At 41.4% G+C, this 46,886-nt stretch carries 42 protein-coding genes and 1 pseudogene; 4 read left to right on the forward strand and 39 right to left on the reverse strand.

The genetic code is table 11. The features are described 5' to 3' along the window. Nucleotides 1-204 precede the first annotated feature (204 nt). From FPQ10_RS10695 to hprK, 7 genes are all read right to left on the reverse strand, one after another. Nucleotides 205-1,857, reverse strand: a complete 1,653-nt coding sequence (locus tag FPQ10_RS10695) for a glycerol-3-phosphate dehydrogenase/oxidase (protein ID WP_144163500.1) — start codon at nt 1,855-1,857, stop codon at nt 205-207. A 24-nt stretch (nt 1,858-1,881) separates the two neighbouring features. Continuing rightward, nucleotides 1,882-3,381 carry a glycerol kinase GlpK gene (gene glpK / locus FPQ10_RS10700; RefSeq protein WP_144163501.1) on the reverse strand — a complete coding sequence of 500 codons (1,500 nt, stop codon included), beginning with the start codon at nt 3,379-3,381 and terminating at the stop codon, nt 1,882-1,884. A 490-nt stretch (nt 3,382-3,871) separates the two neighbouring features. Then, complete coding sequence (locus FPQ10_RS10705; RefSeq protein ID WP_144163502.1) at nt 3,872-4,375, reverse strand: acyltransferase; 504 nt, start codon at nt 4,373-4,375, stop codon at nt 3,872-3,874. Nucleotides 4,376-4,403: 28 nt separating this feature from the next. After that, nucleotides 4,404-5,045 (reverse strand): pyrophosphatase PpaX, encoded by a 642-nt coding sequence (gene ppaX / locus FPQ10_RS10710; protein WP_144163503.1) that lies wholly within the window; start codon nt 5,043-5,045, stop codon nt 4,404-4,406. After that, a complete protein-coding gene (locus tag FPQ10_RS10715) occupies nt 5,042-5,989 on the reverse strand; it encodes a nucleoside recognition domain-containing protein (RefSeq protein ID WP_144163504.1) in 948 nt (315 codons plus the stop codon). The genes ppaX and FPQ10_RS10715 overlap by 4 nt, the downstream gene beginning before the upstream one ends. Nucleotides 5,990-6,023: 34 nt before the next feature. Beyond that, nucleotides 6,024-6,947, reverse strand: coding sequence for a prolipoprotein diacylglyceryl transferase (gene lgt / locus FPQ10_RS10720; RefSeq protein ID WP_144163505.1), 924 nt, complete (start codon nt 6,945-6,947; stop codon nt 6,024-6,026). Nucleotides 6,948-7,028: 81 nt separating this feature from the next. Beyond that, on the reverse strand, nt 7,029-7,967 hold the full coding sequence (gene hprK / locus FPQ10_RS10725) for an HPr(Ser) kinase/phosphatase (protein WP_144163506.1): 939 nt from the start codon (nt 7,965-7,967) through the stop codon (nt 7,029-7,031). 184 nt (nt 7,968-8,151) lie between these two features. Between hprK and FPQ10_RS10730 the strand changes: the two genes are divergently transcribed. Beyond that, nucleotides 8,152-8,988, forward strand: coding sequence for a YrhK family protein (locus FPQ10_RS10730; protein WP_186278659.1), 837 nt, complete (start codon nt 8,152-8,154; stop codon nt 8,986-8,988). Between the two features lie 61 nt (nt 8,989-9,049). Here the strand turns inward: FPQ10_RS10730 and FPQ10_RS10735 are convergent, their stop codons facing one another. After that, complete coding sequence (locus FPQ10_RS10735; RefSeq protein ID WP_144163508.1) at nt 9,050-9,406, reverse strand: phage holin family protein; 357 nt, start codon at nt 9,404-9,406, stop codon at nt 9,050-9,052. A 28-nt stretch (nt 9,407-9,434) separates the two neighbouring features. Next, nucleotides 9,435-10,508 (reverse strand): DUF4097 family beta strand repeat-containing protein, encoded by a 1,074-nt coding sequence (locus tag FPQ10_RS10740; protein WP_144163509.1) that lies wholly within the window; start codon nt 10,506-10,508, stop codon nt 9,435-9,437. A 136-nt stretch (nt 10,509-10,644) separates the two neighbouring features. On the opposite strand from FPQ10_RS10740, the gene FPQ10_RS10745 reads away from it, so the two are divergent. Further along, complete coding sequence (locus FPQ10_RS10745; protein WP_144163510.1) at nt 10,645-11,298, forward strand: hypothetical protein; 654 nt, start codon at nt 10,645-10,647, stop codon at nt 11,296-11,298. A gap of 53 nt (nt 11,299-11,351) precedes the next feature. Here the strand turns inward: FPQ10_RS10745 and bshB2 are convergent, their stop codons facing one another. The 6 genes from bshB2 to FPQ10_RS10775 form a co-directional block, all read right to left on the reverse strand. After that, entirely contained in the window at nt 11,352-12,038 is a 687-nt protein-coding gene (bshB2, locus tag FPQ10_RS10750; protein ID WP_144163511.1) for a bacillithiol biosynthesis deacetylase BshB2, read from the reverse strand. Nucleotides 12,039-12,065: 27 nt separating this feature from the next. After that, a complete protein-coding gene (locus FPQ10_RS10755) occupies nt 12,066-12,419 on the reverse strand; it encodes a YojF family protein (protein ID WP_144163512.1) in 354 nt (117 codons plus the stop codon). Between the two features lie 30 nt (nt 12,420-12,449). Further along, nucleotides 12,450-15,311: an excinuclease ABC subunit UvrA gene (gene uvrA, locus FPQ10_RS10760; RefSeq protein ID WP_144163513.1), complete on the reverse strand. Its 2,862-nt coding sequence runs from the start codon at nt 15,309-15,311 to the stop codon at nt 12,450-12,452. Nucleotides 15,312-15,317: 6 nt separating this feature from the next. Next, nucleotides 15,318-17,297, reverse strand: a complete 1,980-nt coding sequence (gene uvrB, locus FPQ10_RS10765) for an excinuclease ABC subunit UvrB (RefSeq protein WP_144163514.1) — start codon at nt 17,295-17,297, stop codon at nt 15,318-15,320. 489 nt (nt 17,298-17,786) lie between these two features. Then, nucleotides 17,787-19,439 (reverse strand): hypothetical protein, encoded by a 1,653-nt coding sequence (locus FPQ10_RS10770; RefSeq protein ID WP_144163515.1) that lies wholly within the window; start codon nt 19,437-19,439, stop codon nt 17,787-17,789. A gap of 904 nt (nt 19,440-20,343) precedes the next feature. Further along, nucleotides 20,344-20,955 (reverse strand): hypothetical protein, encoded by a 612-nt coding sequence (locus FPQ10_RS10775; RefSeq protein WP_144163516.1) that lies wholly within the window; start codon nt 20,953-20,955, stop codon nt 20,344-20,346. A 293-nt stretch (nt 20,956-21,248) separates the two neighbouring features. On the opposite strand from FPQ10_RS10775, the pseudogene FPQ10_RS10780 reads away from it, so the two are divergent. Continuing rightward, a pseudogene (locus FPQ10_RS10780) lies at nt 21,249-21,341 on the forward strand (IS3 family transposase); the annotation flags it as partial. Nucleotides 21,342-21,394: 53 nt separating this feature from the next. Here FPQ10_RS10780 and FPQ10_RS10785 read toward each other — a convergent pair. The 12 genes from FPQ10_RS10785 to flaG all read right to left on the reverse strand — a co-directional run bounded on the left by FPQ10_RS10785 (nt 21,395) and on the right by flaG (nt 35,869). Next, entirely contained in the window at nt 21,395-22,891 is a 1,497-nt protein-coding gene (locus FPQ10_RS10785) for a S41 family peptidase (RefSeq protein ID WP_144163518.1), read from the reverse strand. 180 nt (nt 22,892-23,071) lie between these two features. Next, nucleotides 23,072-24,592: a murein hydrolase activator EnvC family protein gene (locus FPQ10_RS10790; RefSeq protein WP_144163519.1), complete on the reverse strand. Its 1,521-nt coding sequence runs from the start codon at nt 24,590-24,592 to the stop codon at nt 23,072-23,074. A gap of 81 nt (nt 24,593-24,673) precedes the next feature. Beyond that, complete coding sequence (gene ftsX / locus FPQ10_RS10795; RefSeq protein ID WP_144163520.1) at nt 24,674-25,567, reverse strand: permease-like cell division protein FtsX; 894 nt, start codon at nt 25,565-25,567, stop codon at nt 24,674-24,676. Further along, nucleotides 25,557-26,243, reverse strand: coding sequence for a cell division ATP-binding protein FtsE (gene ftsE, locus FPQ10_RS10800; RefSeq protein ID WP_144163521.1), 687 nt, complete (start codon nt 26,241-26,243; stop codon nt 25,557-25,559). The genes ftsX and ftsE overlap by 11 nt, the downstream gene beginning before the upstream one ends. A gap of 631 nt (nt 26,244-26,874) precedes the next feature. Then, nucleotides 26,875-27,210, reverse strand: coding sequence for a cytochrome c551 (gene cccB / locus FPQ10_RS10805; RefSeq protein ID WP_144163522.1), 336 nt, complete (start codon nt 27,208-27,210; stop codon nt 26,875-26,877). Nucleotides 27,211-27,264: 54 nt separating this feature from the next. After that, a protein-coding gene (gene prfB / locus FPQ10_RS10810; RefSeq protein ID WP_144163523.1) for a peptide chain release factor 2 occupies nt 27,265-28,366 on the reverse strand; the annotation gives its coding sequence in 2 pieces (ribosomal slippage) (nt 27,265-28,293 and nt 28,295-28,366; 1,101 coding nt in all). A 643-nt stretch (nt 28,367-29,009) separates the two neighbouring features. Then, entirely contained in the window at nt 29,010-31,520 is a 2,511-nt protein-coding gene (gene secA / locus FPQ10_RS10815; protein WP_144163524.1) for a preprotein translocase subunit SecA, read from the reverse strand. 896 nt (nt 31,521-32,416) lie between these two features. Then, nucleotides 32,417-32,998 (reverse strand): ribosome hibernation-promoting factor, HPF/YfiA family, encoded by a 582-nt coding sequence (gene hpf / locus FPQ10_RS10820; protein WP_144163525.1) that lies wholly within the window; start codon nt 32,996-32,998, stop codon nt 32,417-32,419. A 224-nt stretch (nt 32,999-33,222) separates the two neighbouring features. Then, nucleotides 33,223-33,585: a flagellar protein FliT gene (fliT, locus tag FPQ10_RS10825; protein ID WP_144163526.1), complete on the reverse strand. Its 363-nt coding sequence runs from the start codon at nt 33,583-33,585 to the stop codon at nt 33,223-33,225. Beyond that, nucleotides 33,578-33,976 (reverse strand): flagellar export chaperone FliS, encoded by a 399-nt coding sequence (gene fliS, locus FPQ10_RS10830; protein WP_144163527.1) that lies wholly within the window; start codon nt 33,974-33,976, stop codon nt 33,578-33,580. Before fliS ends, fliT begins: the two co-directional genes overlap by 8 nt. A gap of 21 nt (nt 33,977-33,997) precedes the next feature. Then, nucleotides 33,998-35,506, reverse strand: coding sequence for a flagellar hook-associated protein 2 (locus FPQ10_RS10835; protein ID WP_144163528.1), 1,509 nt, complete (start codon nt 35,504-35,506; stop codon nt 33,998-34,000). 12 nt (nt 35,507-35,518) lie between these two features. Beyond that, nucleotides 35,519-35,869, reverse strand: a complete 351-nt coding sequence (gene flaG / locus FPQ10_RS10840) for a flagellar protein FlaG (RefSeq protein ID WP_144163529.1) — start codon at nt 35,867-35,869, stop codon at nt 35,519-35,521. A 185-nt stretch (nt 35,870-36,054) separates the two neighbouring features. On the opposite strand from flaG, the gene FPQ10_RS10845 reads away from it, so the two are divergent. Continuing rightward, a complete protein-coding gene (locus FPQ10_RS10845; protein WP_144163530.1) occupies nt 36,055-37,317 on the forward strand; it encodes a cytochrome P450 in 1,263 nt (420 codons plus the stop codon). A gap of 56 nt (nt 37,318-37,373) precedes the next feature. On the opposite strand, the gene FPQ10_RS10850 is transcribed toward FPQ10_RS10845, so the two are convergent. The 12 genes from FPQ10_RS10850 to FPQ10_RS10905 form a co-directional block, all read right to left on the reverse strand. Continuing rightward, nucleotides 37,374-38,471, reverse strand: coding sequence for a flagellin N-terminal helical domain-containing protein (locus FPQ10_RS10850; RefSeq protein ID WP_144163531.1), 1,098 nt, complete (start codon nt 38,469-38,471; stop codon nt 37,374-37,376). Nucleotides 38,472-38,594: 123 nt separating this feature from the next. Beyond that, on the reverse strand, nt 38,595-38,819 hold the full coding sequence (gene csrA / locus FPQ10_RS10855; RefSeq protein WP_144163532.1) for a carbon storage regulator CsrA: 225 nt from the start codon (nt 38,817-38,819) through the stop codon (nt 38,595-38,597). Nucleotide 38,820: 1 nt separating this feature from the next. After that, entirely contained in the window at nt 38,821-39,261 is a 441-nt protein-coding gene (fliW, locus tag FPQ10_RS10860; RefSeq protein ID WP_144163533.1) for a flagellar assembly protein FliW, read from the reverse strand. A 14-nt stretch (nt 39,262-39,275) separates the two neighbouring features. After that, nucleotides 39,276-39,830 carry a DUF6470 family protein gene (locus FPQ10_RS10865; protein ID WP_144163534.1) on the reverse strand — a complete coding sequence of 185 codons (555 nt, stop codon included), beginning with the start codon at nt 39,828-39,830 and terminating at the stop codon, nt 39,276-39,278. Nucleotides 39,831-39,896: 66 nt separating this feature from the next. Next, on the reverse strand, nt 39,897-40,784 hold the full coding sequence (gene flgL / locus FPQ10_RS10870; protein WP_144163535.1) for a flagellar hook-associated protein FlgL: 888 nt from the start codon (nt 40,782-40,784) through the stop codon (nt 39,897-39,899). A 6-nt stretch (nt 40,785-40,790) separates the two neighbouring features. Further along, the gene (gene flgK, locus FPQ10_RS10875; RefSeq protein WP_144163536.1) at nt 40,791-42,245 is read right to left on the reverse strand and encodes a flagellar hook-associated protein FlgK; all 1,455 of its coding nucleotides are present in this window, start codon (nt 42,243-42,245) and stop codon (nt 40,791-40,793) included. 25 nt (nt 42,246-42,270) lie between these two features. Further along, nucleotides 42,271-42,765, reverse strand: coding sequence for a flagellar protein FlgN (locus FPQ10_RS10880; RefSeq protein WP_186278661.1), 495 nt, complete (start codon nt 42,763-42,765; stop codon nt 42,271-42,273). Between the two features lie 23 nt (nt 42,766-42,788). After that, the gene (flgM, locus tag FPQ10_RS10885) at nt 42,789-43,055 is read right to left on the reverse strand and encodes a flagellar biosynthesis anti-sigma factor FlgM (RefSeq protein ID WP_144163538.1); all 267 of its coding nucleotides are present in this window, start codon (nt 43,053-43,055) and stop codon (nt 42,789-42,791) included. Nucleotides 43,056-43,132: 77 nt separating this feature from the next. After that, nucleotides 43,133-43,558, reverse strand: coding sequence for a TIGR03826 family flagellar region protein (locus tag FPQ10_RS10890; protein WP_144163539.1), 426 nt, complete (start codon nt 43,556-43,558; stop codon nt 43,133-43,135). An 89-nt stretch (nt 43,559-43,647) separates the two neighbouring features. Next, complete coding sequence (locus tag FPQ10_RS10895; protein WP_144163540.1) at nt 43,648-44,316, reverse strand: ComF family protein; 669 nt, start codon at nt 44,314-44,316, stop codon at nt 43,648-43,650. Then, nucleotides 44,317-45,708, reverse strand: coding sequence for an ATP-dependent helicase ComFA (locus FPQ10_RS10900; RefSeq protein ID WP_144163541.1), 1,392 nt, complete (start codon nt 45,706-45,708; stop codon nt 44,317-44,319). A 105-nt stretch (nt 45,709-45,813) separates the two neighbouring features. Continuing rightward, nucleotides 45,814-46,659: a DegV family protein gene (locus FPQ10_RS10905; RefSeq protein WP_144163542.1), complete on the reverse strand. Its 846-nt coding sequence runs from the start codon at nt 46,657-46,659 to the stop codon at nt 45,814-45,816. Nucleotides 46,660-46,886: the final 227 nt, after the last annotated feature.

Genomic DNA, 46,886 nt, shown 5'->3' on the forward strand with positions numbered 1-46,886 from the left:
CGTTCAAAGGGATGCGCTGAACGTTCAAAAGTTTACGTTGACCGTTCAAAGGGACGCGCTGAACGTTCAAAGATGTGCGATGACCGTTCAAAGTGCGGCTCTTACCGTTCAAAGTTGCCCACTGACCGTTCAATAAGCGCGTGTATCCGAAACAAAATATAAAAAAAGATTAGAGCGTGGACTCTCGCTCTAATCTTTTCATCTCTATTTCATTTCTTCTTTCACAGGGTTTTGGGCTTCGTAAATTGCTTTTTCCAACTCTTCCGTATGTTGTTTCATCTCTTCGTCATCCCATTGGAAGAAATCTTTCATTTCCTGGATGACTGGCTTTTTATATTTTTTCACAAAGTCAATGTCAAAGAAGAGCGCGCCTGTACGTCGGATGAAAAAGTCAACTGGTTTATAGACGGCTTCGTGTTCGAGCGTATACATTAATTCTGCCCAAATATCAGCTTCCAAAAATACATGTTCATGCATGGCTGTCTCATAATATTCGATTAGTTTTTCGGTATTCGCTCCATAGCGGTTCACCCATTTTTCGAGCATTTCTTCTGGATAACCGGTGTTGAGCACTTTTTTCTTAAACTGTTTGAACCCTTTCGAACCACCGACTTCACCGCCAGCGAGTGGCATTTTTTTCGTTTTCGACTCAGGGAGCTTCCGGCCATTCTCAGCTTTCCATTGGGAAGCGACGAGGTCGACGATACTCTCAGCCATTTTTCGATAGCCTGTCAGTTTGCCTCCTGCAATAGAGATCAACTGAGAATCAGATACGAAAATTTCATCTTTCCGTGAGATTTCTGATGGGTCTTTACCTTCTTGCTGAATGAGTGGTCGAATCCCAGACCAAGAAGATTCGATGTCTTGTTCATTCACGTTCACTGTCGGGAACATCTCATGAATGGCCCGCATCAAGTATGCTCGGTCTTGTAATGAAGCGGTTGGATTCTCAAAATCTCCTGTATATGCTGTGTCCGTCGTCCCTACATACGTTTTTCCGTCTCTTGGAATCGCAAAAATCATTCGGCCATCAGGCGAATCAAAATAAATCGCTTGGGTCAGTGGAAATACAACACTATCGAATACAAGATGAATTCCTTTTGTATGGAAAAGCGGTTTTTTCAGCTTCGGATTGTCTTTCGAACGCAATTCATCCACCCATGGTCCTGCAGCGTTGACGACTTTCTCTGCATAGACCGAAGCGGATTCATCATTCAATTGATCGACCGCATGAACCCCGACAACTTTTCCATCACGATATAAAAACTGGTCGACTTTCATGTAATTGAAAGCAATTGCTCCATTTTCAACAGCTTTTTTCAATATTTCCATTGTCAATCGTGCATCATCGGTTTTGTACTCAACATAATAACCGCTTCCTTCTAGGCCTTCGCGGCGCAACAATGGCTCGTTGTTCAGCGTTTCCTCTTTGCTGAGCATTTTTCGTCGTTCTTTCTTTTTCACGCCTGCCAGAAAATCGTACAGTCTTAAGCCGATATTCGTCGTAAACGGACCGAACGTCCCTTCATCATAAAAGGGCAGCAGCATCCATTCCGGTGTTGTAATATGTGGCCCGTTTTCATAAACGATTTCTCGTTCTTTACCGACTTCCGCTACCATTTTAATTTCAAAGTTTTTCAAATACCGCAAGCCACCGTGAACGAGCTTGGTCGAACGACTGGAAGTTCCAGCTGCGAAGTCTTGCATTTCGAATAACGCTACACTCAAGCCTCTCGTCACAGCGTCCAAAGCAATGCCGGCACCGGTAATCCCGCCACCGACTATAATAAGGTCAAATGACTGATTTAATTGCTGCTTAGCTTCTTGTCTATGTTTATTGGAAAATGTATTGGTCAAAAAACCACCCCCTCACGAGAAAAATCAATTCCCTTCCGTAAATGCTTGTGTCGCTTTCACGGCACGTTTCCATCCTTGATAAAGCTCGTCGCGAATATTGTCCTCCATAACTGGCTCAAATAAACGGTCTACAGCCCACTGATTTTCAATCTCTTCTTTATTCGACCAAAAACCGACGGCAAGTCCCGCCAAATAAGCTGCACCTAGGGCTGTCGTTTCATTCACAACTGAGCGTTCTACAGGCACATTTAATAGATCACTTTGAAATTGCATTAAAAATTCATTTTTCACTGCTCCGCCATCGACTCGAAGTTTTTTCAAATCAATCGAGGAATCGTCAATCATCGCATTGACGACATCTTTCGTCTGATATGCGATCGATTCCAAGGTTGCACGGATGAAATGTTCCTTATCTGTTCCACGGGTCAAACCAAAGACAGCACCGCGGGCTTTACTGTCCCAATAAGGCGTTCCGAGTCCGACAAAAGCCGGTACAACATAGACGCCTTCTGTTGATTCAACTCGTTTTGCATACCGCTCACTGTGAGGCGTCCGCTTGATCATCCGCAGTCCATCACGCAGCCACTGGATGGCAGAACCCGCAACGAAAATACTGCCTTCCAGCGCATAATTCACTTCCCCGTCAAGTCCCCAGGCAAGTGTCGTCAACAATCCGTTTTTTGATGATACTGCCTCTTTTCCCGTATTCATTAACATGAAACATCCCGTGCCATACGTGTTTTTGGCCATTCCTTTTTCAAAACAAGCTTGCCCGAATAATGCCGCTTGTTGGTCCCCACACGCGCCAGCAATCGGAATATTTTCACCGAGAAAATGATAGCTGATCGTCTCGCCGTAGATTTCCGAAGATGGCCGAACTTCTGGCAGCATCGATTTCGGTACACCGAGAATATCGAGTAATTCATTGTCCCATGTTAATTCATGAATATTGTACATCAATGTACGCGAAGCATTCGAATAGTCTGTTACATGAACTTGCTGACCGGTCAACTGGTAAATCAGCCATGTATCGATGGTTCCGAACATAAGCTCACCCGCTTCAGCTTGTTCCTTTGCTCCTTCCACTTGATCCAAAATAAACTTTACTTTCGTTCCTGAAAAATAAGGATCAATTAAAAGCCCGGTTTTTTTACGAAACAACTCTTCATACCCTTGATCTTTCAATTCCTGACAAATATTTTCGGTTTGACGTGACTGCCAAACAATCGCTTTATGAATCGGCTTCCCCGTCTTCCGTTCCCAAACAATGGTCGTCTCACGCTGATTGGTAATCCCAATTCCAGCCACTTGACTTGGATGCAAGTCTGCCTTCCGCAACACGTTTGTAATGCAGGATTGCACAGACGTCCAAATCTCATTTGCGTCATGCTCAACCCAGCCTGGTTGTGGAAAATATTGTTGGAATTCCTCTTGCGCCGTCTCGACGATCTCGCCTTTATGATTAAATAAAATTGCCCGCGAGCTCGTCGTTCCTTGATCCAATGCCATCATGAACTTTTCCATCGTCAAACACTCCCTCAATACTTCCGTTTAACATTCTTCTATAACCATCTTATCAAAAGCCACTCATAAAAGAACAGCAAACAGGTATAGAGAATATTTATTTTGAAGTCTTTAGGACTGCGTCGCATTTTCTATAAGACTTTCTGGGAATATTTTTGGTCCGTTCGGGGGGATAGAGCACCTCTATAAGACTTTCCGGCGATTTTTCTTGGCCATTCGAGGGTATAGAGACCCCCTATAAGACTTTTCGGTAAATTTCCTTGGCCGTTCGAGGGTATAGAGACCCCCTATAGGACTTTTCGGTAAATTTTCTTGGCCGTTCGAGGGTATAGAAGCCTTCTATAAGACTTTCCAACAACTTTTTTCGCCCGTTCGGGGGTATAGAGACTCTCTATAGAACGTTCCGGCAATTTTTTTCACCCGCTCGAGGCTATAGAGCGTTCTATAACCAAAAAGAGTCCCCTACCAATACGCAGGGAACTCCTCAATATCATTTTCTATTTTCCATTTCTTCTTTCGTGTAGATTAATTTCATTGGGTTACCACCGACGAACGCTCCGGCAGGAACATCTTCATGCACCAGTGTGGCCGCTGAAACGATCGCACCGTCGCCGATTGTTACACCAGGTAAAATCGTGCAGTTCGCTCCAATCATCACTTCATCACCGATGATGACATCTCCTAATCGGTATTCATCAATTAAGTATTCATGGGCTAAGATCGTCGTATTATAGCCGATGATTGTATTTCGACCGATGGATATTTTTTCAGGAAACATCAAGTCAGGCATGACCATCAAAGCAAGAGACGTTTCACGATTGATCTTCATCCGCAAAAACGTTCGGTATAACCAACGCTTCAAACGAAGAGAGGGGGTGTAGCGACCTATTTGGATAAAGATGAAATTTTTCGCGACTTTGAAAAACGATACAGTCTGATAAACATGCCATAAAGAGTTCGCGCCCTTTACGGGATATCTTGTTGTTTTCCGCATGGCTACCCACCTCTCCATTTTACGTTTCTTATTTTCCTTCTACGATTTTTTCTAAATCAGAAATATGCTCAAGCATATAATGTGGATCGAATGTTTGTAAAAATTCCGTGCCTTTGGCAGACCAAGCGACGCCTGTAGCCAAAACGCCTGCATTGTGAGCCGCTTCGAGGTCGTGTGAATTGTCACCGACCATCATCGTCGTCATTGGATCTGCTTTCAATTGGTCCATCGCTTCGACCAATGCTTCCGGATGAGGTTTGGCATTGTCGACATCATCCAAGCCGATGATGACATCGAAGAATTGATCAATCCCTGTCAACACCATTCCTTTGATGGCTGTATCCCGTAGCTTACTCGTAACGATCGCCATCTTGATGCCTTTTTCATGAAGGTTTTTAACCGTTTCAAAAACACCATCAAAAGCTTTCACTAAACGGTCATGGTTTTCCAAGTTATGCGAACGGTAGGTGTCCATCATTTCATCTACTTGGTCTGGTCGAATTTTCATTAATGAATCGCGAAGAGGCGGTCCAATAAACGCTTGGATTTCATCCTCTGTATATTCTCTGTCTGCATATTGCTTAATCGTATGCTGAAAAGACCCCATGATCAAATCGTTTGTATCAAGCAACGTGCCATCTAAATCAAATAAAATCGTTTCTATTTTCATGTTTGAATCGGTTCCTTTCTCCGTAGTGTTTTGTCTTTTTCAACTCGTTTCCATATTACCGCAACCGTAATCGTCAAGATGAGTGCTGTAACGAACCGGATGAGCAGTAATGGCCATACCGGTATGCCGAGCGGGATGAAGATGAGTGTATCCTCAACGACTGCGTGACATGTCACGAGAAAAATCATCACGAGATACATATCTTTTTTGGAAACATGATCTTCTTTCACCGCTTGGATCATCACACCTGCCCCGTAAGCAAGCCCAATCGTGAGCCCTGCTACCAACGTCATCGAAGCGTTTCGCTCAACACCGATCACTTTTGTGAATGGCGCGAGTTTCCGCGACATCCAATCCATCCAATGACGATCGCGTAACCATTGCATAACGATCATCAGCGGTATGACAATCAATGCCAACTGTAAAATCGCTAACGTTGCTGTTTGTACGGCATTTAAGACAATCGCTGTCCAGCCCTCCGGTTCAGCTTGAGAACTGATCATCCCATATTGAGCCGCTTCACTTCCGCCCTTCCACAACAAATTAACCAGGAATGCAGCAACCAACGCCAAGCCGACACGAACGAGTAAGATCACCCAAAATTTAATGCCGACTTTTGAAGCGACTGCTGATTCAATGAATAAGTTATGGCAAAACGAAAGCATAATCGCCATGATGAAAACTTCTTTTACCGTAAACTCAAAGCTGACAATCGCTGCAATGCCTGCATACAGATTCAAGAAATTTCCCAACACCAATGGGACGGCAGCTTCGCCGGATAAGCCAATGAATTTCATGAACGGCTCCAGCCACTCAATCACCATTGGCATTACCGGTGTGAACTGCAAAATCGTCACGATCAATGTAATTGGAAAAATGACTTTCCCCAATGTCCACGTTAGATTCAGCCCGCTAAACAGACCTTTTTGCAACGTTCCAGTCAATTGACATACTCCTTTTCCGCTTGATGCTGAGTCGTTATTTCTTCTTACCTTTTTGGTTCTTCTTTTTCACGTTTTTCTGCTGGTTCGCTTTTTTGTTTTTCGACGGACTTCCCTTCTTGTAACCACCGACAGGCGTACCATCATACAATTCATCTGCATAACCTTTTTGCTTACGATAGAACATGACAATGAGCGAGCCTGCAATCAATAGAATGGATACCAACTGAGCCGTACGCAATTCAACAACGAATAAATCGATATATAAACTATCCGTACGCATGCCTTCGATAAAGAATCGGCCGACAGAGTACCAAATTAAATAGTTTAAGAAAATAACGCCACGTCTTGGGTTCACTTTATATCGTAAAATCAATAACAAAACCAAAACGAGCACATTCCACATCGACTCATATAAAAAAGTCGGATGCATGTATGTTCCATCAACACACATTTGGTTCATAATCCAATTCGGTAAATATTGGTGGAAATTTTGATAGGCTTGCTCAGATATCGGCCCACCATACGCTTCTTGGTTCATGAAGTTACCCCAGCGACCAAGAATTTGCCCAATCAATAAGCTCGGAGCAGCAATATCGGCAATTTTCCAAAAGGACACTTCTTTTACTTTTGCATAAAAATACGCAGTTATTACAGAAAACAATAACGCCCCGTGAATCGCCAGGCCACCTTCACGAATATCGATAATATCCATCAGTGAATTGTAACGTTCCCATTCAAAAACAACGTAATAAAGTCGTGCACCGACGATGGCTGCGGGTACGGCAAAAATCAATAGATCAACGAAAAAATCTTTATGTAGACCGAGACGCTTTCCTTCTTGGGTGGCAACAACTAAAGCAATTAACGCCCCCATCATGATCAGAAAGCCATACCAATAAATCGGTAACGAACCAATTTCGATAAACACTCGATCATATGGCTCTTGTGTACAATACATCGAATCTCTCCTGTCTTTCCTTAACTAGACAACTTAATACGAATTCTATTTCAGCAGACTACTTGTAAATAAGACTTGTTCCTATTCAATCTCGGTACTATCTACATCATCAAAAACCGAGTTTAGCCGTTCGGAAAATTCCTCTGCCGTATTGACGCCCATTCGTTTCAAGCGGAAGTTCATCGCGGCCACTTCAATAATGACGGATAAGTTTCTCCCTGGGCGAACCGGAATAATTGCTTTCGGTAAATCCACGTCCATAATTTTCATCCGATCCTCATCAAGGCCGAGGCGGTCATATTGCTTGTTTTCTTCCCATGTTTCCAAATGAACAACAAGTGAAATCCGTTTATAATTACGGACTGCCCCTGCACCGAATAAAGTCATGACGTTGATGATTCCCAAGCCTCGAATTTCCAATAAATATTCAATTAAATTCGGTGGATTCCCAATGAGTGTATCATAGTCTTCCTGGCGAATCTCCACATTATCATCAGCGACTAATCGATGCCCTCTTTTGACAAGCTCCAATGCGGTCTCACTTTTACCGATCCCGCTTTTTCCGGTAATCAAGACACCTACACCGTACACATCCACTAATACACCATGGACAGCCGTTGTCGGTGCGAACCTTGTTTCCAAGTAGTTTGTCAAGCGACTGATGACCCGCGTTGTTTTATGAAGCGAACGCATTAACGGTACACCTGCTTCATCTGCTACATCAATCAATCCTTGAGGTACGTCCTGACCACGCGTAATGACGATCCCTGGTGTGACATCCGTACAAAGATTATCCATCAACTGCCGCATTTCATTATTCGGAAGATCGATCAAAAAGGATAACTCCGTACGCCCCATTAATTGGAGACGCTCTTTCGGGTAATATTTAAAATAACCAGCCATTTCCATCCCTGGACGGGAGATATCACTCGTTACAATTTCTCTATGTAAACCGTCTTTTCCGCCAATTAGCTCTAAATGAAACTGTTCCAATAAATCTCTGGTCTGCACCTTGATCATCTATGATTCCTCCAAACATTCATCACTCATCATCATACCATTTCTTAGGAATAATCGCATAACTCATGATAGATTTTTCATGATTTTAAACAAAACAATCATTAAGAAAGTGTGTAAAGCGAAGGAATCCGGGTAAATAATATCTATGATGACATAAGAGACAATTGAAGAAGGAGGGAACATGATGAAAAGGTTCGTTCCTAAAATCAAAACGAAAGAAGATCAACAACGAAATCAATATGACTTAGAAATCAAAAATGGACATTTTAAAATATATTTCACTGAAAAATACGCCTCCATACAGCTATTTGGCGATATTGCTGTCGGTTTTTTCTTTGTGTTCGGAAGCTTGATTAATATATTCGGTGGACCTTCAGTCATCAGTAATAGCGCTTATTTAGTCGGAAGTCTTTCACTTACCGTCCGCCCAATTTTAAAGATCATTCGCCGCACTTGGATTTACAATGAGAAAAAAGAAGACGACCAAGACATTACTGATTATCGACAAACTCATTCAACGACAGAAGAATACAGACGTGTCAAAGACCAAGCCATTCATGTAAATGGTGAGTTTTCAGAAGATGTCCAGCAAGCTTTCCTTGACCGAGGAGAACTTAAGGATGAAGGTGGCATGGAAGTCACACGGAAAGGAGCACACTTTGAAAGTCATACAATCGGAAAGGATATTCAACTAGACACTAAAAACGAACTCTCAAGCGAAGAAGAAATGATGGAACAAAGTGAGGATTCGACGCAGCCATCCAGTCATTCAAAAGGACAAATTAATCTTGACCACAAAGCAGAAGAAAAGAACGAACAAGAAGAAACTGCCGACAATACACCCGATCCGAAAGAGGGACAAGAACAGAATGATTCGGAAACGGACGAAGATGATACAGGAACCGACCGAGGTTTCTTCCACCATGACGCCAGCGAAGATAACAGTGAAAGCAATGAAGACGAACAATCACTTTCCGTCGACCCTGAAGATCGTGAAGAAAAAGAAAAAGATTCGTCATAACAAAACAAAGCGAAAACGCTCCAACAGTTGTGTTAGAGCGTTTTTATCATTGGTCTATATTTTACTTCGCTATATCTTTCACTAATCTTTCCAGTAACGTATTTAACAAGGAAATGATTAGTGCAGCGAGAATCGCCCAACCAAATCCGTCAATGATGAACGTATCACCCATCATCCACTGGGCAAGCATCAAGGTAATCGCGTTAATGACAAATAGAAACAGGCCAAGCGTAAAAATCGTGATTGGCAATGTAAAAATCAAAATAATCGGTTTCACAATCACATTTAAAATCGATAAAATGAACGCAGCTATTAAGGCATAACCGAAATGCTCAATTTTCACGGCATCGAAGAGCTCTGCCACAGCAATAATCGCAACAGCATTGAGGATAATTGAAATAATCCATTTTCGCAGCATCAAAAAACTCCTTACTTTAAACGTTTTCTTATTTTTCGATAATAGGATTTACCTTAATATTACCTGTTTTTGTTGATAGGTCAATGTCCAAATATTCTTTTTCTTGATCGGTATTATAGAATTGAGCCTGTTTTTTCATCAGCTGTTCATCCATGTTCATTTTCATGACGTCCTTCAGTTGGACGTCAATATTACCAATCGACGTATTCGCTGAGCCGATCATCGGTATGTCTTCCGGCAGATAGATTTGGATGGATCCAGTCATCGTTTCAACATACAAAGATTTTGCTTGCTTGTTCCGAAGATAGTTTCGAACACTACCGGTTACCACATAAATATCCAAATCTTCCATCGAACCGTCGACATAGACGGAACCCGTCGTTGCTGTCAGTTTACCCTTCGTGAATTGAACATCATCAAGCTTAATCGATCCGTGCTTTGTTTCGACATACAATGCATCACCCGTATATTCATCCATCGTAATACTTCCATTGGTTGTCGAAATGCTTGCTTGCTCAAAATGAGTCGATAGAAATTTCATCGAGCCATTAAATGCTTTGAACGATGCCTTCTCATATTTTTTCTTCGGCAAATAGATTACTAATTTAGTTTGTATATTATTATCCTCTGTTTCAAAGCGTAATGTGTCCCCTGTAAGCCCGACTTCCGTATAGCGGTCGAAATACTCCTCCGCCTTTAGCTGATCATTTTCCTTATACACCTTCGCTTTACAATCAATGACGATTTCACTCGAACCAATCGGCAAAAATTCCAACGTTGTATTAAATAAATCGAAGTCTAGATGATTCACTTGGCTAACTGGAAACGTATACTTACGGTGAATATCCATTTGTTGAAAGTTAAATTCAAATGGCCCGTCTTTAACACGTTGAAATGTATCGTTTAAAAGATTTTTAACACCCTCAGTAAAGCTACGGACATCTTGTTTGAACCTCTCTTGTGTATAGCCTTCACTGTTATTTTTTTGACGTCCTTTTTCAGCTTCTGTTTCATCTACATCATCCAATAAACGATCCGCTTCATCGCTCGTAATTTGACCCTCTTCCAAAAGCCTCAAAATACGTTTTCTTTTTTCACTCATAAATTTTCCTCCATTAATACATTATCTTCATCTTATGTTTATTATAGTGGATTTAGACATCAAAAGGAATCAAGCAACAGTCTGAAAATTCAAGAAAAAAACTCATCCTCGCGACCGAGCTGGTGATTAGCATGTGATGACTGATGAAAAACGCGTGTTAACTGGTGATAAACGAAGGCTGACTGTTGATAAACTCGTGCCAACTGTCGATAAAATAACGCTGACTGTCGATAAACGCGCTCTAACTGTTGATAAACTCGTGCCAACTGTCGATAAAATAACGCTGACTGTCGATAAACGCGCTCTAACTGTTGATAAGCGCTGGCCAACTGTCGATACACTCATACTGACTGCTGATAAACGCTTGCTGACTGTCGATAAATGCACGCTGACTGTTGATAAACGCTTGCTAACTGTCGATAAACGTGCGCTGACTGTCGATATACTCATGCTGACTGTCGATATACTCATGCTGACTGTTGATAAACTCGTGCCAACTGTCGATAAAATAACGCTGACTGTCGATAAACGCGCTCTAACTGTTGATAAACTCGTGCCAACTGTCGATAAAATAACGCTGACTGTCGATAAACGCGCTCTAACTGTTGATAAACTCGTGCCAACTGTCGATAAAATAGCGCTGACTGTCGATAAACGCGCTCTAACTGTTGATAAACGTGCGCTGACTGCTGATAAACGCTTGCTAACTGTTGATAAACTCGTGCCAACTGTCGATAAACTCATGCAACTACTGATAAAAGCACCCATCCAGCAGTCCCATACAAATTAAAAAAGAGGCCATTGAAAAACAAATCGTTTTCAATGGTCTCTCAGAAAATCAGCTTATTCATTAAAGTTAACCGTATGATAGGTTTCATATCGGAAATGACGCAAGGCGAGGTCAAATTCACTGAGCTCTTCATTTCCTTTGCGAACTTTTTGTAACATGCCATCGATCTGGCTCTTGTGGGCTTTCAATGCATTCAGCTTCTTTTGGAAGACTGTTTTTGTATCAACGACAATGTCAGGGCTCCCTAGGATTTCTTCATGGCCATTTGAGATGGCGTTGGCCCATACCTCTGGCCGTTTCTCTGCATCCATATCACGGATGGCACGGAAAGCTGCGCGTCCCATCGCATTGTGATCAGGATGTACGGCATGAGGTGGATAAAATGTGATGACTAAAGAAGCATCCAATTCTTCAATTCGCTGACGAAGGTCATCAGCTACTTTTTGCTCATCCTCAAATTCCATTGTTTTATCTCGATAGCCGAGCATTTGTAGATCCATGTCGATTTCTTTACATGCTTTAATCAGTTCTTGCTTACGGATTTCAGGTAGTGTCTCGCGGTTTGCAAAAAACGGACTACCCATGTTCCGGCCCATTTCACCGAGTGTTCCACAAAGGTAAGTGACTGGGACACCTGCTTCTCTGAATTTCACGACTGTTCCTGCTGTTCCAAATGATTCATCATCCGGGTGAGGATAAATCACGACGACTTGTTTATGTTTACTGTAATCAATTTCCATGAGACCCCTCCTTTTTGCACATCATTTTTAATAGTTGAATGGTTTTTCGCTCAGCTGCATGGCGACCATCAAGCGACCGTCCGCATCATGTCCTGCCATCAGCAATTGATTGTTTTCATTGAATTCAAAGTCGGTTAATCCTTCTGCATAAATCCAACCGATTTCATGTTTGAGGCCGACACGGTAGGCACCTTCCTGCTCGACAATTTTCCCTTGTGTATAAGTGATTTGAGCATTTCGAACATAGGCCCCTACATTATATGCGTTGGCATCAAAGTGCTTGGCATAAGCACCGTTTGTTGTTTCGACGTGTACATATACTGGTTTGTTCGTCCATTGGTCAAGATACTCTTGGACTTTGTTCAAATTAATTGATTCCATATCCATTCCTCCAACTGCTATTGTTCAGATTTAATTCGATGGTTCCAATAGCTCTTTCATTCGTTTTCGATCTCGTTCCAATATCGGCTTCAAATATTGACCTGTGTGTGACTGCTCTACTTCGGCTACTTCTTCCGGCGTTCCTGTGGCAACGATTTGACCGCCACCGTCTCCGCCTTCAGGTCCTAAGTCGATTAAATAATCGGCAACTTTAATGACATCTAAGTTGTGTTCGATGATCAAGACCGTATCTCCATTATCGACCAATCGTTGCAACACATTGAGCAGTTTAGCGATGTCTTCTGAATGAAGACCTGTTGTCGGCTCATCCAAAATATAAAAGGTTTTACCGTTTGACCGTCGATGCAACTCACTGGCAAGCTTGACGCGCTGTGCTTCGCCCCCTGATAGAGTCGTTGCAGACTGACCTAATCGAACGTATCCTAAACCGACATCATAAATGGTTTGTAGCTTCCGTTTGATTTTAGGAATGTTTTCGAAAAATTCAAGTGCTTCCTCAATCCGTAGGTCAAGTACTTCCGCAATGTTTTTCCCTTTGTATTTCACTTCCAACGTTTCACGGTTATAACGCGTTCCGTGACATACTTCACATGGGACATAAACATCTGGGAGGAAGTGCATTTCAATTTTAATGATTCCATCCCCTTTACAAGCTTCACAGCGTCCGCCTTTTACGTTAAAACTGAAACGTCCTTTTTGATAGCCGCGAATTTTTGCTTCGCTCGTATCCGCAAATAAATCACGAATATTATCAAAAACGCCTGTGTAGGTCGCTGGGTTTGAACGGGGTGTCCGGCCGATTGGTGACTGATCGATGTCGACTACTTTTTCCAATTGCTTTAAGCCCGTAATTTTATCATGTTTGCCTGGCTTTGTTTTCGCTCGTTGCAATTGCTGAGCTAATGCCTTTTGTAAAACACCGTTGATCAGTGTACTTTTACCTGATCCAGAAACACCTGTGACAACATTCATGACACTAAGTGGAATGGATACGTCAATATTTTTTAAGTTGTTTTCGTGTGCACCTTTAATATTGATCATTTTATTCTTATTCACTTTTCTTCGCTCTGCAGGTAAGTGGATAAATTTTTTGCCGCTTAAATATTGACCCGTCAACGATTCTTCAACGTCCATGACTTCTTTCGGCGATCCACTAGCAACGATTTCGCCGCCTTGCGCTCCAGCACCTGGTCCGATGTCGACTAACCAATCGGCTGCAAGCATCGTATCTTCATCGTGCTCAACGACAATGAGCGTGTTATCCAAGTTACGCATTTGCTTGAGCGTCTCGATTAAACGGTCATTATCCCGTTGGTGCAATCCAATCGAAGGTTCATCCAATACATACAGTACACCGGTTAGTGCTGAACCGATTTGTGTTGCTAAACGAATCCGTTGAGCTTCACCACCGGATAAAGTTCCTGCCGACCGAGATAGCGTTAAATAATTCAACCCGACATTTTGCAAAAAGTGCAGACGGTTGTTAATTTCTTTCAAGATCATTTGGGCGATTTGTCGATCTTGCTCGGATAATGATAATTCTTGAAACCAATTCAATGAATCGGTAACCGAAAAATCAGTGACTTCAGAAATATGCTTATGATTGATTTTGACGGACAATACTTCTTCAGATAAACGATAACCATCACAAGTCGGGCATGTTTTTTCTGCCATATATTTACCCATCAATTCACGTGTGAAGCTGGAAATGGATTCATGGTACCGACGAGAAATATTACTGAGTACACCTTCAAAAAAGATTTGATTCTCACGCACTTGTCCTTGTTCATTTTTATAACGGAATTTGATCTTTTCTTCTCCACTTCCGTTCAGGATAATATCCATATGCTCTTTCGGTAAGTCTTTAATTGGCTTCTTCATATCAATGCCGAAATGTTTACAGACACTTTTTAAAAGCTGTGGATAATACTGTGAAGAAATCGGTTGCCATGCAGCGATTGCTCCTTTTTGTAAGGAAAGATTCCAGTCTGGTACTACTAAATCTAAATCCACTTCCAAGTTAGAGCCAAGACCATCACATGTTTTGCAAGCACCAAACGGACTGTTGAAGGAAAACAATCTAGGTTCTAGTTTCCCGACGGTAAACCCACAGATCGGACAGGCCAGGTTTTCATTAAACTTCATTTCATCTCCGTCGATCAAGTCAACGATCACTTGGCCTTCTCCGAGCTTCAATGCTGTTTCCATCGAGTCCGCCAGTCGACTTTCGATACCTTCTTTGACGACAATCCGGTCGATGACGACTTCAATCGAGTGCTTTTTATTTTTCTCCAGTTCAATTTCCTCGGAAATTTCCCGCATTTCTCCGTCTACACGTAGACGAATGTACCCTTCTTTTTTCAAGTCAGCCAATATTTTTTTATGCTCACCTTTTCGGTCCGAAATAACGGGAGCAAGCAGTTGGATTTTCGTCCGTTCCTCAAGTTCCATGACTTGATTGACCATCTGTTCGATGGATTGAGCACTGATTTCCACGCCATGTCGCGGACAAATTGGTTTCCCGACCCGCGCATACAGCAGGCGAAGATAATCATAAATCTCTGTCACGGTTCCAACCGTCGAACGTGGGTTACGGCTCGTCGTTTTCTGATCGATGGAGATCGCTGGAGAAAGCCCTTCAATCGCATCGACATCTGGTTTATCCATTTGACCGAGAAACTGCCGTGCATAAGCAGAGAGGGACTCTACATAACGGCGCTGTCCCTCTGCATAAATCGTATCGAACGCTAAAGAAGATTTTCCTGAACCGGATAACCCTGTCATAACGACTAATTTATTTTTTGGGATTTTCACGTTTACATCTTTTAAGTTATGTGCACGTGCACCTTGGACGGTAATTTCTTTTGTCATTTACGCTCATCCTTCCACTTTCAGTTCCAATAACGCATCGCGTAGTTCCATCGCTTTTTCGAAATCCAACTCTTTTGCTGCTTGTCGCATTTCTTCTTCCATTTGATCGATGAGCTTCTGTTTGTCTTCTTTCGATAAATTCGAATACTCGGAGATCAGTTCAGCTTGCTGATCGTCCTCGGAATCATATGTCGCACGAATGACATCGCGGATTTCTTTCTTGATCGTTGTCGGTGTAATGCCGTGCTTCTCATTATAAGCCATTTGTTTTTCACGACGACGGTTCGTCTCTTCAATCGCGGTCTGCATCGAATCTGTCATTTTATCGGCATACATATGCACTTGCCCGTTTTCGTTACGAGCAGCACGGCCAGCCGTCTGGATCAATGAACGCTGCGAACGGAGGAAACCTTCTTTATCGGCATCCAAAATAGAAACGAGCGACACTTCCGGAATATCGAGTCCTTCACGCAATAAGTTAATGCCGACAAGAACGTCGTATTTTCCGATTCGTAGGTCGCGAATGATTTGAATTCGCTCCAACGTCTTTATTTCACTGTGCAGATAAGCAACTTTGATGCCCATTTCTTGCAAATAATCCGTTAGGTCCTCGGACATTTTGATCGTTAACGTCGTAACCAACACACGTTCATTTCGTTCAATCCGTTTATTGATTTCACCAATCAGGTCATCAATCTGTCCCTTACTTGGTTTCACGGTAATTTCAGGATCCAACAACCCGGTCGGACGGATAATTTGCTCAACCATCTTCGGCGTATGCTCAAGCTCATAAGGACCCGGTGTGGCTGAAACATAAATTGCTTGGTCCACATGCTTCTCCCATTCTTCAAATTTCAACGGTCGGTTGTCCAAAGCTGAAGGAAGACGGAAGCCATGTTCAACGAGCGTCATTTTTCTGGCACGGTCTCCATTATACATTCCACGAATTTGTGGCAACGTAACGTGCGACTCATCGATCACCATCAATGAATCATCCGGAAAGTAATCCAATAATGTGTATGGTGTTGCACCTTCATCGCGTAACGTTAAATGACGCGAGTAGTTTTCGATTCCTGAACAGAAACCCATTTCACGCATCATTTCCAAATCATAATTCGTCCGTTGCTCAAGTCGTTGAGCTTCAAGAAGCTTTCCTTGCTCCTCAAATTTCGCCAACTGTTCTTCCAATTCTTTTTCAATATTTTTAATGGCAATCTGCATTTTTTCATCTCTTGTGACGAAGTGGGATGCCGGGAAGATCGCTACGTGGTCACGATCACCGATAATCTCGCCAGTCAATGCATCCACTTCACGAATCCGGTCGATTTCATCACCAAAAAACTCAATCCGGATACAATGCTCTTCACGTGAGGCCGGAATAATCTCCAAGGAATCTCCACGGACCCGGAACGTACCACGTTGAAAATCGATATCATTTCTTGCATATTGAATATCGACAAGGTCACGTAGCACTTCATTACGCTCTTTTTCCATGCCGACACGAAGCGAGAGTACTAAATCGCGGTATTCCGTTGGATTCCCTAACCCGTAAATACAGGATACACTCGCGACAATCAGCACGTCCTGGCGCTCAAACAACGAGGATGTTGCCGAGTGACGCAGCTTATCAATTTCATCATTGATGCTCGCGTCTTTTTCAATAAATGTATCAGAGCTCGGCACATAAGCTTCCGGTTGATAGTAATCGTAATAACTCACGAAATACTCAACAGCATTATTCGGAAAAAATTCTTTAAACTCACTATATAATTGTCCAGCCAATGTCTTGTTGTGGGCAATGACAAGGGTTGGACGATTGATTTCCTTCACAACATTCGAGACAGTAAACGTTTTCCCTGTTCCTGTCGCTCCTAATAAGGTTTGATGTTTTTGTTTCTTTTCGATTCCATTGACCAATTGTTCGATCGCTCGAGGCTGATCTCCCTCTGGCTGGAATTGCGAAAACAACTCAAATTTTTGACTCAAACACATCATCTCCAGAAAATAATTTCACTAGTCTATTTTAACATCTCACGAACAAAAGTTCTATTGTAGTGACTCGGCCATGTATACCTTAAGAATATTTTCTTCTACTGACTTTTGCAAAGAATGTGATGTCTAAGATTTTCCATAAAAAGAACGACAAGGTTGTGATAAAAGTTCTTTAAAAAATAAAAACCGAACAATTTAGGCGTAAAAAATTGTTCGGGTTTTCTTCTTAGTTGGCGCTCCATCAAAATACTTCGCTTGCACCCAAAGGGCATAAGGCGACATCTGCGATAAATCGCAGTGTCTTCTATACCGCGGGCACGGCTCGAGCCTCCTCGGCCGAAAACCGTGGCCTGTGGGGTCTCGAGTCACGTGCTGTTCCCGCAGGCGTCAACGTATTTTGATTCCGCTTCCTATCTTTACTTGTTATATAAATAGTCATCTTTTGCATCAATATTTTTCTTTTGTCTCAGTTTTCCCGATAATTCAGTCATTCTTTTGGTCGTCTTCATTGCTGCGTAACTCTTCAATCAGCGACATCAGTTCATCTTCATAAAGAGCTTTTTCATTGATGTTATGCTCACTGTTTTTCGGTTCTTCAATTTTTTCTTGCTCCGTATGTCTTGGTCCAGTTAATCGGTTTGCTCTTTGATTCGGAGCGTCCAGTTTTTCTGGCGACGCTTGTTTCGGTGGTTCGAGTTGATCTTGTTCGCTTGAATCGCTTTCCAAAAAGTCTAAGAACGAATCATGCGACTGTTCGATTTTTTGTTGCTTCTCTAAGTCAGACGATTCAAGTTTATCCTGTTCGTTCCACTCGGTTGAAAATTGTTCTTCTTCCATGTTTCTATTCGTTGTGTAACTTTCTGATGAATCCGACTGATGATATTTTTGCTGATTCTTTTCCGTCGCGGTTACAACTTCATCTAAATCAAATTCTTCTGTTTGATTCGGTTGCAGGCTAAACTTTGGCTTTTCTTTGACAAACACCAAGCCCAGTTCGTGACGTTCATTTTGATAGATGGGACGTTGTACGAATCGAACTTCCCCATCTAAATTTTTCACAGACAGCTTACAATAGGTTTGATTGACACTCATAATTTCATAAAACTCATGCTCATTACTCACTGGGTGATCGTGGACTCGGACAATTTTTTCACCGATGACTAAGCCCATTTCATCTGCAGGTGAGTGTGGTGTGATGCCGACAATTTGGATTCCGTCTGGTTGTGGACTATAAATCGAGCGTTTTCCTGACTCGCTCATATAAGTAGCCCATTGAATCAATAGGCGTCCAACAATCGCAACTGCTAGAAATACATAAACCCATTCTGGATAAAAATATAAACCGACTGCCAAGCCAACCAATACGACGAACAACAGCATAAGTTTTTTGGCTAGCTGCTTGGCTCCGTGATCACTCAACGTGCTATGGAAACGCTGCTGGAAACCAATAATAGCTGGGAATAACATGAGACTAAACGTTGTGGAACCCATTTCAAACATTGGCCACCACGGCAGCCACTGGTCCAGTTGTAATGCTGTTCCTTGAATCGGAACAAAAAATGGAATGAGCATGAGTCGTTTCGCCGAATGAAAGCCGACGAACTTACCACGGTCACTTTTTTCTAACCCAGGAAATGTCCGTGAGCGTTTCGTCGTTGTGACCAATATAATTTCCGCCAAAAATAGAACGAGCATGATATAGCTTACAAAGACAAAATCGACGGCGTAAATCGCATCCGAAATGACTTGATTAATAATCGTTATATCAAAGAAGTTTAATAGCCAGATAGTCAATGCAGAAATCCCGATTGTATAGATCGGCGACAGTAAACGAGTTTGATTAAACAACATAAATAGAAGTGTAAACGCAGATACGAACAGCATCCATTCATAACTAATCAATCCGCCGGCCAATAAAATCCCGACAGAAAGAAGCACGCCAAATAACAACCCTGTTAACCAAGTTCTCTTCCATTCTGCTGTGATTTCAAAAATCCGGTGACCGAACTGCTTACGTTCCTTTTCAATTCGTTTATACCCTGTCCAAAACGCAAAGATTATGGCTGCATATAAAAGAGGTTGCCATGTCACACGTAAAATTCCTAGTCCGATCTCAACCAGCCATTCCATCAACACGTTCAATCCCTCACTCTCTCTAAGAAGCAACTTCGTCTATTTAAAGATCTATTGTAAATTTTAATACATTGTATTTGAAATTACTAAACAGGGCTATCGAAAAACTCGTTAATACTATATACATTTCGTCAAAGCTAGTGCAGAATCCTGCAAACTTTGCTAATAAAATTCTAGATTAGTAGGTTATGTAGCTCCCAACTGTATATGTTCCCAAAAACTTGAGTTATGAACCTCTTATGGTGAAATTTCCTTATTGTTGATGTCAGCTATGCGAACTGTTTGGAAAATACGTGTTCAGGGGTAGTAGGTATTCACTCTCTGGGAAATATGCTTTCAGTTGTAAGAAATATGCCTCTAACCCTATGTCATATCGACCAAACTATGATTCATGTTTCGATAGATTCTTGGTGCGGTTAGTCTTGAAAAAAATGCTTACTGAATTTTAGGTATCAGTATATTACAACATGTAATTATGGATCCTAGCTAAATACAAAAATCATTCCAATATAAAACTTTTTGAAGGATTTCAACTGAATTATATAGAGTGGGATTATAAAGGCGAAGAAACTTTAACTTTTGTATATGTACATGAAACTTTCACTGATAGTTATGTTGCAACAGATGGCGGTAATTTTACATTAGATGTTACAAGTTATGGAACAAATTTTAATAGTTTCAGTGCAACAATGTATGTTAACGGTAATTATCATTCTTCAAAACCAGTGGCATATTCTGATGGCAACGGTACTGTTGAATTTAGTAGTATTCCAGCTGGTAGCACAGTGAAATTCTATATTGGAATGAGTATAGACGATACCGTTAATATTAAATTTTATGATTAATGATCGATGACTAATGTGATTAAATCGACTACGGAAATGACATAGTCGTTTTTTTATTTATCTTAATTATCCACATTTTTCACAGATACATCGTAACCTTGAATCTTAGAGATAGAATTAAACTTCTGAGTATTTAACAGTTCCTTAACCTCTTTTTCAATTTCTTTCATTTTTGATTGAACATATTGATCGGTTCCCTTAATTTTTGTTTCTATTGTAATAGACTTTTGATATTGTGATTTTATATCGATTACTTCATCAAAAACCTGAAGTTCTTTTAATAAAGTTTCCGTTTTGGCTAATAATTCACTATGAATTTCGTTCAATCTCTCCCTCTCTTTGAAAGAAGAAACATACTTAGTAACAGAAATTAAATGTTCGTTAAGAATTGTACCTTCAATTAACTTTTTCACTGAATTCTCTATATCTTTTTCAACCGATGTTAAATACTTTTGAGAACCTTTCACTTCTACTACTATTGTATTTGACGGATATTTGGTTTTTATCACTGCAATATTATAGTTGGGTTGTAATTCTGCTTTAATCTTCTGTAAAATTCGGCTAATTTCTTTATTGGTCTCATCACTTGAAGGGATTAGTTCTGAATCTTTCACCTCTTCATTAGTGCTACTTATTATTGTTTGATTAAATAAAAAGGTTGAACCTAATCCCACAACAAAAAAATTCCGATTAAAATGATGATGTTTTTTTTCATTTTTTATTCTCCCCCCCTTTTAACAAAATTTACATCTATTATTCATTATTATTCAAAAGTATTTAATTAATTCTAACTTAAAGGTATTTTTTAAAATCTCGGTGTGGCGATTTTTAGCTTAGGCGAAACACATTAAACTTCCCATCACTTTACAACCTTGTGGTTGAAAGTGGGGGATTCTCGGCGTAATCGCCAGTTATTGATTAGGCTAGACCCTCAGTACTTACGGTTAGAAGTCTTATGGCTTCTTTGGTTTTTTACTACAATAACGAACGAATAAAAATAAAGTTGGCTGGTTTAAGTCCAGTACAATACCGAACTCAAACCAGCCAAACAGCTGCATAATAAAACTCTAACTTTAAGGGGTCACTACCAAAGCCATCTTTTTCGTTTATTATTTAACTACCTGTAATTTCTTCTAAAGCACGTTTTAACTGAAGGTCGTTTTCTGTTTTTTCAACTGCTTCCAAGATTAAAGTTTCTAGTTTTTCTTCAGTCTTTTCATTGATTTCACCAGTTACTTTCAAATCATGCTCTTGCTGGAAGGTTTCAACTGCATCTGTTGTTTGCTTGTCGAAATATCCATCTGTCCGGTCCATTTCGTAACCTAAACCTTTTAGCATAATTTGAGCTTTCTCCACTTCAGCGTTATTCATATTGTACTTCAACGGTTCTTCCGTTTGAATGAGCGTCGTGTAGAAATAATCTGGCTGTTTCACTTCGATGGTAGGTTCGACACCGACTTCATTGATCTGATTTCCATGCGGACTGAGCCAGTTCATGACCGTAATTTTCAACATGCCATCGCCTAACTCCATCGCTTGCTGTACAGTACCTTTTCCGAACGTCGTTTCACCAATGATGTCTGACTCGACGACTTCTTTAAAGGCTGCCGCTAAAATTTCAGACGCAGATGCACTGCCTTCATTGATCAATACAGCAATCGGATAATCTTTTCTGCCTTGACCATTCGTATAATAGGCTTCACCTTTCTCGCCACGTCTTTCTGTCATGACGAACGGATCATCCGGACCGAGGAAGTTGGCTAAAATACTTTCGACTGAATCGAAAAGACCTCCTGGATTTCCGCGGACATCAATGACAAGTCCTTCAATATTTTCTTCATCTTCTAATTTTAATAATTGGTCGTTAAACTCTTTTGCCGTTCCTTCACCGAATGAACGGATTTCCAGAACCCCGACTTTCTTGCCATCCTGTTCCATCACATCAGAATAAACGGTCGTAAGCGGGATGGTATCTCTCGTGATCGTAATTTCAATCGTTTCTTCGTTGCCTGGACGATCGATTGTGAGGACGACATCTGTTCCTTTTTCACCACGAATGAGCGAAGTCGCTTCATAAACCGTGTAGTCCTCAACCGATTCACCATCCACCTCAATCACTCGGTCGTTCGGCCGGATGCCTGCCTCTTCAGCAGGGGAGCCTTTCAATGGCGCAATGATGGTAATATGCTCATTACGTTTGGTAACTTCAGCACCTATACCTTCAAAGCTCGACTCCAACGATTGATTAAACTGCTTCGTCATCTCGGCATCCAAGTATTCACTATAAGGATCATCCAATTTACTGACCATCCCTTCGATGGCCCCGTTCACGAGCTCTTGGCGTTCCACTTTGTTGACGAAATTAGCTTGAATCAGATCAATCGCCCGGTCCAGTGATTGAAATTCGGCCGGTGTTTCCGCTTTTTCAGACTTCGATTCTTCGTCCTGATCATTCTTTGAATCAGTCTCTATTTTTCCATCTGTTTCTTCCTCTGTTTCCTGGTCACTAGCTGTTGTATCCATCGCTTGCATCGTCAACCCCGTTGCGACGCCACCGATGAGCAGAGCGATCAAGATCATGCTTATAAACAACTTTTTACTGATATTCATTTGGTCACCTCAAAACAAGAAAGTTTGTCCAATCTCACTATGTATCGATTTTAACACCGATATATGATTCGAAGACGAAGCTTCATTTCGCAATGTCTATAAAAATAGATAAAAGCATCACACAAACTGTGTAATGCTTTTATCGTACTATAGGTCATCTCATCCGTAAATGAGAAAAACTTATCTGATTCCGAAACTTGCTGGATTTACTGCATTACTCTTAGAGTAATTCCATCCGCCTCGGTGAATTTCGAAGTGTAAATGCTGACCGAATGATTGTCCTGTGTTCCCCATGTTTCCTAAGTATTGTCCTTGGCTTACTGTTTGACCAGTAGAGACCGCTCGATTTCTCATATGTGCATAAACAGTCGTATACTTCTGTCCTTTAATGATATGAGAAACAAACACGACATTTCCGTAACTGCTGGAGAAATAAGAACGACTTACAATTCCTGAAGCAGCGGCTTTGACTGGCACCGTTCCACCTTGTGCGATATCTACACCTGGGTGGTATGAAGAACATCCACTACAACTTCTGTGACCGAATCCAGAAGAAATATAACCTGCTGCAGGTTTGATGAAACCACTGGAAGAAGTCGTTTGTTCAATTTCAGGACTTCCTGAATCGTTGTTGGATGAACCTGAATTGTTTGAACTTGAATTATTTGAGCTTGAGTTTGAGTTATTCTGTTTCTCTTTTCTTTTTCGTTCTTCTTCTTTTTGTTGCGCGATGAGTTTGTCAAAAGCAGATTTCTGGCTTCGAAGGTTTTCTTCTTTTTCAGACAAGCTCATTTGGTGATTATGTGCTTCTTCTTCTTGCTTTTCTAACTTCGCCATTTGTGTATCTTTCATGCCAAGTTGGTCTTCCAACTTCACAAACAGGTTGTCCAGTTTGGATTTCTCAGCAGCCAAAGAAGCTTTTTGAGATTCCAATTGTTTCTTTTCAGAAGCGACTTGATCGCGTTGTGCCGTTACAGTCTCTTTATCTTTTTCGACTTGTACTTTATTTTCTTCGACTTTTGTTTTATTCTTTTCGACTTGTTTTTTATTGTTCTCCAAGTCTTTTTTCTCTTGGATATGTGTTTCTAGAATCTGATTGTCCTGTTCCATAATTTTATTAACAGCGACGGTACGGTTAATAAAATCACCAAAGTTTTTCGATCCTAAAATCACTTCTAAGTATTGGATGTCTCCACCATTTTTTTGCAGACTACGTAAACGATTTTTCAATAAATCTTCACGCTTCTCAATACTTGCTTCTTGTTCTTTAATTTCTGCTTTAAGTTGTTTGATTTCTTCTTTCAACTGCTTAATTTCATCTTGAAGTTCTTTAATTTTTGTTTCAAGTGTATTGATTTCTGCGTTTAATTCATCGATTTCACTTTGTTTTGTATTAATTTGGCTTTCTTTCTTTTCTAGCTCTTTAATCTTTTTATCAATCTGGCTCTGTGTATTCGATGCTTTTTCATCCAGTTTATTGATTTCACTTTGTGTGTTTTTCTGTTTTTGTTTAATTTCATTCAAGCGATCTTTCGCTTCATCCAGATCACTTTTAACTTCTTTGTGCTTCTGATTCACCTGGCTTTTCTCTTTCTGTAAGTCACCGATACTTTTTGCACTGACATCTGCTACTGCTGTTAGTTGAAAAATTCCTATGAACAAAATTGCTGCTAAGAATAGTTTTACCGTTTTTTTCCCCAACTTTTGTTCCCCTTTCAAATCTTTAAAAGATTAGTAGATTTGTTTGCTGTCTTTCTCTAGCGATGCTTGTATGATGGTTTTCTATACGCGCAAAAACTTACGAACGCTCATGACGCTTCCCCAAATACCGATGACAACGCCAATTCCAAGTAATATTCCTGAGATTTGCCAAATGAATGGATTCGCCGGTAATAATTCAAAGAATGGAATCGGAATTTCATCTGCGAATTGATTGTAAAGGTAGTAATATCCACCAGCTACAACAGCTATCGGAATAATCGATCCAAGAACGCCCATCAAGGCACCTTCAACGAAAAATGGCCAACGAATGAAACTGTTTTTCGCTCCGACAAGCTTCATAATGCCGATTTCTGTCTGACGTGCGATAATCGTCATTTTAATCGTATTGGAAATAAGGAAAATCGCTGTCAACAATAGTGCGCCGATGAAGATAATTCCAATCCACCTTGCAATGTCATTGAAGGCAATTAAGCGATCGACGACATCTTTCATGTAATTGACTTCTTCTACGTTATCCATTTGTTCAATCTGATTGGCAACGCCTGCCAACTGCTCTGGTTCATACGTTTTTATATTAAAAGCGTCACTCAATGGGTTGAATTGTTCAAATAGCTCCCATTGATCGCCTGATTCACCCATATCAGAGATGAGCCCTTCCAGTTCATCTTCTTTTGATGAAAATTCCATCTCACTAATATTTGAGATTTCATTGATTTGTTTTTCCAATTCTTGAATGTCTTGATCTTCAGCAGTTCTTTCTACGTAAACTTTCATCTGTGCTTCATTTTCAATATTCTCAGCCAGCTGATTTAGGTTAAACATTAATGCGAGGAAAATCCCGACCAACACTAACGTTGTCGTCACCGCACCAACTGACGCTACCGTCATCCAACTGTTTCTGACTATATTTTTCGTGCCCTCTCGCACATGTCTTCTCATTGTACTAAGCTTCATAACCGTATTCCCCTCGGTGCTCGTCTCTCACTATTTGACCGTTTTCCATAGCGATGACTCTTTTTCTAAGTTTGTTTACGATTTCCTGACTGTGAGTCGCCATAACGATTGTCGTTCCTCGTGTATTGATCTCTTCAAAAATTCGCATGATTTCCCAAGAAGTTTCAGGGTCCAAGTTTCCTGTTGGCTCATCAGCAATGACAATCTTTGGATTGTTAACAATTGCCCGGGCAATCGCAACTCGTTGTTGTTCCCCACCTGATAACTGGTTTGGAAGGAATCTTGCTTTTTGCTTCAACCCGACCATTTCCAATACTTCGAGTACACGCTTGTTAATTTTCTTTGGATTTTCTTCAATAACTTCCAACGCAAAAGCGACATTTTCAAATGCTGTTAGACGAGGAAGTAATTTAAAGTCTTGGAAGATGACCCCGATATCGCGTCGCAAGAACGGAACGTCTTTCAATTTCATGTCGGTCACATTCTTACCTTCAATCAAGACTTCACCTTTTGTGGCTAGCTCTTCGCGGTACATCATCTTAATAAATGAACTTTTTCCTGCACCACTCGCCCCCACAATATAAACAAATTCACCTGCATCTATATTTACGGTTAAACCGTCAACGGCCATAACGCCGTGGCTATATTCTTTATAAACATTTTTCATCTCGATCATAATAAGTAGCACGATCCCCCTAGGATGTTTTTTCGTTAGCTGTCGATTCTATGTGTTTTTTCTATCATTATAGGAAATCTAGTAGATTGGTCGTTTGATTTGTTTCAGGACAACCAACTAACTCTTAATTCAAAACCTATTATAACATCATTCGGCATAAATTTTACCCTTTTTAATATTACATTTTCATTTCAAAGTCATGTCTACAATCGTATTTACTAGGAGATTTGTCTCTTCTTTACGATTAACTCACTGTCTTTTGATATATATCGACCAGATTCCCTCTTTCTTTACATCAATTTTTTTGAATGAATCATTCAAATTACCTAAACATAATGTGGTGATAGGTCAAATGGAACAATTTAAATAGAAATAGAGTAGAAAGTTGAGGGGGTGATTAACACTGAAGGATGGATTTTTAACACTGAAGGTGGGTGAGTTAACACTGAAGATTGGGGAAATAACACTGAAGAAATGTGAATCAACACTGAAGGTCTAGGATTTAGCACTGAAGGTAGAGTAATTAACACTGAAGATCACACATTTAACACTGAAGATTCACAGCGTATCCAACAAAAAAAGCTATCCCATCTATTCAGATGAGATAGCTTGTTCAATACATCCATTCAATTTACTGTTGAACTAACCAATCAGCGATTTCTTCTGCATCGCCTTGTTCAACGTTTTGTGCTGGCATTGAACCTTTACCGTTTTGAATGATGTCTACGATTTCACTTGCATCGTAGTCATCTCCAACGTTTTCTAGAGATGGACCTGCTCCACCGGATAGGTCACCACCGTGGCAAGATGCACAGTTTTGCTGGTAGAGCTCTTCACCTGCGCCAGTGTCGCCACCGCCAGATGCTGATTCTTCTCCACCGCCGTCTCCGCCACCGTCATCGCCGCCACCACAGGCAGCTAAGACAAGCATTCCACCAAAGATTGCAGTGAGTAACTTTTTCTTCATGTTTGTTGACCTCCTCATTATGTTTGTTTGTATGTTTCCCTAAACATCCAAAAGTTAATCAACTTTTGAACGTAAATAGGCATCAATAAATGAATCTAACTCTCCATCCATGACGGCTTGAGTATTGCCGTTCTCAAGGTTCGTACGATGGTCTTTCACCATGTTGTACGGATGGAACACGTAAGAACGGATTTGACTGCCCCAGCCAATTTCCTTCTGTTCTCCTCGAATTTCATCCATTTCTCGTTGTTGTTTTTCAATTTCCAATTGGTATAGTTTCGATTTTAACATTTTCATCGCTTGTTCGCGGTTTTTGATTTGAGACCGTTCCGACTGGCAAGTAACAACAGTACCTGTCGGCTCGTGTGTAATCCGGACGGCTGAGTCGGATGTGTTGACGTGCTGGCCACCGGCACCACTCGAACGGTACGTATCAATGCGCAATTCCTCTGACTTCACATCAATTTCAACATCTCCGGAAAATTCCGGGACGACTTCACATGATGCGAATGAAGTATGTCTTCTGCCTGAGGAGTCAAACGGTGAGATCCGCACTAGTCGGTGTACACCTTTTTCAGCTTTTAAGTAACCATAAGCATTATGCCCTTTGATTAAGAGCGTAACACTTTTAACGCCTGCTTCATCTCCGGGTAAATAATCCATCGTATCGACTTTAAAACCTTTTTTCTCAGCATACCGCGTATACATCCGGAGTAACATCTCTGCCCAATCTTGAGACTCAGTTCCACCGGCACCCGAATGGATCTCTAAAATGGCGTTATTTTTATCGTAAGGCTCACTCAGTAAAATTTCAAGTTCGAAGCTGTCGAGCTCCTTCGAAAAATGTTGAATGCTTTCATGTAAATCATCAAAAAGCTCTTGATCATTTTCTTCTTTGATTAATTCATAGGAAACATCGAGATTTTCAAGTTCCTCTGAAAGCTTATCGAGCTCTTGAACCGTTTTTTTTAGGCCATTCATTTCATCAATCACTTGCTGGGCGTTATCTTGATCGTCCCAGAAGCCTGGTTCAGTCATTTGGATTTCTAACTCTTCAATGCGTTTACGCTTTTCAGGTAAGTCAAAGTGACCTCCTAAAGTTTTCTAAAGTCTCATTCATTTTATCGATTTTCTGTTTGATTTCTGTTAAATCCATACTTTCACCTCTGTTGATTATTGTTTCCATTTACCCGTATTATAACACGACTAAACAAAACTAAAACTGAACAATTCGTTACAGATGGTTGGATTTCCCAGCAATTCATTAAAAAATAGTGCCTTACACCTAGAGCTTTTACAACTTAAGTTTATTTTATTTACGATTCAACGCTAAATTTATGTGACTTATTGTGTGGATTTGCGGATTTGTGACCAATATTCGGAGATATGCGCCCTTTTTTCTCGTGAATTTGAGATGTTATGCGCCCTATTCAGTTTTATTTGAGAACGGTGGACCCGGATATGCGCCCGACTAGAAGACTTATGCTACCAAATTTCGGATATATGCGCCCTAACCAACGTCATCAATGATCAATCCAATTAAAGGTGAGTCATCAGCTGGATTAAGGAACATGACCAGTATGTTATGCGCCCTATTCAAGTTTATTTGAGACCAATGGATCTGGATATGCGCCCGACTAGACGACTTATGCTACCAACTTGTAGATATATGCTCCCTGTTATCCGATTTATGGGACCAAAATGAAAATATATGCTCCCAACCATAAAATCAGTGATCAATCCAAATAAAAAAAGGTTGAAAAGCTGGGAAACCAGCTTTTCAACCTTTTAGAATCTTATTATTTTCCATGACAGTGCTTATATTTCTTTCCGCTGCCACATGGACATGGTTCATTACGTCCGACTTCTTTTTTCTTGACGATCGGTTGACGTTTCTTCTTTTGATCTTGGCGTCCGCCAGCAATCGCTTCGGTACCTGTCGCAACGGCCTGACGTTGTAAGTTTTCTCGAATTTGTGCCTTCATGGCATACTTGGCGACTTCTTGTTCGATGGAAGCAATCATCTCTTCAAACATCGAGAAGCCTTCCATTTGGTATTCTTGCAATGGATCGTTCTGACCGTACGCACGTAAATGAATTCCTTGGCGCAGTTGGTCCATCTGGTCGATGTGGTCCATCCATTTACTGTCAACCGTACGGAGTAGGATGACTTTTTCGAATTCACGCATTTGATCCTCGGTCAGTTCTTCTTCACGAGCATCGTATTTCTCTTGTGTTTTTTCAATGACCCACTCAATGATCTCTTCTGGTTCTTTTCCTTTGAGATCATTAACAGAGACTTCATCCTGGTTCAACACATTCGCTTGTAAAAATTCAGCCAGTGCTTCTAGATCCCAGTTCTCATCATCTTCATCTTGCGTATAGGCATGGACATTCCGTTCGACTGTTGAACGAATCATACCTTCAATGATTTCACGCAGACTATCGGATTCAAGCACTTCTTTACGCTGCTCATAAATAATATCACGCTGTTGACGCATAACATCATCATAAGCAAGTAGCTGTTTACGCGCATCAAAGTTATTCCCTTCGACTCGCTTCTGAGCCGATTCCACTGCACGGGATACCATTTTACTTTCAATCGGTTGATCTTCTTCCAACCCGAAACGGTCCATCATCGATTTCATATTGTCTGAACCGAAACGTCGCATCAGTTCATCTTCCATGGAAAGGTAGAACTGAGAGACACCTGGATCTCCTTGACGACCCGAACGTCCACGAAGCTGGTTATCAATCCGGCGTGATTCATGTCGTTCCGTTCCGATAACGGCTAAACCACCAAGTTCTTTTACACCGTCACCTAATTTGATGTCTGTACCACGACCGGCCATGTTCGTCGCAATCGTTACAGCACCTTTTTGACCCGCTTCCAAAATGATTTCAGCTTCTTTAAAGTGGTTTTTCGCGTTCAAAATATTATGTTTAACGCCAACCTTTTTCAAGAAGTTTGAGATCAATTCAGACGTCTCAACGGCGACCGTACCAATCAAAATCGGTTGTCCTTTTTCGTGGCGCTCTTTCACTTCTCGAACGAGCGCTTGGTATTTCCCATCAACGGTTTTATAAATCAAATCCGCCCGGTCATCCCGGCGAATCGGTTCGTTCGTTGGAATAGAAACGACCTGCATATTGTAAATATTACGGAATTCCTCTTCTTCCGTTTTTGCCGTACCGGTCATCCCGGAAATTTTTTCATACATCCGGAAGAAGTTCTGGAAAGTAATCGTCGCAAGCGTCATACTTTCCTTCTGGATCGGCAAGCCTTCTTTCGCCTCGATTGCTTGGTGAAGTCCATCACTATAACGACGACCTTTCATCAAACGACCTGTAAATTGGTCGACGATGACGACTTCATTTTCCTCAACAACATAATCGGTATCTTTACGCATGACGACATGCGCTTTCAACGCTTGGTTAATATGATGCGTCAATGCGACATTATTTAAATTATAAAGGTTTTCGATATTGAAATATTGTTCAGCTTTCGTGATTCCTTGCTCTGTCAGCTGCACATTTCGTGTTTTTTCATCATACGTATAGTCTTCTTCATTTTTTAATGTCGAAGCAAACTGATCCGCTTGTAAATAATTGGACTGTGATTTTCGCTGAGACCCAGAAATGATTAATGGTGTTCGCGCTTCATCAATCAAAATCGAGTCAACCTCGTCAATGATCGCAAAATGAAGTGGACGCTGCACCATTTTTTCTTTATATAACACCATGTTATCGCGTAGATAATCAAAGCCGAATTCATTATTCGTACCATACGTAATATCTTTGGCGTATGCTTCACGCTTTTCGTCTTTTGATAAACTATTCGTATTCAAACCGACTGTCAGACCAAGCCAATTATATAGCTCACCCATCTCATTCGAGTCACGATCGGCAAGGTAGTCGTTCACCGTAATGATATGAACGCCTTTTCCTGTAATCGCATTTAAGTATGCCGGCATCGTGGAGGCCAATGTCTTACCCTCACCGGTTTTCATTTCCGCTATATCCCCTTGATGCAAAGCAATCGCACCAAGCAGCTGGACATAGAACGGACGCATGCCAAGCACACGTTTGGAAGCTTCACGCACAACCGCATACGCTTCTGGCAACAAGTCATCCAATGACTCGCCATCTTGATATCGTTTTTTAAACTCATCCGTTTTTTCCTGTAACGCATAATCAGAAAGCTGCTGCATCTGTGGTTCTAGTTCTTCTATTTGATCCGCAACTTTTTCTAGTTTTTTCAATTGGCGACTATTTCCATCACCAAATACTTTCGTCAATAATTGCTTCATATATCCTCAACCCCAAGATTAAATTTACACTTGCACAACATTAATGATAACACTAATGAAACCACCATGACAACAATCCTCACCTGCATTAACCCGTCACACTGCCGGCCAAAAATCGAAAAGCAATTGATATTTACACTAAAGAAAAAATGGTTGACTGGGGCAGTAGTCAACCATAACAAGACCATTAAGCGGATGGTTATTTGGAATTGAGGAAGGAGTAGGATTTCGGCTGAAGGATTTCTGGAGCGTTCGTTGTGGAGGTATAAACACTCAGATGGTCTTCAATGACAGATATTTTTTCATTAGACGCTGCGACAATGCGCATTAATTGTACGATGATCTCGTTCTGTTGATTAAGCTTTTTCTCGAGACGTGAACAACTGGGGCAAGGTTTGACATTGCACATCTCGTATTCCCCCCTTAATGATCTTGCTTGATTTAGTTATATCACAGGTTTATATGTAAGAAAAATCGCTAAAATGCACGCATGGTGGGGTTTCAGGACACTTTTTGTCTGGATTTTGAAATAAGTGAGCAAAAAACGATTGGAAAAATGATTTATCTACAAAATGAAAGTTTTTTAAAATTTTTTGGTGGGTGAATGGGATATGCTCCCAAGTGGTTGAAATATGCGCTCTAGGGTTGTGAAATGCCCACAGATTAGCTGTGGGATGCGCCTCGATGATGCAGATATGCTCCCTAATCAGACGGATATGAGCCTCATCGATGATATATGTTCCCTCATTTGATTGATATGTGCCCGGTTCACCGGAATATGCTCCCTAGGATAGAAAATATGTGCCCAATTTAAGAATATATGAGCCGTTCAACAACAATAAAATAAAAATAGCCTCAGTCCAGCAATCGGACCAAGGCTATTGTGTGTAATTCGATTAAGCGTTTGGCTCAATCAAGCCATAGCTTCCATCTTTACGTTTGTAAACCACATTGGTTTCTCCAGTTTCAGCACTTTCGAATACGTAGAAATTGTGTCCTAGCATATCCATTTGTAGTGCCGCTTCTTCAGAATCCATCGGTTTCAAATCAAATCGTTTTACACGAACGATATCTACTTCACTGTCATCTTCTGCTTCATCTTCATCTAATAGCAAACCACCATTGGCGTTTGCTTCTCTTTCCATTTCAGCAAATACGTATTTCGCAGCGCCTTTTTGACGGAACTTACGATTCACTTTTGTTTTGTACTTACGAATTTGTCTTTCTAATTTATCTACGACTAAATCAATTGCAGCGTATAAATCGTTATGTGCCTCCTCAGCGCGCAGAACCAAATCTGTCATTGGAATTGTCACTTCAATTCTTTGCCCATCATTATGAACACTTAAATTCACATGTACTTCAGAAGTAGGCGTTTGATCGAAATAACGCTCCAATTTGCCGATTTTCTTCTCGACGTAATCCCGAATCGCATCGGTCACCTCGATATTTTCACCACGGATATTATACTTAAACATAAGCAGGCCTCCTTTTAGTCGTATGTATATATTATTCTACCTTACCCGCTCATAATCCTCCATAAACTCGACTTTTATTTTATTCTTTTTGGTACAGGTTCATTATTTCGACAAATTTCGCGCAGAATCAAGGGTTAAGTCCTATATTAAAAAATTTATCCTGACATTCTCAAGCAAACAAAAAGCAGCATCCACTCCATGAATGCTACTGCTAAAAAATTAATTTATTTCCGTTTGTCCAAAAATGCGCCATCAGGACTTTTCATTTTGCTGTATGGGTTTGTGTACTTCATGTTTGTATCTTTTTTCTTTTTGAGTAAAATGATTTCTCGTTTGAAGCTGTCGAAATACTGATTGACCATACGATTGAGCTGTTGATCGAAGCGGAGGATCTCGTCGATCATCGCCTGATTGGCTTTTCTTTCTGCCTCACTTAGGTTCAACTCTTTCAATAGCGCATCTCGCTCGTCAGCCGTTTGTTCGACGACTTCAATAAAACGTTCATGGTCATGTTTCGCCGCCAATACCTCTACTTTTTTAATCGTTTCTTCGAGTAAAATCTTCAGCTGCGTTAATTCGTTACCCATTCATCGAAACCTGCTTTTGTTGTTTGTTCAATTTCAAGACTTCTTTCCATGTATCGCGAAACTCGCTCACCAAGCCCTCGACTTCTGAAAGGATCTCTACGTCATTTTTGATGTTGGCCTGGATTAATTGACGATTCATATAATCATACAAGGAACGCATTTGATTGGAAATTTCAACATCAGGATTCAATGTCACCATGAGTTCGCTAATGATGTTTTGCGCCTTCTGGATGTTGACGTTTTTCTGTTCGATATTTTCGTTTTCGATGCCTTTTTTGGCTAAGCGAATGAATTTCAAGCAGCCATTGTAAAGCATCATTGTCAACTCGCCAGGACTGGCGGTTTGGATGGAATTTTGCTGGTAGGCTTGATGTGGTTGTTGGTAATTCATGAAAACACTCCTACTGGATTATTATTGTTGGCCTCCGCCAAGTTGGCTCATCAATTGGGCGGATTGCTGGTTCATGCGTTGGATTGCCGTTTCCATCTGCGTAAATTGCTTATAATAACGACTTTCAACCTGCTTCAGGCGACGTTCAAAGTCCGTGATTCGCTCTTCAATTCCAAGCAATTCGCGACCCATCGTGTATGTTTGCTCTGTCCGATTGTCATTACCGGCTTTATCCGTAATACGCGAAATCATGCCGTCGAGACTATCTTCCACTCGGTTTAAAAGTCCCCGAGAGTCGTCATCTGCCGGGTTAGAAAATAATCGTCTGACGTCCTCTGCGTTGTTTTCGATTGCCCCTCTCAAGGTATCTTCATCAATAACTAACTTCCCGTTATCACGATAATTTTTAGAAGTGGTAATTCCAATATCCGCCAAGCGGTTGAAGGCACCTTCGTCATTTTGAACATCGGAATAAAAGGCTGTCCGCATTCCTCTCATTCCGCTTTGGATAATGTTATCGCTCCGCAAAAGACCGCTTTTCGCTTTTTCTTCCCAAAGCTCGATTTCATTCTCGGTCATTTCCTCTTTCTGTTCTTCCGTCAAAGGTGGAAAATCTCGATGCCGTTTCTCACCTGTTTTATCCGTTGTAAACTCGATCAGTTCATTGTATTTATCGACGAATTCGGTGATTTTATCGAACGTATTCTGTGTATCGTTTTGTACATTAATCACGGCATTATCAACCGTTTGATTAAATTGATACGTGACACCGTCTAACGTATATGAGTTTTCTTTCGATTTTAGCGAAACCCCGTTGTACGTAAATTCGGCATCTTTACCACCGATCTCTTTGCCTGTCAGATTGAGTACGTTTGTGAAAAAAGAATTGGCTGGATCATCAAAGGTGATTTCTTCTCCTCCAGGATTAAAATTACCTGAGGAAGCTCGTTCCATAAAAACTTTATCTGAGTTCGTATCATAATAAGCTCTGACAGCTCCATCAGATGCTTCGCTAATTTTTTTAAACACATCTTTCAATGAATCGGTATCGTTAATGGTTACTTCATGTTGATTGGCTTGACCATTTTCATCATATGTCTTGAATCCATATGTGCCTCCAGTGAATCCGTCAAAATGTGCAGACAACGATTCATTCGGGTTCATTCTTTCCCCATCACCAGAAATACCTGTTTCAGAGACGCGCATCGCTTTTGAAGCTAGCTGACTCACGGAAATCGAGTGTTTTCCTTCTTGCGCAGCACTTGTCGCTGAAGCCGTCACACCGAGTGCCGAAGTCGTTACTTGCTTCGACTGATAGGCTTTCGAGAACTTTAAATCTCGAAACAGGTTCTTAAACTCAGACAGTTTCGAGTTTGTTTCCCGATAAGCATCACGCTGCCACGTCAACCATTCTTGATCTTGTTGCATTTTGGTCATTGGAATTCGTTCTGCAGCCATTAAATCTTTAATGATCTGATCTGTATCCATTCCAGATGCAAGCCCACTCACACGCATCGTATTGTTGATCATATGAACACCTTCCTACACTTTCTCATCTACGATAAAGCCCATGAACTCCGCCATCGCCGCATACATATCAAGCATTTTTTTCGGCGGAATCTCTTTGATGACTTCATCGGTATTTTGATCGATGACTGATACATAATAACGGTCCAGCTTGTCATGAAGCTCAAACTTAATCGATGTGTGCATCGGCTCGACAAAATCATTCAGCCCCTTCACAAGCTTTGCCGCTTCTTCCTTCGATAACGATTTTTCATTTATTGTTTGCTGCATGTCCGGATGTTCTGGTTGCTTGACCTTCACCGATTCATGAGTTGATGCCGGTTGCTGCAAAATAGGAGAACTCTTGAGTAACGTGTCCAATTTCATCCTATTTGCTCCTCCACTATTCTTTTTAATTATATCGGATTATTGGCGTGAATGTTTAGCTTATCTATGTAGCATCTGTGGATAATTCTTCGCTCTCAAACGTAAATTAAAGAGGGTATCGTTTGAACTGTTACTTTCAGGGTATATAAATGGAATAGAAGCATTAAAAAAAACGAGGTGTTAGCATGACTAGAAGATCGAGCATTCCACGCGAAGTCGGTTTAGATCATACGAAAGATGTTCTCCGTGAAGGGTATCAATATATACCGAACCGGAAGAAAGCCTTTCAATCTAATTTTTTCGAATCACGCATACTCGGTGAAAAAACCGTTTTTATGAGTGGCGAAGAGGCTGCTGAACTTTTTTATAATACGGATTATTTTAAACGTGAAGGAGCAGCACCAAAACGAGTTCAAAAGACGTTACTCGGTGAACATGGTGTTCAAGGTCTGGATGGACCAGCGCATCGTCACCGGAAAGAAATGCTCATGAGTTTAATGTCTGAAGAACGTCTGCAAGTGTTGGACCAGACGATTGAAACATACTTAGAACAATACATCGAGAAATGGGAAAAGGAAAAAAGCATCAAACTATATGATGAAGCGGTAGAGATGATTTTCCAGATTGCCTGTGATTGGGCTGGAATTTCGCTTGAACAGCATGAAATCAGAAATCTCGCACCAAAGACAGCTGATTTGTTTGAATCGCCTGCGACTATTGGATTAAAACAGTTTAAAGGACGGAATTCAAGAATTCAACTGGAAAACTGGGCGAAAGACTTAATCGTGAAAACACGTGAAAAAGAAATTCATCCTCCAGAAGAAACCGCTTTGCATGTGATTGCTTGGCACCGTGACTTGGAAGGGAAATTGGAAGATTTAGATGCGGTTACTGATGATTTATTGAATATTATCCGCCCAATGGTTGCTATATCGATTTACGTAACCTTTACGGCTCATGCTGTGATTCATCATCCAAAAGAAGTCGAGAAATTACGCGTCAATGATGACCGAGATGCTTATAAACGATTTATTCAGGAAGTCCGTCGCTTTTATCCATTCTTTCCATTCAACGTAGCTCGTGTGAAACAAGACTTTGTTTACCGAGGACATGCTTTCAAAGAAAATGATCAAGTAATCTTTGACTTTCATGGAACAAATAACGATCCGAAGATATGGAATAACCCAGATTTATTCAAACCAGATCGATTTAAAGATTGGGACGGCAGCCCGTTTAACTTTGTTCCACAAGGTGGAGGAGATTATTTAGGCGGACATCGCTGTGCAGGTGAATGGATTACGATAAGAATGATGCAAATTTTCTTGCATTATTTTGTGGAGAAGATTGATTTTGAAGTTCCAGCGCAAGATATGAGCTATAGCTTAGTCCATCCACCGACGATGCCGAACAGTAAAATTGTGATGAAGAATGTGAGATGGAGAGATTAAAGAAAAAGCGTCCAGCCGAGAAGGCTTCGGACGCTTTTTTGTAGTTTGTAATAAAATTACTGAAGTAACTGAAGTACCCCTTGTGGTTGCTGGTTCGCTTGAGCCAACATCGCTTGAGAAGCTTGAGAAAGAATGTTGTTCTTAGTGAACTCCATCATTTCAGCAGCCATATCAACGTCACGGATACGAGATTCAGCAGCTGTTAGGTTTTCAGCAGAAGCTCCTAGGTTATTGATTGTATGGTCTAGGCGATTTTGGACTGCACCCAATTCTGAACGTTGCTTTGATACTGCTTTAATTGCATCATCAATTACACCAATTGTACTCTCAGCATCGGAGTGGGTAGAAACTTGTAAATCTGCTTTTTCCACCCCAAGACCCTCATCGCTCATATCACCTATTGTAAGAGCAATTTTTTGATCACTATTGGCACCGACTTGTAAGTTTTTATCACCTTGTGCGGATGTAGAAATAGATCCATCTAAGTCTGCCAAAGTTGCATCTTCAAGAGTAATACTTAAGCCAAAGCTATTGAAGTCGAGAGTTTTAGAAACTCCTTCTGCAGAGCCAGCATCAATTACTTGAGCGTTACCAACCTGATCAGTCGCTGTAATTTTAGTTCCATTAACAGTTAAATCAATTTTTTTACTTGCTTCCATTCCACCAATATTAAGATCAATTACTCCATCACTTCCTACAGCTAAGTCGGTGGCATTTGTGTCTAATTGAACACCAAAGCTGCCTTTTAATAGATCTTGACCATTAAATTGAGTAGTATCAGCAATTCGTTTAACTTCCTCACTTAGTTGATCTAACTCCTCTTTGATTGCAGTTCTATCAGAGGTTTCGTTGGTATCGTTTGCTGCTTGAACTGATAACTCACGCATACGCTGTAAGATAGAATGTGTTTCATTTAGAGCTCCTTCTGCTGTTTGAATCAATGAAATACCATCTTGAGCGTTCTTTTGTGCCATTTCCAAACCACGAATCTGCCCACGCATTTTTTCAGAGATTGCTAGGCCTGCAGCATCGTCACCTGCACGGTTGATTCGAAGCCCTGAAGATAGTTTTTCTAAAGATTTTTGGATGTTGTTGCTGTTGTTTGTTAGCTGGTTGTGTGTGTTCAACGCAGCAATGTTGTGATTAATACGCATAAGTAATTTCCTCCTTGAATTGTGTTTCGCCACGTCCTTGTGGCGGCTAAGTAAAATGAAACGATTGTCGGCCGACGTTTGTTTCATCTTCTACTAGATATATCGGTGGATCTTTTAGTTTGTTTACTCTTTTTTAAGATTTTTTATAAAATCTTTTGTTTCTTCATTTAGAGAAGCTTGTTGGTTTGCTTCAATAATTTGTTGATAGATTTCCGACCGATGGATATCTACATTTTGGGGAGCATCTATGCCCAGTTTGATTTGATCGCCTTCGATCGCTACAACTTTGATGGAAATATCATCACCAATTTGAATGGATTCGCCAGTTTTTCGTGTGAGTACGAGCATCTTACTCCCCTCCTTGCTTGACGGCTTGGATTGGATGTTTCGTTGTGTAGTTATCGTCGTCCAACACAATTTGCTTCGCTTGTTTCTTGGTTTGGTTAATGATCAATGGTGCTTTAAGGTTAATCGTCGATTGGTCAAATGGTTTATGTATGGTTAAGGTTGAGCGAATCAACACATCTTTTTCCGACTCAATCTCTAGTTGTTCTACGACTGAATCTTTCAAGTCGAATTGATAGTTTGGATAAATTAAAAAGGGGTCAGTTATGACGAATGCTAGATTTTGATTATTGATTGATTGCAATACTTGAAATGCTGGGTTTCCTTCAAGATCGACAATGACAAATTCCTTTTCGTCTGGAAAGCCTGGCAGGCCGTTTGCAAACTTGATAACCTTCGTTTCATCAATGATCAACTCGCCAAAATAATTTGTTTGGATTTTCATTTCTATCATCCTTTCTATGCTTGGAACTCAATTTGCAAGTCAGCTGATTGTCTGACATAAATGTCTAGGTTCCCCGGTTGGTATTCGTGGACCACTTTTTGTGGTGTTGTGTTAATCACTGGTTTCCTAGCTTGCGCTGAAACCTCCACTTCAGCTGGTGTATAGTTTGTTTTCACAGAAAAATGCGAAGGAATCCAGTCCAGTGCTGCTGGCTTCACATCAGCCATTGTTTGTTGTTTCGAAAGAGAAGCGATGACGTTCCCGCCGTTTTCGATTTTCATGAGTTGGTTGCCTTCATTCGCTTTTTGACTAATCGCTTCCATGACTGCTTGTTTTCCTTGATTAGCTGCTTTTTTCGTTGCCTCTATTGACGCGAATTTGCCCATATCTGCCCACGCTTTTGACTGATCAATCGACAGCTTGCCTGGCTTCGTCGTAATCGACACGTCCGCTCTTGGTTGTTGAATTTGCATATCGGCTTTGGGCTGTTGGATTTGTTGTGAAGCAGGTTGGGTGTTCATACCAAGTAATGCAGGCTGTGACTGAATGCTTAATCGTGGAAATTGCATCGCTTCTCCTCCTCTCGTGAAAGAAAGCTATCTGCATCAAACACAGATAGCTTATCTAGAAATCTATTAACGTAAGAAATCAAGTAATGTCGGTTGAATGACTCGTGAGCCTGCGCCAAGTGCCGCTCGGTGAACGCTTTCTGCTTGAACGAGATTCATAATGACTTTTTCCATGTCCGCATCTTCATTGGAGGATATCAAATCGGAGGTTGCCACCCGTTGCTGAGCAATCCGATTTTCCATTAGCTCTACCCGGTTCATCCGAGCTCCTAAATCTGCGCGTTCATTTACAAGTCCTTGGGTAAATCCATCGATATCTTCGACGAATCCCTCAATCGTTGCATTACTCGCATTTGGATTTTCCAATTCAGCAACAACGTCATCTAGCTTAGTGAATAAATCGGCAGGGAATGCATTCGCTGGATTCACATTTGAACGAACTTTAATTCCATCCGCTAATTCAATTTCGACATCGTTATTATTTGGATCTGCCGCATTGGTCAGTTGACCGTCTTTATCAAAACGTGCTTCCGTCGTATTCGTACCGTTAAAAATATACTTGTTATTTACTTTCGTGTTGGCGATATCGACTAAATGCTTTTTCAGCTGATCGACTTCCTTACTAATGTTGTTCCGCTGGTTTTCTTCATACGTATCGTTACTCGCTTGAATGATCAATTCACGCACACGATGAAGTGCTTGTCCAGCTTCATTCAATGCATCATCTGAATTGTCCATCCAGTTATTCACTTCGGCAATGTTGCGCTCGTATTGTTCGATTTTTCCTAAACTGTCTCGATGGCTGACTCCACGCATCGCAACGACTGGATCGTCGGAAGGGCGATTAATCTTTTTGCCAGTCGACAATTGATCCATATACTTATCAATCTGTGAATAGCTATTACTAATGTTTTTCAGCATGTTTTGACTGATCATAGATTGTGTAATTCGCATTATTCATTACCTCCCGACGACACCCATTTGGTTAATGATACGGTCGAGCATTTCATCGACGACCGTCATACTTCTTGCTGCAGCATTATACGCATGCTGGAATTGAATCAAATTCGACATTTCTTCATCCAATGAAACACCACTGACAGACTGACGATTTGCGTTCACCGAGTTCTTCAGTACTTCACTATTACTTTTCAAGCGGTTCGCTTCTTGTGCTTGAACGCCGAGCTCCCCGATTATTCCTTCATAAAATTCTTGAACCGAACGATTGTCTAAACCTGCAATCGACTGGTCCTTCACTTTTGCAAGTTTAATTGCATTGTCGCCGTTACCGGGAAAACCATCGAGAGAGGCTGCGATTTTACTCACGTCGTTCAAGATTGCATCGGATACAGCTAAGTCAGCGGCACCATTTCCGGTGAAAAAGTCACCACCAGCATTGCCGTTCAAGTCTTTTCCAAGCTCGTGTTGCGTGTTAAAGGCTTCTTTAAATGCATTAGCCATTTTATCCAAATCCGTCAGTTGTTCGCCGTAAAACTCACTTGATTCCTTTAACCCACGTAAAGAACCGACAGCTGTTAATTCAAATGTTGTCCCAGCAGCAACATTCCCGTCTTCATCCATCGTACCAACAGAAAATTCACCACCATTGACAGCTAATCCGTTCAGCTCACCATCTTTGCCAATGAGTGTCTGCTTTGTACCATCAGCGAGTGTAAACGAAATGGTTGTTTTCCCCATCGCAATGTCTTTTGCATTACCACCACTTGGCTCTGTTCCGACTTCGATATCGAGCTTTTGAGACAAGCGATCAATTAGTACATCCCGTTGATCATACAAATCATTCGGTAAGTAACCATGCGGCTCAACCTCACCGATTTGTTGGTTCAAGTCATTGATTTGACGAAGTAAGCTATTCACTTCATCGACTTCAGTTTCAAGTTGATGGTCAATTTCACCTTGAACGCCACTCAAAGTTTTATGTAAATAATTGATCGTATCAGCAACAGCAACCGCTCGCTGTGCGGCAACTTTCCTTGCTCCTTCATCTTCCGGGTTTGTCGCCACGTCTTGTAACGATGACCAGAATTGGTTCATCACTTTCGATAAGCCCTCATCGCTCGGCTCGTTCATCACATCTTCCATGCGTCGCAATGCTTCAGCTTTCGATTCCCAATAACCTGCCTTGGAATTTTCATTTCGGAATTGCAAATCTAAAAAGCTATCACGAATTCGTGTAATATCACCTGCTTTGACACCTGTCCCCATTTGACCGGGAAGCTCTGGACGATTCATCCCGCCTGCAGGCCATGGAGTTTCCGCTTCAAAATTGACCCGCTGCCGTGAGTAGCCTTCCGTATTCGCATTCGCGACGTTGTGAGAAGTGGTATGTAATGCACTTTGTTGTGTAAAAAGTGCACGTCGAGCTGTTTCCAGTCCAAAAAAAGTTGATCGCATAATGAGCGAACCTCACTTTCATTCGTTAAGCTTTCGAATCAAACACCGATTGACTCGCTTTGTTTTGTTGTACTTGCTTTTTATCATAATTCATATTTTTCTCATGCTTTGGCTTTAACAAATCGAGCGATAACTCGACAAACTGAAGCGATTGTTCCATCAGCTCACGGTTTAATTTTTCTTGATTTTTTAAATCTGCCAGCACATAGATAAATTTCTCATAGATCGCTTGAAGTTGTTCTTTTTCTTCGTTGTTTTGCAAATGGTCAATCACTTGCTGGATCGTTTGCTCTTCCGCTACTGGTGCATACGTTTGGAACCATCCACTCGTCGCGATCACTCGTTTTTCTTCCAATTGCTGAATGGCTTTGACGTGCTTCCGTTCGTCCATGAGTACTTGACGCATGCCATCGATGTCATTGTCTTTAATGAGTTGTTCTTTTCGCTTCGAAATCTCCAGCAAACTCTGATGCAGTTGATATGTTTTTTCGAGCAATTGTACTTGATTTTCAATAGACAAAGGATTGTCCTCCTTCAGACGGTTTAACGACCATTCCAAAATTCAACCATTTTTTCAGCGGTTTGTTTCGGGTCCAACTGGTAGGTGCCGTTTTGGACTTCCCGCTTCAAACTCTCGACTTTCTTTTGCCTTGCCTCGACAATCGGATTGGACTGTTGAAGCTGCTTAGCTTCCTTCGAAATTTCAACTTGGTCAGTCGCTTGGTTTTTCGACTGCGTCTGTTGTTGCTGTTGCTGTATTTGCGGTTTATAAGCATTAATTTTGGGATTGTTCAATGGATTGATTTTCATCCGGCTCACCCTTTCACGATTTACGACGTTTCTCTATCGTATTATATCGGTATGTTTCGGAATAAGTTTAATTTCAATTACGACCGCCATTTTCGGTCTTTCATTACATTATAATAGATATCATTCTTTTTTTCTTCTTTGATTTTATCAACCATCGTTGGTTCGTCGCTCGCTTGCAGGTCATGATAAAGCTCATTCTTACAAGAATCACACAGTTTTCCTTCATGGATTTGTTCTCCGCACCGCTCGCACGAGTACGTCAGATTCGGAAGATCTGCTCGATGAATGCGCCGCTCTTTGACCCATTTCCGGATTAAAGATTCGTTCACACCTGTCGCTTCAGCTACTTCATCGACCGATGCGGTACGGTTTTTCTTCTTCCGAATATATTTATACACCGTTTCAAACTGCTCTTCTTCTTCTTCATAACAGCTCCGACAAACGGTTAACGGTCCTTTCAAAAAGAGCTCGCCACACATTGGACAGTTCGCTAATTCGCCCATTCTTCATCATCCTTTTAATTATACTACGTATTATATCGGTATCTTTTCGTGAATTGAAAGAGGATTTGGTAGGAATTTTCGTGGTTGGATCAGCTTCTAACCAGAGTGAGCGACGAAACATGCTTGGCGCCAGCCTTTTTCAGCAATTGTGCAGCAAACCTTACCGTCGAACCAGTCGTGAATAAATCATCGATAATGACGATGTTTTCTGGTGGTGCTTCAGTCAGTTCGAAAGGGTTATTTGCGGAAAGTCGTTCCCACTTTGATTTTTTCGATTGTTTTTCTTGTCCAGTTCGAATCATCCCTGCAAATAATGGTTGGTCCAACAAACGCGCCAACGCTTCTGCTTGATTAAATCCACGTTCATGAAATCGGCTTTCTGCTAACGGAACGGGTAAGAGGTGACTTTCTTTCGGAAAATGCGCTTGGAAAGCTTGCTGGAAGGAGTCTTTCCAAGAGTAGACGATTTCATAATCCCCTCGATATTTAAACCGCGCCATCGTCTCTTTCATATATTCGTTGTACGTATAAACGGAAACATTTCGGTCGAGTGGATCCTTCTCCCAATGCTGCTCCCAAAACATGCAGTCGGAACAAAGCTTCTCTTCCGTTTGTTTCATGCATTTTTCGCACGTCGGTTCTTGGATTGTTTCCAGTTGCTCGTCACAAGACGTACAGAGCGTTCGTTCACGAAAATCAAACAACGTGGACCAAGTCGTGTCTTTCTCAATCGAGTGCATACAAATTTTACAGTGCATTTAGTTGGACTCCTTTTTAAATTTCTTTCCTTCTAAATTTTTCAGTTCGGTATATTGGCGCGCCTTCACCATCGCTTTCGTTTTGACACTATAAAAAAAAGTCACATCACCGTCCGGGTCATCCGCACTTCTTCCTGCACGTCCGGCAATTTGTATGAGTGCCGCTTCATCAAACACCTCATGGTCCGCACCGATGACCGCGACATCGATAGACGGAAATGTCACCCCCCGCTCGAGAATCGTCGTCGTGATCAATGCCTCATAGTGTTGATTTCGAAATTGATGAATGAGTTCCTCGCGATTTGCGCTTTCCGAGTGAACATATGGGATGCCGAGAGTTTCAGAAAGAGCATGGGCGTTTTCAATTGTAGGCACGAATAATAAAAATCGTCTTTTCGTTGATTTTCTTTCGTCTATCCAACGAGTAATTTTAGTCGGAAGTGTGCCTTGTTGTAGGTGCTGATGTAATTTGAAAACTTGCGATAGTTTCGGAAGCGGAAGTGGATGGCCGTGATAGCGTAATGGAATGGATATGGTTTGCAGCTGTTTCATTCGGGAAGCGATTTTTAAATCCAAGCGCGGGGTTGCGGTTAAGTAAATGAGTGCGTGGGAATCCTTGACGGAGCGGGCGACAGCTTTCGGGAGTGATTTGTCGTGATGGTAAGGAAACGCATCGACTTCATCGACGATCATGACATCAAATGATTTCGAATAACGAAGGAGTTGATGTGTCGTTGCGACGACTAAATGTGCGGTTACATCGACTTCTTGTGTGCCGCCATACAGAGCTGCCACTTCAATCGACGGAAAATCTCGACGCAAGCGTGGGGCGAGTTCCCGGACGACATCTGCACGTGGGGTCGCAATACAAACGCGAAAACCATTTCGAAAAGCGATCCATAAACCGCGGTACAGCATCTCCGTTTTTCCTGCGCCGCATACCGCATGGATGAGTAATTTTGATTGATTGCGGATGGCCTCCACCATGGCATCTGCCGCCTTGCTTTGCAGTTCGGTCAATTCGCCTCGCCAAATGGATGGTTGCTTGATTTTTCGTGGTTTGGCAACAGGGCCATTCCACTCATAGAGGGGTTCATTTGTACTTACTCTCCCCATTTGAATGCAATTCCGGCAATAAGTAATTGACTTGTTTGTTGGTGAATTTTGATGTGAAAAAGATTGAATGGTTTTCGTGGGGATTTTTCCGAAATGGGAAGGTTTTCGGGTATGACATCGTTGGCACTCATGATAAAGAAGCGTTTCTTTGATACCGGGATTTTCTTTTAAGTAGCCTTTCTCTAGCAAGCCTTTGAAAACAGATTCAGAGAGATTGAGTTCATTTTTCAGTAACCGTTTTCCTGAAAAACGAGGGGACCAAGGATTGATGTTCATCAATGTGCCTCCTTATTGGGATGGGGTCATGTAGCGGGGATTTCGAATGGATCAAAAGAGATTTCCTGCGAGCTTACAGGGCTCTCGCAGGATGTTCACTCTTTTCTATTTGACTTTATACCATGTAATGCCGATCGCGCCTTCACCAAGGTGAGTGCCGATCACCGGGCCGAAATAGCTGATCTCGAACTCGACATTCGGATACTTTTCAGACAGCTCGTCTCGCCATCTTTTCGCTGTATCCTCTCGTTGGGCATGAATAATAGCGGCCTTCACTTCTTCCGCATCGTCCGCCGTTTCCTTCAACAGATTTTCCATTCGTTTAAATGCTTTTTTGCTCGTGCGAATTTTTTCAAACGGAACGATTTGCTTATCTTCAAAATGGAGAAGTGGCTTCACTTGAAGCAAGCTTCCAATCATCGCTTGTGCACCTGTCAACCGGCCACCGCGTGCCAAATGACTCAAATCATCGACCATGAAATAAGCATTCATGTTTTCCTTCATCGTACGAAGCTCTTGCAAAATCTCTTCAGGCGTCTTTCCTTCCGCTGCCAGATCGGCCGCTCGCAACACATAAAATCCTTGAGCCAAAGCGCTGATTTCCGAGTCGAATGGATAGACATCGACACCCTCAATCATGCTACCGGCGGACACAGCAGCTTGATACGTCCCACTGATGCCACTGGAAAGATGGATCGAGATGACCGCGTCATGCTCCTTCGCGATTTCTTCATATTTCGTCGTAAACTCACTGACAGACGGTTGGGATGTTTTTGGCAGATCTTTCTCAGCCTTTACTTTTTCATAAAATTCCTCAGTTGTTATGTCATAAAATTCACGATAAGTATCTTGTCCAAATGTTACGCTAAGTGGCGCAACATAAATATTTTTTTCTTCTATTAAATGATCGGGTATGTATGCGGTACTATCCGTTAACACTGCCGTTTTCATCTTACGAACCTCCTTTATAGCAAATATTTTACTATACTCTTCTCATTATTGCACTGACATTTTAGAAATCGCTTACTTTGCGGGGGGGTGACGTTGGGGTTAGTGTATAAAATTGAAAAGATTGCGCTTTTGGTCGAGCGGCTCGGCACGTTCGTCGAGCGGTTCCACACGTTTGTCGAGCGGTTGCGCACGTTTGTCGAGCGGTTACACACGCTTGTCGAGCGGTT

It is taken from the genome of Allobacillus sp. SKP2-8 (genome assembly GCF_007559355.1).
GTDB lineage: Bacteria > Bacillota > Bacilli > Bacillales > Alkalibacillaceae > Allobacillus > Allobacillus halotolerans.

Excerpts from the sequence above, each read along its gene's own strand:
- flgM (WP_144163538.1), bottom strand. The coding sequence starts at position 43,055 with ATGAAAATCAATCCATTGAACAATCCCAAAATTAATGCTTATAAACCG.
- flgK (WP_144163536.1), bottom strand. The coding sequence starts at position 42,245 with ATGCGATCAACTTTTTTTGGACTGGAAACAGCTCGACGTGCACTTTTT.
- FPQ10_RS10865 (WP_144163534.1), bottom strand. The coding sequence starts at position 39,830 with ATGCAATTTCCACGATTAAGCATTCAGTCACAGCCTGCATTACTTGGT.
- fliS (WP_144163527.1), bottom strand. The coding sequence starts at position 33,976 with ATGAATTACCAACAACCACATCAAGCCTACCAGCAAAATTCCATCCAA.
- FPQ10_RS10735 (WP_144163508.1), bottom strand. The coding sequence starts at position 9,406 with ATGCTGCGAAAATGGATTATTTCAATTATCCTCAATGCTGTTGCGATT.
- secA (WP_144163524.1), bottom strand. The coding sequence starts at position 31,520 with ATGAAGCAATTATTGACGAAAGTATTTGGTGATGGAAATAGTCGCCAA.
- hprK (WP_144163506.1), bottom strand. The coding sequence starts at position 7,967 with ATGATCAAGGTGCAGACCAGAGATTTATTGGAACAGTTTCATTTAGAG.
- FPQ10_RS10895 (WP_144163540.1), bottom strand. The coding sequence starts at position 44,316 with ATGCACTGTAAAATTTGTATGCACTCGATTGAGAAAGACACGACTTGG.
- csrA (WP_144163532.1), bottom strand. The coding sequence starts at position 38,819 with ATGCTCGTACTCACACGAAAAACTGGCGAATCCATTCAAATTGGTGAT.
- FPQ10_RS10740 (WP_144163509.1), bottom strand. The coding sequence starts at position 10,508 with ATGAGTGAAAAAAGAAAACGTATTTTGAGGCTTTTGGAAGAGGGTCAA.
- cccB (WP_144163522.1), bottom strand. The coding sequence starts at position 27,210 with ATGAAGAAAAAGTTACTCACTGCAATCTTTGGTGGAATGCTTGTCTTA.
- ftsX (WP_144163520.1), bottom strand. The coding sequence starts at position 25,567 with ATGAAGCTTAGTACAATGAGAAGACATGTGCGAGAGGGCACGAAAAAT.
- FPQ10_RS10850 (WP_144163531.1), bottom strand. The coding sequence starts at position 38,471 with ATGCGTATTAATCACAACATTGCTGCGTTGAACACACACAACCAGCTA.
- lgt (WP_144163505.1), bottom strand. The coding sequence starts at position 6,947 with ATGTATTGTACACAAGAGCCATATGATCGAGTGTTTATCGAAATTGGT.
- uvrA (WP_144163513.1), bottom strand. The coding sequence starts at position 15,311 with ATGACAAAAGAAATTACCGTCCAAGGTGCACGTGCACATAACTTAAAA.
- ftsE (WP_144163521.1), bottom strand. The coding sequence starts at position 26,243 with ATGATCGAGATGAAAAATGTTTATAAAGAATATAGCCACGGCGTTATG.
- FPQ10_RS10890 (WP_144163539.1), bottom strand. The coding sequence starts at position 43,558 with ATGGGCGAATTAGCGAACTGTCCAATGTGTGGCGAGCTCTTTTTGAAA.
- FPQ10_RS10905 (WP_144163542.1), bottom strand. The coding sequence starts at position 46,659 with ATGAAAACGGCAGTGTTAACGGATAGTACCGCATACATACCCGATCAT.
- glpK (WP_144163501.1), bottom strand. The coding sequence starts at position 3,381 with ATGGAAAAGTTCATGATGGCATTGGATCAAGGAACGACGAGCTCGCGG.
- FPQ10_RS10745 (WP_144163510.1), top strand. The coding sequence starts at position 10,645 with ATGACTGATGAAAAACGCGTGTTAACTGGTGATAAACGAAGGCTGACT.
- fliW (WP_144163533.1), bottom strand. The coding sequence starts at position 39,261 with ATGAAAATCCAAACAAATTATTTTGGCGAGTTGATCATTGATGAAACG.
- flaG (WP_144163529.1), bottom strand. The coding sequence starts at position 35,869 with ATGAAATTGGACACGTTACTCAAGAGTTCTCCTATTTTGCAGCAACCG.
- ppaX (WP_144163503.1), bottom strand. The coding sequence starts at position 5,045 with ATGAAAATAGAAACGATTTTATTTGATTTAGATGGCACGTTGCTTGAT.
- hpf (WP_144163525.1), bottom strand. The coding sequence starts at position 32,998 with ATGTTTAAGTATAATATCCGTGGTGAAAATATCGAGGTGACCGATGCG.
- FPQ10_RS10785 (WP_144163518.1), bottom strand. The coding sequence starts at position 22,891 with ATGAATATCAGTAAAAAGTTGTTTATAAGCATGATCTTGATCGCTCTG.
- FPQ10_RS10845 (WP_144163530.1), top strand. The coding sequence starts at position 36,055 with ATGACTAGAAGATCGAGCATTCCACGCGAAGTCGGTTTAGATCATACG.
- FPQ10_RS10755 (WP_144163512.1), bottom strand. The coding sequence starts at position 12,419 with ATGGAATCAATTAATTTGAACAAAGTCCAAGAGTATCTTGACCAATGG.
- FPQ10_RS10835 (WP_144163528.1), bottom strand. The coding sequence starts at position 35,506 with ATGATCAACAATACGATGCGTGTGAGTGGGCTTGCATCTGGAATGGAT.
- FPQ10_RS10900 (WP_144163541.1), bottom strand. The coding sequence starts at position 45,708 with ATGAACATCAATCCTTGGTCCCCTCGTTTTTCAGGAAAACGGTTACTG.
- flgL (WP_144163535.1), bottom strand. The coding sequence starts at position 40,784 with ATGCGAATTACACAATCTATGATCAGTCAAAACATGCTGAAAAACATT.
- fliT (WP_144163526.1), bottom strand. The coding sequence starts at position 33,585 with ATGGGTAACGAATTAACGCAGCTGAAGATTTTACTCGAAGAAACGATT.
- FPQ10_RS10705 (WP_144163502.1), bottom strand. The coding sequence starts at position 4,375 with ATGCGGAAAACAACAAGATATCCCGTAAAGGGCGCGAACTCTTTATGG.
- bshB2 (WP_144163511.1), bottom strand. The coding sequence starts at position 12,038 with ATGGAAATTGATTACAGTAAACATAAACAAGTCGTCGTGATTTATCCT.
- FPQ10_RS10730 (WP_186278659.1), top strand. The coding sequence starts at position 8,152 with ATGAAAAGGTTCGTTCCTAAAATCAAAACGAAAGAAGATCAACAACGA.